This is a genomic window from Streptomyces sulfonofaciens, assembly GCF_014656295.1.
Lineage (GTDB): Bacteria > Actinomycetota > Actinomycetes > Streptomycetales > Streptomycetaceae > Streptomyces > Streptomyces sulfonofaciens.
In genome coordinates, this window is record NZ_BNCD01000022.1 from 56244 (window position 1) to 113914 (window position 57671).

At 72.7% G+C, this 57671-nt stretch carries 47 protein-coding genes and 3 pseudogenes (2 of these 50 cut by a window edge); 23 read left to right on the forward strand and 27 right to left on the reverse strand.

The features are described 5' to 3' along the window. On the forward strand, nt 1-829 hold the 3' portion of the coding sequence (locus IE313_RS28210) for an FUSC family protein (RefSeq protein WP_189937122.1). It extends 356 nt beyond the left edge of the window; the window shows 829 of its 1185 coding nt (coding positions 357-1185); its start codon lies beyond the left edge, outside the window; its stop codon occupies nt 827-829. 293 nt (nt 830-1122) lie between these two features. Here IE313_RS28210 and IE313_RS28215 read toward each other — a convergent pair whose 3' ends face one another. Then, entirely contained in the window at nt 1123-1704 is a 582-nt protein-coding gene (locus tag IE313_RS28215) for an LOG family protein (protein ID WP_189937125.1), read from the reverse strand. Between the two features lie 860 nt (nt 1705-2564). Between IE313_RS28215 and IE313_RS28220 the strand changes: the two genes are divergently transcribed. The 7 genes and pseudogenes from IE313_RS28220 to IE313_RS28250 all read left to right on the forward strand — a co-directional run bounded on the left by IE313_RS28220 (nt 2565) and on the right by IE313_RS28250 (nt 10394). Next, the gene (locus IE313_RS28220) at nt 2565-3872 is read left to right on the forward strand and encodes an ATP-grasp domain-containing protein (RefSeq protein ID WP_189937126.1); all 1308 of its coding nucleotides are present in this window, start codon (nt 2565-2567) and stop codon (nt 3870-3872) included. Between the two features lie 99 nt (nt 3873-3971). Then, the gene (locus IE313_RS28225; protein ID WP_189937127.1) at nt 3972-6011 is read left to right on the forward strand and encodes a CocE/NonD family hydrolase; all 2040 of its coding nucleotides are present in this window, start codon (nt 3972-3974) and stop codon (nt 6009-6011) included. A gap of 58 nt (nt 6012-6069) precedes the next feature. Beyond that, a pseudogene (locus IE313_RS28230) lies at nt 6070-7218 on the forward strand ((Fe-S)-binding protein); the annotation flags it as partial. Nucleotides 7219-7469: 251 nt separating this feature from the next. Next, a pseudogene (locus IE313_RS36230) lies at nt 7470-7652 on the forward strand (enolase C-terminal domain-like protein); the annotation flags it as partial. 8 nt (nt 7653-7660) lie between these two features. Further along, entirely contained in the window at nt 7661-8494 is an 834-nt protein-coding gene (locus IE313_RS35665) for a glycoside hydrolase family 15 protein (protein WP_308439221.1), read from the forward strand. Between the two features lie 15 nt (nt 8495-8509). Further along, nucleotides 8510-9559: an SDR family oxidoreductase gene (locus IE313_RS28245; protein WP_189937130.1), complete on the forward strand. Its 1050-nt coding sequence runs from the start codon at nt 8510-8512 to the stop codon at nt 9557-9559. A gap of 475 nt (nt 9560-10034) precedes the next feature. Next, complete coding sequence (locus tag IE313_RS28250; protein WP_189937131.1) at nt 10035-10394, forward strand: hypothetical protein; 360 nt, start codon at nt 10035-10037, stop codon at nt 10392-10394. A 124-nt stretch (nt 10395-10518) separates the two neighbouring features. Here IE313_RS28250 and IE313_RS28255 read toward each other — a convergent pair whose 3' ends face one another. From IE313_RS28255 to IE313_RS28275, 5 genes are all read right to left on the reverse strand, one after another. After that, nucleotides 10519-10938 carry a hypothetical protein gene (locus tag IE313_RS28255; RefSeq protein ID WP_189937132.1) on the reverse strand — a complete coding sequence of 140 codons (420 nt, stop codon included), beginning with the start codon at nt 10936-10938 and terminating at the stop codon, nt 10519-10521. A 336-nt stretch (nt 10939-11274) separates the two neighbouring features. Then, entirely contained in the window at nt 11275-12285 is a 1011-nt protein-coding gene (locus IE313_RS28260; RefSeq protein WP_189937138.1) for a DUF5914 domain-containing protein, read from the reverse strand. Then, nucleotides 12282-13295: a phytoene/squalene synthase family protein gene (locus tag IE313_RS28265; protein ID WP_189937141.1), complete on the reverse strand. Its 1014-nt coding sequence runs from the start codon at nt 13293-13295 to the stop codon at nt 12282-12284. Before IE313_RS28265 ends, IE313_RS28260 begins: the two co-directional genes overlap by 4 nt. Then, complete coding sequence (gene crtI / locus IE313_RS28270) at nt 13282-14817, reverse strand: phytoene desaturase family protein (RefSeq protein ID WP_189937143.1); 1536 nt, start codon at nt 14815-14817, stop codon at nt 13282-13284. The genes IE313_RS28265 and crtI overlap by 14 nt, the downstream gene beginning before the upstream one ends. Continuing rightward, nucleotides 14814-16025, reverse strand: coding sequence for a polyprenyl synthetase family protein (locus tag IE313_RS28275; RefSeq protein ID WP_229925028.1), 1212 nt, complete (start codon nt 16023-16025; stop codon nt 14814-14816). Before IE313_RS28275 ends, crtI begins: the two co-directional genes overlap by 4 nt. A gap of 692 nt (nt 16026-16717) precedes the next feature. On the opposite strand from IE313_RS28275, the gene IE313_RS28280 reads away from it, so the two are divergent. Together IE313_RS28280 and IE313_RS28285 are read left to right on the forward strand one after the other, a co-directional pair. Beyond that, entirely contained in the window at nt 16718-17938 is a 1221-nt protein-coding gene (locus IE313_RS28280) for a lycopene cyclase family protein (RefSeq protein WP_373317082.1), read from the forward strand. Beyond that, nucleotides 17935-19536: an FAD-dependent oxidoreductase gene (locus IE313_RS28285; protein ID WP_189937145.1), complete on the forward strand. Its 1602-nt coding sequence runs from the start codon at nt 17935-17937 to the stop codon at nt 19534-19536. Before IE313_RS28280 ends, IE313_RS28285 begins: the two co-directional genes overlap by 4 nt. 40 nt (nt 19537-19576) lie before the next feature. Here the strand turns inward: IE313_RS28285 and IE313_RS28290 are convergent, their stop codons facing one another. The 4 genes from IE313_RS28290 to IE313_RS28305 all read right to left on the reverse strand — a co-directional run bounded on the left by IE313_RS28290 (nt 19577) and on the right by IE313_RS28305 (nt 21506). Then, on the reverse strand, nt 19577-19960 hold the full coding sequence (locus IE313_RS28290) for a DUF6256 family protein (RefSeq protein ID WP_189937147.1): 384 nt from the start codon (nt 19958-19960) through the stop codon (nt 19577-19579). A 31-nt stretch (nt 19961-19991) separates the two neighbouring features. Next, nucleotides 19992-20228 carry a DUF6186 family protein gene (locus IE313_RS28295; protein ID WP_189937149.1) on the reverse strand — a complete coding sequence of 79 codons (237 nt, stop codon included), beginning with the start codon at nt 20226-20228 and terminating at the stop codon, nt 19992-19994. A gap of 278 nt (nt 20229-20506) precedes the next feature. Then, nucleotides 20507-21175: a peroxiredoxin-like family protein gene (locus IE313_RS28300; protein ID WP_189937151.1), complete on the reverse strand. Its 669-nt coding sequence runs from the start codon at nt 21173-21175 to the stop codon at nt 20507-20509. A gap of 34 nt (nt 21176-21209) precedes the next feature. Continuing rightward, on the reverse strand, nt 21210-21506 hold the full coding sequence (locus IE313_RS28305; protein WP_189937153.1) for a putative quinol monooxygenase: 297 nt from the start codon (nt 21504-21506) through the stop codon (nt 21210-21212). A 339-nt stretch (nt 21507-21845) separates the two neighbouring features. On the opposite strand from IE313_RS28305, the gene IE313_RS28310 reads away from it, so the two are divergent. Beyond that, complete coding sequence (locus tag IE313_RS28310; RefSeq protein ID WP_189937155.1) at nt 21846-22445, forward strand: TetR/AcrR family transcriptional regulator; 600 nt, start codon at nt 21846-21848, stop codon at nt 22443-22445. Between the two features lie 263 nt (nt 22446-22708). On the opposite strand, the gene IE313_RS28315 is transcribed toward IE313_RS28310, so the two are convergent. From IE313_RS28315 to IE313_RS28335, 5 genes are all read right to left on the reverse strand, one after another. Then, nucleotides 22709-23743, reverse strand: a complete 1035-nt coding sequence (locus IE313_RS28315) for an ROK family protein (protein ID WP_189937224.1) — start codon at nt 23741-23743, stop codon at nt 22709-22711. Between the two features lie 199 nt (nt 23744-23942). Continuing rightward, nucleotides 23943-24836, reverse strand: coding sequence for a UTP--glucose-1-phosphate uridylyltransferase (locus IE313_RS28320; RefSeq protein ID WP_189937156.1), 894 nt, complete (start codon nt 24834-24836; stop codon nt 23943-23945). Nucleotides 24837-25043: 207 nt separating this feature from the next. After that, a complete protein-coding gene (gene galE, locus IE313_RS28325) occupies nt 25044-26000 on the reverse strand; it encodes a UDP-glucose 4-epimerase GalE (protein ID WP_189937158.1) in 957 nt (318 codons plus the stop codon). Then, nucleotides 25997-27115, reverse strand: a complete 1119-nt coding sequence (locus tag IE313_RS28330; protein ID WP_189937161.1) for a glycosyltransferase family 4 protein — start codon at nt 27113-27115, stop codon at nt 25997-25999. The genes galE and IE313_RS28330 overlap by 4 nt, the downstream gene beginning before the upstream one ends. A 110-nt stretch (nt 27116-27225) precedes the next feature. After that, nucleotides 27226-28389, reverse strand: a complete 1164-nt coding sequence (locus IE313_RS28335; RefSeq protein WP_189937163.1) for a zinc-dependent alcohol dehydrogenase — start codon at nt 28387-28389, stop codon at nt 27226-27228. A gap of 458 nt (nt 28390-28847) precedes the next feature. Between IE313_RS28335 and IE313_RS28340 the strand changes: the two genes are divergently transcribed. After that, the gene (locus IE313_RS28340) at nt 28848-30284 is read left to right on the forward strand and encodes an aldehyde dehydrogenase family protein (protein ID WP_189937164.1); all 1437 of its coding nucleotides are present in this window, start codon (nt 28848-28850) and stop codon (nt 30282-30284) included. Nucleotides 30285-30505: 221 nt separating this feature from the next. Here the strand turns inward: IE313_RS28340 and IE313_RS28345 are convergent, their stop codons facing one another. Further along, entirely contained in the window at nt 30506-31630 is a 1125-nt protein-coding gene (locus tag IE313_RS28345; protein WP_229925029.1) for an enolase C-terminal domain-like protein, read from the reverse strand. Continuing rightward, nucleotides 31627-32550 carry a 2-dehydropantoate 2-reductase gene (locus IE313_RS28350; RefSeq protein WP_189937166.1) on the reverse strand — a complete coding sequence of 308 codons (924 nt, stop codon included), beginning with the start codon at nt 32548-32550 and terminating at the stop codon, nt 31627-31629. The genes IE313_RS28345 and IE313_RS28350 overlap by 4 nt, the downstream gene beginning before the upstream one ends. A 109-nt stretch (nt 32551-32659) precedes the next feature. Between IE313_RS28350 and IE313_RS28355 the strand changes: the two genes are divergently transcribed. Next, nucleotides 32660-33256 (forward strand): TetR/AcrR family transcriptional regulator, encoded by a 597-nt coding sequence (locus tag IE313_RS28355; RefSeq protein ID WP_189937168.1) that lies wholly within the window; start codon nt 32660-32662, stop codon nt 33254-33256. Nucleotides 33257-33562: 306 nt separating this feature from the next. After that, nucleotides 33563-34828, forward strand: coding sequence for an outer membrane protein assembly factor BamB family protein (locus tag IE313_RS28360; protein ID WP_189937170.1), 1266 nt, complete (start codon nt 33563-33565; stop codon nt 34826-34828). A gap of 211 nt (nt 34829-35039) precedes the next feature. On the opposite strand, the gene IE313_RS28365 is transcribed toward IE313_RS28360, so the two are convergent. Together IE313_RS28365 and IE313_RS28370 are read right to left on the reverse strand one after the other, a co-directional pair. Continuing rightward, nucleotides 35040-36926, reverse strand: a complete 1887-nt coding sequence (locus IE313_RS28365; RefSeq protein ID WP_189937172.1) for a glycoside hydrolase family 2 protein — start codon at nt 36924-36926, stop codon at nt 35040-35042. A gap of 221 nt (nt 36927-37147) precedes the next feature. Beyond that, nucleotides 37148-38161 (reverse strand): LacI family DNA-binding transcriptional regulator, encoded by a 1014-nt coding sequence (locus IE313_RS28370; RefSeq protein WP_189937174.1) that lies wholly within the window; start codon nt 38159-38161, stop codon nt 37148-37150. A 251-nt stretch (nt 38162-38412) separates the two neighbouring features. Here IE313_RS28370 and IE313_RS28375 point away from each other — a divergent pair, with 251 nt between their 5' ends. The 4 genes from IE313_RS28375 to IE313_RS28390 all read left to right on the forward strand — a co-directional run bounded on the left by IE313_RS28375 (nt 38413) and on the right by IE313_RS28390 (nt 43960). After that, nucleotides 38413-39735 (forward strand): ABC transporter substrate-binding protein, encoded by a 1323-nt coding sequence (locus IE313_RS28375; protein WP_229925030.1) that lies wholly within the window; start codon nt 38413-38415, stop codon nt 39733-39735. A 45-nt stretch (nt 39736-39780) separates the two neighbouring features. Continuing rightward, nucleotides 39781-40701: a carbohydrate ABC transporter permease gene (locus IE313_RS28380; RefSeq protein ID WP_189937176.1), complete on the forward strand. Its 921-nt coding sequence runs from the start codon at nt 39781-39783 to the stop codon at nt 40699-40701. Continuing rightward, nucleotides 40698-41612: a carbohydrate ABC transporter permease gene (locus IE313_RS28385; protein WP_229925031.1), complete on the forward strand. Its 915-nt coding sequence runs from the start codon at nt 40698-40700 to the stop codon at nt 41610-41612. The genes IE313_RS28380 and IE313_RS28385 overlap by 4 nt, the downstream gene beginning before the upstream one ends. Before the next feature lie 77 nt (nt 41613-41689). Further along, the gene (locus IE313_RS28390) at nt 41690-43960 is read left to right on the forward strand and encodes a glycoside hydrolase family 31 protein (protein WP_229925032.1); all 2271 of its coding nucleotides are present in this window, start codon (nt 41690-41692) and stop codon (nt 43958-43960) included. 71 nt (nt 43961-44031) lie between these two features. Here IE313_RS28390 and IE313_RS28395 read toward each other — a convergent pair whose 3' ends face one another. The 6 genes from IE313_RS28395 to IE313_RS28420 form a co-directional block, all read right to left on the reverse strand. After that, on the reverse strand, nt 44032-44265 hold the full coding sequence (locus IE313_RS28395) for a hypothetical protein (protein WP_189937180.1): 234 nt from the start codon (nt 44263-44265) through the stop codon (nt 44032-44034). A 654-nt stretch (nt 44266-44919) separates the two neighbouring features. Then, nucleotides 44920-46482 (reverse strand): FAD-dependent monooxygenase, encoded by a 1563-nt coding sequence (locus IE313_RS28400; protein ID WP_229925033.1) that lies wholly within the window; start codon nt 46480-46482, stop codon nt 44920-44922. Nucleotides 46483-46987: 505 nt separating this feature from the next. Further along, complete coding sequence (locus tag IE313_RS28405) at nt 46988-47536, reverse strand: EF-hand domain-containing protein (protein ID WP_189937184.1); 549 nt, start codon at nt 47534-47536, stop codon at nt 46988-46990. Nucleotides 47537-47696: 160 nt separating this feature from the next. Then, nucleotides 47697-48752, reverse strand: coding sequence for an ABC transporter substrate-binding protein (locus IE313_RS28410; RefSeq protein ID WP_189937186.1), 1056 nt, complete (start codon nt 48750-48752; stop codon nt 47697-47699). A 27-nt stretch (nt 48753-48779) separates the two neighbouring features. Beyond that, nucleotides 48780-49646: an ABC transporter permease gene (locus IE313_RS28415; RefSeq protein ID WP_189937188.1), complete on the reverse strand. Its 867-nt coding sequence runs from the start codon at nt 49644-49646 to the stop codon at nt 48780-48782. After that, the gene (locus IE313_RS28420) at nt 49636-50451 is read right to left on the reverse strand and encodes an ABC transporter ATP-binding protein (protein WP_189937190.1); all 816 of its coding nucleotides are present in this window, start codon (nt 50449-50451) and stop codon (nt 49636-49638) included. Before IE313_RS28420 ends, IE313_RS28415 begins: the two co-directional genes overlap by 11 nt. Before the next feature lie 216 nt (nt 50452-50667). On the opposite strand from IE313_RS28420, the gene IE313_RS28425 reads away from it, so the two are divergent. The 4 genes from IE313_RS28425 to IE313_RS28440 all read left to right on the forward strand — a co-directional run bounded on the left by IE313_RS28425 (nt 50668) and on the right by IE313_RS28440 (nt 55793). Continuing rightward, the gene (locus IE313_RS28425; protein ID WP_189937193.1) at nt 50668-52311 is read left to right on the forward strand and encodes an ATP-binding protein; all 1644 of its coding nucleotides are present in this window, start codon (nt 50668-50670) and stop codon (nt 52309-52311) included. After that, nucleotides 52308-52994, forward strand: coding sequence for a response regulator (locus IE313_RS28430; protein ID WP_189937195.1), 687 nt, complete (start codon nt 52308-52310; stop codon nt 52992-52994). Before IE313_RS28425 ends, IE313_RS28430 begins: the two co-directional genes overlap by 4 nt. A gap of 276 nt (nt 52995-53270) precedes the next feature. Further along, a complete protein-coding gene (locus IE313_RS28435) occupies nt 53271-54230 on the forward strand; it encodes a carbohydrate-binding protein (RefSeq protein WP_189937197.1) in 960 nt (319 codons plus the stop codon). Nucleotides 54231-55277: 1047 nt separating this feature from the next. Beyond that, the gene (locus tag IE313_RS28440; RefSeq protein ID WP_189937199.1) at nt 55278-55793 is read left to right on the forward strand and encodes a cupin domain-containing protein; all 516 of its coding nucleotides are present in this window, start codon (nt 55278-55280) and stop codon (nt 55791-55793) included. Between the two features lie 11 nt (nt 55794-55804). Here IE313_RS28440 and IE313_RS28445 read toward each other — a convergent pair whose 3' ends face one another. After that, the gene (locus IE313_RS28445; protein ID WP_189937201.1) at nt 55805-56638 is read right to left on the reverse strand and encodes a methyltransferase; all 834 of its coding nucleotides are present in this window, start codon (nt 56636-56638) and stop codon (nt 55805-55807) included. 405 nt (nt 56639-57043) lie between these two features. Between IE313_RS28445 and IE313_RS28450 the strand changes: the two are divergent. Continuing rightward, nucleotides 57044-57385, forward strand: a pseudogene (locus IE313_RS28450) (GntT/GntP/DsdX family permease); the annotation flags it as partial. 101 nt (nt 57386-57486) lie between these two features. On the opposite strand, the gene IE313_RS28455 reads toward IE313_RS28450, so the two are convergent. Then, nucleotides 57487-57671: the 3' end of an ABC transporter ATP-binding protein gene (locus IE313_RS28455; protein WP_189937203.1), read on the reverse strand. 646 nt of this gene lie beyond the right edge of the window; 185 of the gene's 831 nt are visible here — the last part of the coding sequence; its start codon lies beyond the right edge, outside the window; its stop codon occupies nt 57487-57489.

Genomic DNA, 57671 nt, shown 5'->3' on the forward strand with positions numbered 1-57671 from the left:
CGCCCTTCCCGCCATGGTCCTGTTCGGCACCTACCGCAGGTTCGGCGCGCAGGGCCTCTACGGGGCCACCACCTCGCTGTTCGTGATCGCCTACGGCAGCTACTCCCCCTCCGCCGTCGGCCACCGGCTGTTGGAGACCCTCACCGGAGCGGTCATCGGCATCGGCGTGAACGCCTGCGTGCTGCCCCCGGTGCACCTGCGGAACGTGCGGGAGCAACTCGCGCGCCTGCCACGTGACAGCGCCGCCCTGCTCCGCACGATGGCCGAAGCCCTGCGCACACGGTGGACCGCCTCGGACGCCGAGTCCTGGCACGACCAGGCCCGACGGCTCGCACGGATTCCGGCGGCCGTCTCCGAGGCCCGGCGGTGGACCATGGAGAGTTCCCGGCTCAACCCCGGCACACGTCTGCGCCGCACCGGGCCTGAGCCCCCCGGACCGGACCACGACCTGCGCTGGCGCAGTGTCACGGGCCACCTCGTCACCATCACACGCGCCCTCGACGGCCTCTCCGACGAAGACGCCCGCCTGAACGCGCCCGGTAGCGCCTTCCTCACCCGTTATGCCGAACTGGCCGACCAGATGGCCGACTTCTGCGACGAGGAAGCACACGCCCTGGAATCGGGCAGTGCCCCGTGCTCGCCGCGCGGCGAGGAGCCGCGCCGCACCGCAGAAGAGGCATGGCGCCTCTACGACCGACTGGCCACCGACTTCACCGAGCAGTCGGGAGTACCCGTGGCGGTCAGCGGCGAACTCCTAGTGGAGAGCAGCCAGCTCCTGCGTGCGCTGACCTCGTACGACACCGCGGTGCGAGAGTCCGAGGCCGCCTGATGGCCGGGGCGCGCACCCCTGCCGACCTGCGCGGCCGTGCCCCGGTTCCGTCGGGCACACCGCCCGCGGGCCGTTGCAGAGCGTCAGGACCGGGTGGGGTGCCATTCGAACATGGGGATGGTGGCGTCGTCGGTGAGACGGTCCTGCTGGTGGGCGAGGACGGCGCAGAACCCACTGACATGTCAACGGTCAGGACCGCCGGGTGGACACGTGGGCGACTCGCATGCGACCGATGCGCCTGCCTCGTTCTGCTGCCTCCAACTTCCCGCCCCGCCGGACGCTGACTTGGTCAGCTACCGCAGATTCTCTCCGTGCGCGGGCTGCGGCACGCTGCGGAGCCGCTCCTGCAGCGCCTCCAGCAGACCGGGCAGATCGGGGGCGACGGCGAGGTCGTCCAGAGTGGCTGCAGGGAGGAAACCGGAGTCGGCGATGCCGCGCAGGGCGCCGAGCAGAGGTGTCCAGAAGCCTCCGGCGTCGAGGAAGCCGATGGGCTTGGCGTGGAATCCGAGCTGGCGCCAGGACCACACCTCGAAGATCTCTTCCAGGGTGCCGAGGCCGCCAGGCAGGGCGACGAAGGCATCGGCACGCTCGGCCATGAGCGCCTTGCGCTCGTGCATCGAGTCGCACATGAGCAGCTCCGTCACCCCTTCGTGCGCCCACTCCCGGTCGACCATGCTGCGGGGCATGACACCGATGACCTCGCCACCCGCCTTCAGCGCGCTGTCCGCCACCACGCCCATCAGGCCCCGGCGGCCACCGCCGTAGACGAGACCGATTCCCTGCCGGGCCAGCTCTGTGCCGACGCCGGCGGCCAGCGCGGCGTGCGCCGGGTCGTTTCCGCTGGACGAGGCGAGAAAGACGGCGAGGCGGCGCATGAAACCTCCGGAAAAGGTCGGGGCAGGCCCTTCGGTCTACCACAGGTACTCAGGCGCTGACCAAGGCATTTCCTGTGAGGGCGAGTCCGTGGGACGGCTCGCGGCCCCACGGTCGGCCGACGGCTGCTGCCGTCCACCGGACGAGAGAGGAGCCCTTGGTGCGGAAAGGGCATCCAATCTCACCGGAATCCTTGCCCGTGAACTCCGAGACCGCGGCCACCAGGTCGAGGTCGCACACCTCCACGTCCACCTGCCCCGCATCCTGAAGGCAGCAACGTCGTGATCGATCCCTCGCCCGCGGCAGGACCGCGCGTGGCACGGGTCGACGGGTCGTTCCGCCACTGCGTCGGCCAGATCGCGCCCCCCACGGTTCGACGCCCCCGTGGTCGGACGTCCGCGGCGAACCGCGCACGGCCGCATCCGGAACCCGCCCGCCGGCGTCAGCCGGCCGTCGCCGGATGCGAGCGCCGCTCGGACGGGGCGGGCGCAGCGAGCGCCGCACACCGTCGCGGCCGACAAACCCCCGGGTTGGTACCGGGACACCCCGCAACACCCCGCAACACCCCGCACGCTCCGCTGTGCTCCGACGTGCCCGCGCCCTCCACGGCAGCACCCAACGCCGCAGCGTTCCGCACCCGGCTTCGGGGCCCGGGGCTTTGAATCGGGCCGCACCGGGCAACCGCACCTGACGAGCGGGCCTTCACGGCCCCACCACCTGTCGACGACCGCGGGGTTCGGCCCGCCCACGGCCTTCGGGTCCGCCGCCGCGGACCCGCCGCCGACCGATCGCCCCGGTGTCGAGGCCCCGTTGACGGGTACTCAGGGCACCCGCGGAGGACACCCGAGCCGGAAGGGGACATGTGAGCGAGAAGAACATCTTCGTCATCGGCCTGGACGAGGCCAACACACCCGTGCTGCGGCGCGTTCCAGGCGCGCGGAAGTACCGGTTCCACCCCCTGCTCTCCCTTGAGGACCTGCAGGTCGGGGAGGTCTCGGTGCCGGACCTGATAACCAAGGCGGAGGGCGTACTCGATGCCTTCGAAGGCAGCATCGACGCGATCGTCGGCTACTGGGACTTCCCGGTGAGCACGCTCGTGCCGATTCTGAGCGAGCGCTACGGCACACGGAGCACGGGCCTGGAGTCGGTGGTCAAGTGCGAGCACAAGTACTGGAGCCGGCTGGAGCAGCGCAAGGTCGTCGACGAGCACCCGCGCTTCGGGCGGGTCGACCTGGAGGCCCGGGATCCGCAGCCGCCGGACGGCGTCCGCTTCCCGATGTGGCTCAAGCCGGCCCTGGCGTACTCCTCCGAGCTGGCCTTCGGCGTCAAGGACGAGAAGGAGTTCCGCGCGGCGGTCGCCGAGATCCGCGAAGGCATAAGCCGCGTCGGCAGGCCCTTCGAGTACGTCCTCGAACGGCTGGACCTCCCGCCGGAGATGGAGGGCGTGGGCGGCCGGGTGTGCCTCGCGGAGGAGTCGCTGAGCGGTATCCAGGTAGCCGTGGAGGGGTACGTCCACCACGGCGAGGTCACCGTCTACGGTGTGCTGGACTCCATCGACTACCCCGACAGCCCGTGCTTCCTGCGCCACCAGTACCCGTCCATGCTGCCGGAGCCCGTGGTCCGGCGGCTGTGCGACGTCTCCGGCCGGGTCATGCGGCAGATCGGCATGGACGGCGCGACGTTCAGCATCGAGTACTTCTACGACCCGCGGACCGACGAGATCAACCTGCTGGAGATCAACCCCCGGCACTCCCAGTCGCATGCCGAACTCTTCGAGTACGTCGACGGCATCGCGAACCACCACTGCATGATCAGCCTCGCCCTCGGCGAGGACCCGGCCCTGCCGTACCGCGCCGGTCCCTACAAGATGGCCGCCAAGTGGTACCACAGGTGGTTCGCCGACGGCGTGGTGCGCGAGGCCCCCGCGAAGGAGGACATCGAGCGCATCGAGCGGGAGATACCGGGCGTCCGGATCGACGTCGTGCCCGAGAAGGGCCAGCGGCTGTCGCAACTGGAGCAGCAGGACAGCTACAGCTTCGAACTGGCCCACATCTTCACCGGCGGGGACAGCGAGGAGGAGCTGAGGGAGAAGTACGACCGGTGTGTCGCCGCCGTGCACCGCATCTTGGACACGACCACCCCCGGCGCCCGGGCCGAGGCGGATGCCTGAACCGCGACGACCCGCTGTCCGGTTCGGTGTGGCCCCCGCGGCCGGGGGCACCCGGGCAGCCCGCCGCCAAGAACCCCAGGGAAGGAGCATGTCGGCGCCATGCGTTGGGTGAGCAATCTGCCGTGCGCGACGAAGGAAGAGGAACACGTCACGATCGCCATGTCCGACGGCATCCGCCTGTCGGCGCGCATCTGGCGGCCCGTCTCCTCGGACGAGGAGCCGGTGCCCGCGGTACTGGAGTACATCCCGTACCGCAAACGCGATCTGAGCGCCGTACGCGACTCCATCCACCACCCGTACATCGCCGGCCACGGCTACGCGTGCGTCCGCGTCGATCTGCGCGGCACGGGGGAGTCGGAGGGGGTGCTGACGGACGAGTACCTGGAACTGGAGCAGCGCGACGCCGAGGAGGTCCTCGCGTGGCTCGCCGAGCAGCCCTGGTGCAACGGCACCACCGGCATGATGGGCATCTCCTGGGGGGCCTTCGCCGCGCTCCAGGTCGCAGCCCGGCAGCCGCCGAGCCTGCGCGCCATCGTCATCGCGTCCTTCACCGACGACCGGTACGCCGACGACATGCACTACATGGGCGGTGCGCTGCTCTCGGACAACCTCGCCGAGGCGGGCACCATGTTCGCCTACGCCACCTGCCCACCGGACCCCGCCGTGGTCGGTGGCCGCTGGCGCGAGATGTGGCACGAACGGCTGGAGAACGCCCGCCCCTGGGTGCTCGAGTGGCTGCGCCACCAGCGCCGCGACGACTACTGGCGGCACGCCTCGGTATGCGAGGACTACCAGGCCGTACGGTGCCCGGTGCTGGCCTCAAGCGGCTGGGCTGACGGCTACTCCAACGCCGTGACACGGCTGCTCGGCCATCTCGACGTGCCGCGCAAGGGCCTGATCGGACCCTGGTCGCACAAGTATCCGCACCTGGGGGAGCCCGGCCCCGCCATCGGCTATCTGCAGGAGGTCGTGCGGTGGTGGGACCACTGGCTCAAGGGGGTCGACAACGGAGTCATGGACGGCCCCGTGCTCCGGACCTGGATGCAGGACAGCGTGCCGCCCTCCACCTCCTACGAGCAGCGGCCGGGCCGCTGGGTCGACGAGCCCGACTGGCCCTCCCCCCAGGTGGAGCCGACCGCGCACCCGCTCACCCGCCACCGCATCGGCGCACCGGGCGAGGCGCCGGCCGGCCGAGAGCTGCCGGGCGAGGCGCTGACCGTGCAGTCCCCGCTGTCCGTCGGGCAGTTCGCCGGCAAATGGGCCTCCTACAACGCGCCCCCGGACCTGCCCTACGACCAGCGGGAGGAGGACGGCGGCTCGCTCGTCTTCGACACCGACCCGCTCACCGAGCGGGTGGAGATCCTCGGCTCCCCCTCCGTCGAACTGGAGCTGTCGGTCAGCGAACCGGTCGCCATGGTCGCCGCCCGGTTGTCCGACGTGGCGCCCGACGGGCGTGCCACCCGCATCACCTACGGGCTGCTGAACCTCACCCACCGAGAGACCATCGGCACCCCCGAACCGCTGGAGCCCGGCCGGCGCTACCGCGCCCGCGTCCAGCTCAACGGCGTGGCCCAGGCGTTCCCGCCCGGCCACCGCATCCGGCTGTCGCTGTCCACCTCGTACTGGCCGCTCGCCTGGCCCCCGCCCAAACCGGCGCTGCTGAGCGTGTACGAGGGCCCGAGCACCCTCACCCTGCCGATACGCCGGGAGCTGACGAGCGACGAACAGCCTCCGCGCCCCTTCGAGGAACCGGAGGGCGCACCCCCGGTCGCCACCACCCAGCTCACGCCCCGCGAGGAGCGCTGGGACGTCAAACGCGACCTGGTCGGCTACGGGGCGGAGCTGACCATCGTCAAGGACGCGGGTACCCAGCGCTTCGAGGACATCGGGCTGGACGTCGGCCGCCGCGCCTTCGAGCGCTACACCGCCGTGGCGGACGACTTCACCTCGGTCGGCGGCGAGTCGACCTGGACGATGCGCTTCCACCGCGACGACTGGGACGTACGTGTGGTGACGAGCACGGTGCTGCGCTCCAGTGAGACGGAGTTCTTCGTCGACGCCACGCTGGACGGCTACGAGGGCGATCGGCGGGTTTTCTCCCGCGTCTGGAACGAAACCCTGCCCAGGGACTGCCTGTGACCGTCGTACAGCGGCGCCGGCCCGCCCGTGCGCGGTGGCCGTGGGTGGCCTGCCGCACGACATGGCCACCTACAAGGCCGAGTTCCTCGCCCACCACTACGAGGGCCGGCTGCGTCCCGCGGCACACTACGCGCTGGGCTGGCTGCCGCTGTGGGCCAGGCTGTCGCGTCTCGCCCCGGCACTCGTCAACGCGGTGCTGCACGCCCCGGGACTGTCAGGAGCGGGCAAGCGGCTGGCCGGTGTGGACCCGGCACGGGACGCCCCGCTGTTCGCGGGGCGGTCGTTCCCCCAGTGGTGGCGGGCCCGCGGCGGGGACCGTCCCGACCCGGCCGACCCGCGGACCGTGGTGCTGTGGCCGGACACCTTCAGCAGCTACTTCCACCCGTCGATCGCCGCGTCGGCCGTCCGCGTGCTGGAGGACGCCGGCTTCCGGGTCGCCGTGCCCACCGAGCCCGTGTGCTGCGGCCTGACATGGATCTCCACCGGTCAACTGGGTGTCGCGAAACGGGTGCTGCGCAGGACGCTCGGTGTCCTGAGCCCCTATCTGGAGGCCGGTACGCCGATCGTCGGGCTCGAACCCTCCTGCACGGCGGTGTTCCGGGCCGACGCGCCCGAACTGCTGGCCGACGACCAGGACGTGCGGCGGCTGGCCGGGCAGGTGCGCACGTTCGCCGAGCAACTCGTCCACCACACGCCCCACGACTGGCGACCGCCGGCTCTCGACCGGGCGGCCACCGTGCAGACACACTGCCACCAGCACGCGGTCCTGAGGGACGACGCCGACCGGGAGCTGATGCGCCGCGCCGGCCTGGACGCCGACGTGCTGGACGAGGGCTGCTGCGGCCTGGCGGGCAACTTCGGCTTCGAGCGCGGCCACCACGAGGTCGCCATGGCGGTCGGTGAACAGGGTGTGCTGCCCGCCGTACGCGCCGCCGACCCCGGCAGCCTCCTGCTCGCGGACGGCTTCAGTTGCCGCACTCAGATCGAGCAGGGCGGCACCGGCCGCCGCGCCCTGCACCTGGCCGAGGCGCTGGCCCTGGGCCTGGACGGCGACCTGCCCGGTGAGCGGCCCGAACGCCGCGCCCACCGCCCCTCCCCTGCCTCGCGCACCGCCCGGTGCGCGGCCACCGCGGGCGCCGCCGGCCTCGTCGCGGCCGCCGCGGCGGCCGCCGGGCGCGGCGCGGTGCGCCTGCGGCACCGTCGCTGACGCCCCGCCGCACGGGGCACCGGCGATCTTCCGGGGAAGGCCGGAGCAGGCACGGGCGTGCCGGGGGTTTCCCGCGCGGCGGGAAACCCCCGGCAGGCTCCTGGGACGGGAGAGGGAGAATGACGAGTGATCCGATCGTGGAGCAGGTGGACAGTGCCGTCTACACGGTGCCCACCGACACACCTGAGGCCGACGGCACGTTGAGCCGGGACAGCACCACGCTGATCCTCGCCACGGTCCGCTGCGGCGCGGTGACGGGGCTGGGCTTCACCTACGCCCCCGCGGCCACGGCACGGGTGGTCGACGACCTGCTCGCCGGCGTGGTGACCGGCACCGGGGCCTTCGACGTACCGGCCGCGAACGAGGCGATGCAGCGTGCCGTGCGCAATGCCGGGCTGCCGGGCGTGTCCGCGCAGGCGGTCTCAGCCGTGGACATCGCCCTGTGGGACCTCAAGGCCCGCCTGCTCGGCCTCCCCCTGGTCAGGGTGCTCGGCGCGGCCTGCCGGGAGGTGCCCGTCTACGGCAGCGGCGGCTTCACCAGCTACGACGCCGACCGGCGCTGCTGCTGTTCGCGGCAGCCGAACGGCAGCAGCGCCTGGACGGCACGGCCTGGCGGGCCGCCTCCCTCGCCGTACGCGCGATCGAGGAGCACTGGCGCAAGCCCGACGCGGGGGTCTGGGAACTGGACGACCGGCTGTGGACCCACAGCCGGCTGGCCTGCGTCGCCGGCCTGCGCGCCCTGGCGGCCGCCGCGCCGCGCCACCCGCTGGCGAGGACCTGTACCAGCTTGGCCGACACCGTGCTCAGCGCCACGACGGCCACCGGCCTGCACCCCGCCGGCCACTGGCAGCGGGCCCCCGGTGACACGGGAGTGGACGCCGCGCTGCTGCTACCCGCGGTTCGCGGCGCCCTGGCGGTAGGGGACCCCCGAAACCGCGCCACCCTGGGCGCACGCCGGCGCGAGCTGGCCCGGGACCACTTCGTCTACCGCTTCCGCCATGACGCAAGGCCGCTGGAGCAGGCCGAGGGCGCCTTCCTGATGTGCGGCTTCGTCATGGCGCTCGCCGAGCACCGGCAGGGGCGCCCGATCGAGGCGCACCGGTGGTTCGAGCGCAACCGCGGCGCCTGCGGAACGTCGCACCTGTACGCGGAGGAGTTCGACATCGCCCAGCGCCAGATGCGCGGCAACCTGCCCCAGGCCTTCGTCCACGCCCTTCTGCTGGAGACCGCCGCCGGCCTCGCGCGGGAACCCGGGACCCGCGGCACCCACCGCTGAGACAGGAGCCGAAACATGCCCATGACCGTCGTCATCACCGGCGCCAGCGCCGGGATAGGCCGCGCCACGGCCCGCCTGTACGCCCGGCGGGGCGCCAACGTCGTGCTCATCGCCCGGGGCCGTGCCGCGCTGCGGACCGCCGCGCGCGAGGTCGAGTCCCTCGGTGGCCACCCGCTGGTCCTGGGGGCCGACACCGCCGACGCGGAACAGGTCGAGGCCGCCGCAGAGGCGGCCGAGAAGCACTTCGGGCCCCTCGACGTCTGGATCAACTCCGCCTTCGCCAGTGTCTTCGCCCCGTTCGACGAGATCACGGCCGAGGAGTACCGGCGGGTGACCGAGGTGACCTACCTCGGGTTCGTCAACGGCACCCGTGCCGCGCTGCGTCGCATGCTGCCCCGCGACCACGGGACCGTCGTGCAGGCGGGGTCCGCACTGGGCGAGCGGGCCATCCCTCTCCAGTCGGCGTACTGCGGTGCGAAGCACGCGATCAACGGGTTCACCTCCTCGCTCCGCACGGAGCTGCTGCACCGCGGAAGCAACGTGCACGTCACCGTTGCGCAGATGCCGGCGGTGAACACCCCGCAGTTCTCCTGGGTGCGCTCCCGCCTGCCGCACCACCCGAGCCCGGTGCCGCCGATCCACCAGCCCGAGGTCGCCGCCCGCGGCGTGGTGCACGCCGGCGACCACCCGCGCGGCAAGCAGTTCTACGTGGGTGCCTCGACCCTGGCGACCGTCTGGGGCAACCGGCTGGCCCCCGCCCTGCTCGACCGCTACCTCGCCCGCACCGGATTCGACTCCCAGCAGAGTGCCGACCGGCCGTCTGCCGGTCCGGACAACCTGTTCCACCCCGTCGACGAGCCGGCGGGCACCGACCACGGCGCGCACGGCGTCTTCGACGACTGCGCACACGCCCGCTCCTGGGAGGCGGCCCTGGCCCGGCACCCCGCCGCGGTGTGCGCCGCCGCCGCGGGCCTCGCCGTCGCCGCGGCGGCGGCCTTCCGCGGTGCGGGGGAGGGGGCCTTCTCCCGTGTCAGGCCGGGGAGCCGCCGGTCCTGGAGGCGGTAGGGCAGGCGGACCCCGGACGGGTGTCGAGCCGGGCCGGGCGGCGCCGGCGTCGGACGCGGGCTCGGCACCCGTGGTGGAGCTGGCGGCCGGTGCGGCGCTGGTGTGTTGGTCCTTGTTGCATGCCTTGCCCTCCTGATTTGTTGGCCTCCGTCCTCCATGGCGTTGATTGGCCGGATGTCACGCTCTTGCTCTAGGGAAGGGACAGCATGAGATCCATCCACCCGGGGGCCACCCGTACATCCCGCCGCTCCACGGCGCTCGCCTCTGCTCTCGCAGGGTGCGGTGTCGCGGTCCTCTGCCTCACGCCCCCGCTGCGGCCTCGGACGAGGTCGGGGCCCCCTCACCGGGCCTCAGTCATCGGATCCGTGTCGAGTCGAGGGTCGGTCGACCAATCCAGGCGCGCCGACGTCGAGGCCACGGACTTCGTGCGGACCCCACCGGGAAGTCGGACTCGGCGGCCCGGGTGGCGGCCTCCGTGGCGTACGCGAAGGGCCTCCACCGCCCCACCACCCTCCACCCGACCGGGCCGGGCGAACCGCTGCTCATCGGGGACACCGCGCCCCTCCCCACGGACGCGTCGCCGCTCAGCAGCACCGCCCCGCCGTTCACCTTCGACGGCACCGATGACGTCACCCCGGCCGACAACACCTATGCCAACGGCTTCAACAAGCGCGTCGACGTGATCGGCGAGGCGGGCGCGGACCTCGGCGCGAAGGCACGGCGGTCGGAGGGCAGAGCAGAGCAGGCGCGCGTCGACCGAAGGCCCACGCCCCACGCCCCGCGGCCACCGCACGCCCGTCAGGAGTCCGCGCGACTTCAGACGATCACGCGGTGACCGCACCCGCTCCCGGCCGGGCCCGCCGCAGGACCGCGCAGCGGGGCCGGCCCACGAGAGGCTTCGCGGCTCTCCTCTGCTCAACCGCAGAGCGGACCGCGGCCGCGCGGCTCCGGGCCGGGGATCAGCCGCCGTAGCGCAGGCAGGTCAGGTCCTTGTAGTAGCCGTCGTCGAGGCAGATCCGTACGAACGCCGCCCCGCCGGCGACGTCCGCCGGAACGGTGAAGCTGAAACTCCTGGAATTACCGCAGGCGGTGTCGGCGGTGTCGGAGCCGTTCCGCCCCAGCTCATGGCTGTTGATGTCGAGCGTGTACGCGTAGGTGGCCCGGCACGTCTCCATGCTGGTCGCGTCCACCGACTTGTGCACCCCCTCCACGAGGACCGACCGGTTGTAGAAGGTCACCGTGCCGTCGGTCCACGTGTTCCCGTTCGGCACGTGGAAGGCGTAGGCGGCAGAGGTCTGGGCCTCGGCGGCGGGGGCGCCTGACAACACGCCCGCGGTCAGCACGGCGGTACCGAGGGCAGCGGCGAGGTGAGCGCGCATGCGGTCTCCATCTTGTGAGTCTTCTGCGCCTTCCGGCGGAGGGCCGAGTCAATCTTCGGGCGGCATACCCGCGAAGTCCATGACTTGACGGATCGATCGGACCGCACCAAGGGCATGGGTCGAAGGGCGACGAGCGCCGCTGCGCCGGGCGTGCGCAGCACTGCCCCGGGGTGTCCCTCGCGACCACGGCCGTGGTCGCACGCCCCCCGATGGACCGGGCCCGGGACGCTCCTGCCCAGGGCGGCCCGCGTCGCCGGACGTCTTGGAAGTGCCGCCAGCGGGGCGCCGGGGCGGCCGTCCGTGGGCGGAGGTGATCACGTGGGCACGCCCCGCGGGTCAGTCCGGCAGCCCCGTGCCGGTGCGCAGCCGCCAGCGGCGCTCCGCGTAGGCCAGGTCGTCGCGCCACAGACGGCTCGACGCGGCGCGCAGCAACGGTTTGAGCAGGGGAGCGGCGCGCCGGGCGACCGCGAAGCCGGGGCGCCCCGAGGTGGCCAGCACGGCCTCGGTGACCATCGTGCGGGGCCGGCCCGAGGCATCCGTGCCCAGTGGTGTCGCATGGGACTCGACGAGGGAACCGCGGCCCTCGCCCTCGGTGATCCGCATGACGACCGTGCGCGGCTCCGGCGTGCTGAAGACCGCACGTACCGGCGCCACCAGCCGCCCCGCCACCCTGAACGACACGTCCACCGTGAAGCCGTCCTCCCAGGAAGCGCTGGGGGTGCCCGGCACGGAGACCACGGTCAGGTCGAGGAACGCGTACGGATGCAGCCAGGAACCGTGCCACGGATCCAGCCGGTTGGCGACGACGTCCTCAGGCTCGCAGGTGCCGGTCCCCGTGAACACCGCGGCCACCGAGGCAGCTTCGGGAGGCCGGGCGGGTACGACGGGTGTCGGCAGCGGCCGCTCGCCGCCGGCCGCGTCCAGGCGCACCCACAGCAGCACCCCGTCGTCATGGGCCGGAAAGGGGATCCAGCCGGCCGCGGCGGTGCCGTCCAGGCGCAGGCCGTGCCAGTGGCAGACGAGTGATCCGCAGTGCACCGCACCGTCCTTGAGGGGCGCGCCCAGGTGCGGGCAGGCGCCGGGACCCGCGACCGGCCGGCCGCGGCCGTCGCGCCACACGACCACCTCCTGGCCGGCGACGGTGCGCCCCAGCGGGCGCCCGGGCGGCAGGTCGCGCGCGGCACCCACCACGTACCAGTTGCCCGACGGCCGTTTCGCGGCGTGCGCCAGCGCGTCGGCGATCAGACCCGGACGGGCGTCACGCCACACCGGGCGCTGCCGCACCCAGGCGACGGGCCGGCGGCGCAGTTGCAGCGGCGGCGGGCAGGAGCGGCGTACCGCCCTCACCGCTCCTGCCCCTCGGCTCCCGCGGGGACGGACGCACCGGCCCGCCGACCGGGTGCGACGCGGGCCGGGACGGCGGCGCTCGGGTGCCGACCGCGGTAGCGGGCCGCGGCCACCCTGGCCAGCCCGTCGAGCGCGACCGCGGCGCGCCGCCGGCGCGGCACGACCGCGCGCCGCCGCAGCACCGCGTACCCGCTCTGCGCGACCGCGTCCAGAATGCCCGAGTACAGGACGAAGGCAGTGCGGATACAGGGGCGGGAGACCGGGTCGAGCAGGGCGAGGCCGGGAGCGGCTTCGCGGTACACACCGCGGGTGAGGTCCTCCGCGGCACGCAGTGCCGCGGTGATGCGCAGGTCGGCCCGGCCCGTGTCCCTGCTCCACTCCAGCAGCGGGCGGTCGACGCCGTGGGCGGCCAGCAGGTCGGCGGGGAGGTAGACGCGGCCCCGGTCGAGGTCCTCGCCCACGTCCCGGAGGAAGTTGGTGAGCTGGAAGGCGACGCCCAGGGCCGCGGCGTGCGGCGCGGCCTCCTCGCGGGGCACGACGGTGCCGAGCACGGGCAGCATCTGGAGCCCGATGACGGCGGCCGAGCCGTGCATGTAGCGGCGCAGTTCCGCATAGGTGGCGTACTCCGTCACCGTGAGGTCGCTGCGCATCGAGGCCAGGAAGTCCGTGAAGTGCTCGGCATCGATGGCGTGCCGCGCCGCCGTGTGCACCAGCGCCCGCAGCACCGGGGTGTCGGTGCGCCCGGTCGACAGGCCCTCCTCGAGCCGGTGCGACAGGCGGGCCAGCCGCGTCGCGCGGTCGAAGGGCCCCGAGAGGTCGTCCACGATGTCGTCGGCCCAGCGGGCGAAGCCGTACAGGGCGTGGACGTCGGGTCGGCGGTCCGCGGGCAGCAGGCGGGTGGCGAGGAAGTAGGTCCTGCCGTGCCGGGCGTTGATCGACCGGCACCGCGCGTACGCACGGCGCAGCGCCGGATCGGTGATGCCGGCGGCGTCCAGTTCACGCTCGGTCATGGGCGGTTCCTTGCGTAGGAGGGCGCGTGCGCCGTCCCGGAGCGGCCGGGGGCCCCGTGACGCGGGCCGCGGCCAGCTTCCCGGACAGCACAACGGTGGGGATCCCGACGCCCGGCGTGGTCCCGCAGCCCGCGAGGACCGCGTTCGCGGTGCCGCGCACCAGGTTGGCGGGCCGGAACGGGCCGGTCTGGGCCAGGGTGTGTGCGACGGAGAAGGGGGTGCCGGCGGCAAGCCCCTGGCGGTGCCAGTCGGCGGGCGTCACCAGGCACAGCTCCTCGACCGCCGAGGCACCGGGCAGGCCGCGCCGTTCGAGTGTCCCGAGCAGGCTGTCGCGGTAGGCGGGGGCGAGCTGCGTCCATGCCTGGGCACCGGGGCCGATGCGGGTGTTGGGGCAGGGCGCCAGGACGTGGAGCAACTGGCGGCCGTCCGGCGCCAGGCCGGGGTCGGTGGCCGTCGGCCGGGTGACGAGCAGGGACGGGTCGCTCATCAGGTCACCGGTGCGGGTCAGCTCGTCGAAGGTGCGGTGCCAGGCGCGGCCGAAGGACAGGGTGTGGTGGGCCAGCGCGGGCCAGTCGCGGTCGGTGCCGGCGTGCAGGACCACCGCGGACGGTGCGTACCGCAGCGGCAGCGGACGGCGGGGCCGCCGGCCCAGCAGCCTGTGGGCCTCGGGCAGGTCGGGGGTGAGGACCACGGCGTCGCACCGGATGCGCTCGCGGTCGGTGACGACGGCCGTGATCCGCTCGCCCCGGCGCTCCAGCCGCCGGACGGCGTGCCCGTAGCGGAACTCGGCGCCGGTGGTGGCGGCGGCGTCGGCCATGGCCCGCGGCAGGGCGTGCATGCCGCCGCGTGGGAACCAGACCCCGGCGACCGTGTCCATGTAGGCGATCACCGCGTAGGCGGCCAGCGCCCGTGCCGGCGGCACCCCCGCGTACAGCGCCTGGAAGGTGAAGACGCGGCGCAGCCGTTCGTCGTGGAGGAAGCGTCCGATGCGTGCGTCGAGACGGCCGAGACCACCGAGCGCGGCCAGGCGCGCCAGGTCGGCGTTGAGGAGGTGGAGGGGCGAGTCGAAGTTGCTGTCGATGAAGCGGTCCATCTGCACCTGGTGCAGCCGCCTCAGCCACCGGCGCAGCCGCCGGTAGCCGGCCGCTTCGCGCGGCCCCGCGAAGCGTTCGACCTCCGCCTCCATCGCAGCGCCGTCGGTGCGCACGTCCAGCCGGCTGCCGTCGGCGAACACGGCCCGGTAGGCGGGGTCGAGCGGTACCAGCTCGACCCGGTCGGCCAGCTTCTCGCCCACCGCGGCCAACGCCTCGTCCACCAGGTGGGGCATGGTCAGCACGGTCGGTCCGGTGTCGATGCGGTAGCCGGCCCGTTCCAGCAGGCCGGCGCGCCCACCGGGCCGTACCGCCCGCTCCACGACGGTCACCCGCCGGCCCGCACCCAGCAGGTGCAGCGCCGCCGACAGCCCTGCCAGGCCGGCGCCGACCACGACGACGTGGTCCGTGGGTCCTGGGAGCCGCCTCATGAGTGCGTCCCCCCGGTGCGCTGCCCGGCCCGGCCGGCCGCTGCCCCGCCGCCACCCGGGGCCGCCGCCTGCGCCGGTGGCCCCTCGGAGCCGGCGGAGGGTACGCCGGCGGCCTCCCGCATCAGCGCACGCAGCCGGAGTTCCGTACCGGGCGCCGGCTCGGCCCTGGCGACGTGCCGCAACCCCTGTGCCACCAGGCGGGCGATCCTCCTCTCGACGGCCGCCCTGGTGCCCGTCGTCGTGAGCACGTCCCGTACCCGGGCGAGGCCGTCCGCCGTCAGCCCGCCCCCGGCGCCGATGCAGTCGTCGAGCACCGCCAGCGCCCGGTGGTCGTCCTGGGACCGGGCGCGTAGCCGGGCGACGGCGAGGGGGTAGCTGGCCTTGCCCGCGCGCACGTCCTCCCCGGCGGCCTTGCCGGTGTCCTCCTCCGCACCGAAGATCCCCGCGAGGTCGTCCCGAAGCTGGAAGGCGAGCCCGGCGCAGCGGCCCGCGGAGCGCAGAGCGCGGGTGCGGGCGTGGCCCGCGTCGGCCAGTGCGGCGCCCAGCGCGAGCGGACGTTCCGCGGAGTAGAGGGCCGTCTTGAGGTAGGCGGCCCGCATCGCGCGCGACGACGACCTGCTGGCGACGGCCTGGGCGTGCACGTCCAGGTACTGACCCGCCACCATCTCGGTGCGCATCGCCCGCCAGAGCCGGCCCACGGCCCGGGCGGCCCCGCCGGGCAGCGGGGTCAGGGCGAAGCTGTCGTCGGCCCAGACCAGGGCGAGGTCGCCGGCCAGGATGGCGGCCGAGACGCCGAAGGGGACGCCGGTGGGCGCCGGGGGAGCGGCGACGTACGCGGAGTCGAACGAGGCGTGCACGGCGGGCCGGCCCCGCCTTCGCCGGGATCCGTCCATGACGTCGTCGTGCACCAGGGCGCACGTCTGGATGAGTTCCAGGCAGGCCCCGATGCGCAGGCAGGCCGCCACCCGGAGCGGGTCGGCGCCACCGCCGCACGCCCTGAACCCCCACCAGAGGAACTGCGAGCGCCGGCGCCTGCCGCCGTGCAGCGTGAAGTCGGCGATCCGCCCGGCGACGTCCTGCCGGAAGAGGGCGTCGACACGGGCGGCCTCGGCGAGCCGGTCGGACAGCAGGGCGTCGAGTACCTGGCCGACGGCCGCGGTGACGTCGGCGTCGATCCGTGCCGGGTCGGGGACCGGGGCCGGGCCCAATCCGTGCTCGGCGGCGGGCCCCGGCCCCGGCCGCGGGTCGCGGCCGACGGCGTCCGGTCGGTCCTCCCGGAGGGCCGTCGGCGCCGGCCGCCCCCGTGGCGCGCACTGCGCGGACGGACGCCCGGCGCCAGGACCCTCCGCCTCCGCACCGGCACGGACCATTCCGCCTCCTCGTCGTCCTGGCGGCACACGTCCGGCCCGCTTCGCCGCAGCTCCGCCCACGACCGCGGGCCGTGCCGCTCGGGCGGTCGCCCCCAGGGGACCACGCCGACGCGCCGGGCAGCCGCAAGGTGCGGCACGTGGTCACCCGTTCGACAGAGGCAGACCCGCCGCTCGGCCCTGCGCGGCGCCCGGCCGCCCGGTGTACACGGCCGGGCCGGCACGCCCACCGCCTCGTCCTGCCCAGCCGCGGCGGTGGCCGGAACCGCAGGCGCCGGGACGACTGGGGCGCCTCTCCCTTTCGCCCTCGGGCGCGCGATCCGGGCGGGGCACCGCGGCGAGCGGCGGCTCACGCCGCACCGGCGCGCACCCGCAACCGTGGGCATGACGGGTGCCGGCACCGGCGCGTCGGGCCCGATGGGCACGCCCGCTCCCTCCGCCGGTGGCAGGCTGTCCCCCCGGCAGGGCCCCGCCCACCCGCACGGCCGGCCCGGCCCGCTCTCCTACCGGTTGCGGTGGCCATTGGGAGGCCCATGGTGCTCGACGCTTCCGTCGCCGTGGTCGGCGCGGGTGCCGCCGGCCTGTCGCTGGCACGGTGGCTCGCACGGGGCGCACCCGGCCGGGGGCCGGCGGTGGTACTCCTCGACGCACCGCCCGGGCCGCTCAGACCGCCGCCGCGCACCTGGTGCTTCTGGGAGGCGGACGGCGGGGAGTTCGACGCCGCGCTGACCGCCTCCTGGACGCGGCTGCGGGTCACCGCGCCCGACGGCCGGCCGATCGTGCGGACCTGCCTCCCGCTGCGGTACAAGATGCTCCGCTCGGCCGACTTCGAGCGGACGGTGCTGGCCGACGCGGCCGTCGTCGCGGGTGTGCGGCGCCTCACCGCGGACGTCGCGCGCGTGGACGACAGGGCGGGCGGCGCCCTCGTGCACGGCACGGCGGCCGACGGCAGCCCACTCCTCGTCGGCGCGCGCTGGGTGTTCGACTCCCGTCCGCCCGCCGCTCGGCCACCGCGGCGCACGGAACTCCTCCAGCACTTCCGCGGCTGGTTCGTGCGCAGCGACGCCGACCGGTTCGACCCGCGCGTCGTCGACCTGATGGACTTTCGCCTCCCCCAGCCCCGGCGCGGGCTCGCGTTCGGTTACGTCCTGCCCATCAGCAGGCGTGAGGCGCTCGTCGAGTACACACAGTTCTCCTCCGACGTCCTCACCACCGAGGCGTACGACAGGGCGCTGAACCACTACATTCGGGACGTCCTGGGACTGGGGGGCCTGCGGATCACCGGCACGGAGACCGGGGTGATCCCGATGACCGACGCCCCGCTGCACCGGCAGACGGGCAGATCGGTCTTCAGGATCGGCACGGCGGGCGGCGCCACGCGGGCGTCGACGGGCTACACGTTCTCCGCCGCCGGACGGCAGGCGAGGGCCGTCGCCGCCGCCTGCCGCGCGGGCCGACGGCCCGTGCCACCCGCCTGCTACCCCGCGCGCGCCCGCGCCATGGACGCCGTCCTGCTGCATGCCCTGGCCACCGGGCGGGTGGACGGAGCCGCCTTGCTCAGCAGGCTCTTCGAGCACATCCCGACGGAGCGCCTGCTGAGGTTCATGGACGGGCGCACCCGCCTCCACGAGGACATCTCCGTGGGAGTGCGCACCCCCGTCGCCGCCATGCTGCGCACCACCGCGGCACTGCTGGCCGCTCCGCGCCGTCCTCCCGGCGACCGGACCCCGCGGACCACCGGGGCCCCGGCATGAGGCGCACGGGCGCGCAGAAGCCGGGCAGCCGGGGCCGGGACCGCAAGGCGGTCGTGCTCGTGCCGCGGCCGGGGCGGGCCCGGGTCACCGGCGAACCGCCGTCCGCCGCCGTGATCGGCGGGGGCATCGCCGGACTTGCCGCGGCCACCGGCCTCGCCGAACGGGGGGTGCGCGTCACCCTGTACGAACGGGAGGACGTCCTGGGCGGCAGGGCGGGGGCGACGCAGGTGCGGCTGCACGACGGCTCGACGGCCACCGTGACCCGCGGATTCCACGCGTTCTTCCGCCAGTACTACAACCTGAGGGGGCTGCTGCGGCGCACGGATCCGGGGCTGAGCTCCCTGGTCCCGCTGCCCGACTACCCCCTGCTGCACAGCAGCGGACTGCGCGACAGCTTCCGCGGGGTTCCGCGCACGCCCCCGTTCAGCGCCCTGGGCTTCGCCGTCCGCAGTCCCACGTTCGCCCTCCGCGACCTGGTGGACCTGCGCCCGGCGGCGGCCCTGCCGCTGCTGGACGTGCGGGTGCCCGAGGTGTACGCACGGCTGGACGCGACCAGCGCACGGGACTTCCTGGCCGCGGTCCGCTTCCCCGAGGCCGCCCACCACCTGGCGTTCGACGTCTTCTCCCGCAGCTTCTTCGCCGAACCCCACCGGCTCTCGGCGGCGGAGATGGCCCTGATGTTCCACATCTACTTCCTCGGGTCCAGCGAGGGGCTCCTCTTCGACGTGCCCGACGAGCCCTTCACCCGCGCCCTGTGGGAACCGCTCGGGGACTACCTGCGCGGCCACGGCGCCGACCTGCGCCCCGCCGAGCCGGTCACCAGTGTGGCGCCCGTGCGCGAAGGCGGCTTCCGTGTGGACACGGCGCACGGTGGGCGGCGGCACGACGCGGTGGTCCTCGCCCTGGACACCGCCGGTCTGCGACGGCTCGTGGCCGCCTCGCCGCGCCTGGCGACCGCCCACTGGCGCGAGGGCATCGCCCGCCTGCGCACCGCTCCCGCGTTCCTCGTCACCCGTCTGTGGCTGGACCGCGGTGTGGCACCCGACCGCCCCGGGTTCCTCGCCACCAGCGGCTTCGGGCCGTTGGACAACGTCAGCGTCCTGGAGCGCTGGGAGGGCGAGGCGGCTCGCTGGTCGGCCCGTACCCAAGGCTCCGTGGTCGAACTGCACGCGTACGCGGTGGGGGACGGGGCCGCCCGGGCCGCGACGGAGGAGGACGTCGTGCGGGAACTGCACCGCGTGTACCCGGAGACGACCGCGGCGCGCGTGCTCGACGCCGTGCACCAGTGGCACGACGACTGCCCGCTGTTCGCCCCCGGCGGGTACTGGGCGCGGCCGACGGTACGCACCCCCGACCCGGCCCTGGTCGTCGCCGGGGACCTGGTGAGGCCCGCCCTGCCCGTGGCCCTCATGGAGCGCGCCGCGACCACCGGCTTCCTCGCCTCCAACGCGCTGCTCGAACGCTGGGGCGTACGCGGGCAGCCGCTGTGGACCGTGCCGGTCCAGGGCCGTTCGCCCTGGCTGCGGCTGGTGGCGGGGGCGGCCGCAGGGTCCGGCGACCGGCGTGCACGCGGGGCGCAGCCGGGGGCGTGGGCGTAGGCGCGTGTGGTGGCGTCGCCGTGCCACCGCGGGCATCCGCTCACCGTCTCGACCTGCGCCCCCACCGCCGCCGTACGGCCAGCGCCGCCCAGGAAGCGGTGAAGAACACCGGCAGGGTGATCGCCACCAGCGCCGCGGCCCCCTCGAACGCACTCGCCGTGAACCCGGCACCCTCGCCCGCCACACCGTCGTAGTAGCCGATCACCACGGCCATCAGGAGCACGTATCCGCCGACCGCGGTCCCCACCACCTGGCGGATCAGACCGGGCCACCCCCGCCTCACGGAGGCGGGGGCGAACCGCCGGGACGGCCGCCAGGATGCGGACGGGTTCCTGCGCGACAGGCACAGGCCGATGGCGAGGTACCCCATCGTCAGCAGATAGCCGACCAGCATGAGGGAGATGTTCAGCGGTACCGGCAGCACGCAACGACCCCCGGCTCGCCGCCGCGGGCCCTCACACGGGCTCTCTGAGCATGAAGTGCCACCCGCGCACGAAGGTGTGCCAGCCGAACCACAGCCACAGGGCGAAGAGTGTCCACCGCCCCGCCGCATAGCGCATGACGCCGTCCAGGGCATCGCTCAGGGTGGGGAAGCCGTCGCCGATGCGGATCAGGCTGATGCCTTCCCAGGCGAAGACGGCACCGAGCAGGACCGCCCAGACGAGGTACCCGATCACCGGGTGCTCTGCCACCACGACCTCCCACAGGTGTGTGCGTGTGCACTGCCCACTGCTTCCTCCGCGGGCGGTTACGCCGATCATCCGTCACACGGCACCGGGGACACGGAAGCGACGCAGCATCGGCCACCGGTGGCGCGCACGCCGCCCCGTTCGGCGGGGAGCGGCTCGGTGTCCCGGGCCCCCGGCGGGAGCCCGGGGCGCCGAGCAGGCCCAGCCGCGGGGCGGCGGCCCCTGCCCCGGCCGGTCAGGGGCCGGAGCAGGGGCCGGGCGGCACTGCACCTGACGGCCGGTCAGGGCAGGTGCGTGGCGACGGCGGTGAGGATCTCGCCGGGCTCGGTGCGTGTGGTGTAGTTGGGGTGGACGTCGAGCCACCGCAGCACGCCCGCCGCGTCCACGACCGCGACGGTCGGCATGACGACGTCATGGGTGCCGTCCGCGTTCACCTCCCGCAGATCGAGCCCGAGGGCGGCCTGGGCGTGCCGGGCCCCGTCGCTGGGCCGGGTGACGATGCCCAGTGCCGTGCCGATCCGGTTGCCGGGATCGGACAGGACCGGGTAGCTGAGGGCGTTGCTCTCCTGCATGGTGAGCGAACCGTCCGGCTTCTGCGGGCTGACGGCGATCAGCGCCACGTCCCGCTCGCCGAGCGCGCCGGTGAGTTCCCTGTCGTAGGTGCGGAGCGCCGCGTTGCAGAAGGGGCACCACGCCCCGCGGTAGAAGACCACCACCGCCGGGCGGCCGTCCCGGGCCTGCGTCAGGGTCGTCGGCTGTCCGTGCGCGTCCAGCAGTGCGGCGTCCGGCATCGGCGACCCGGGCGCGGCGACGTCCGCGGGCACACCTACGGCGTCCAGCTCTGCCTGCTCGTCGGTGAAGGCCGCCCGGATCTCGTCCGGTAGCTGGCCGACCTGGCCGGCCATGACGGCGGCGGCCTCGTCGGCGATGGGGGTGGGGGCTGTGGTCATGTCGGATCCTTGGTGGGTGCGGCAGGCGGGTTCGTCAGGTGGCGGCGACGATGTCGACGGGGGTGATGGCCGGCGCACCGGCCAGCAGCGCGGGCCCCGACTCGGCTAGGGCCCGGGCGATCGGGCCTTCGAGGTGCGCCTGCCGGCCGTCCTGCGAGGTGAAGGTGTCGAAGATGCCGAACTCGCGCTCGCCCAGCCGGAACGCGTACCAGGTCACGGTGCCCGCCTCCGCGACGGCCAGCGCGCGGCCCGCTTCGAGGAACGCGGCCAGCTCCTCCTCCTTCCCCGGCTTTGCTTCCAGTCGTACGAGCAGTCCGAGCTTCACGCCCATGGAGTTCCTTCCGGATACGTCTCACCGAGTCACGGCCCACGGTTCGGCGGTCGCACCACCTCCGGCGCCGGGCTCCTTGCCTTGGCATTAGAGCCGGGGACGAGGGGGGTCTTACCGGTACCGCGGCACGGATGCCGTCCAGGGCGATCCGCGGGCCCCGGCGCGCGTGCCCGCCGAGGAGGACGGCCAATGGACGGGTGCGGCCGCCCCCACCTGCCGGCGCAGCGGGGCGCTCACGAAACACGTGTGGCGCTCCGGAGCAGTGCGCGCCCAATTTCCTACCGATCGATTGCGGTACCCTCCGACGAGGGGCGGAAGCAGGTGACGAGGGGGAGGGACATGGCGAGAGTCGGCAGACCCCGGCAGTTCGACGTCGACGCGGCGTTGGACGCCGCACTGGAAGTCTTCTGGCGCCACGGCTACGAAGGCACGTCCCTGAGCGAGCTCACCGACTCCATGGGCATCAACCGGCCCGCGCTCTATGCCGCCTTCCACGGCAAGAAGGAGCTCTTCTTCCGCGCCCTGGACCGCTACCTGGCCTCCGACGCGTCCCACACCGCGCAGGCACTGCTCGCCCCCACCGCCCGGGATGTGGTGGAGCAGTACCTGCTGCGCACCGTGGATCAGATCACCGACGAGCGCCGCCCCATGGGCTGCTTCATCCTCCGGGGCGGTCTCGTGTGCGGCCCGGACAACCAGGACGTGGCCGACCACATGGCGGGCGTGCGGCGGGCCGCCGAGGCCGACCTCCGCCGGCGTTTCATGCAGGCCAGGGCCGCGGGCGACCTCCCGGACGACGAGGACCCGGCGGAACTGGCCTCCTTCGTGTCGACGGTGCGCCAGGGCCTGGCCGTCAAGGCGTGCGACGGCGCGTCGCCGGAGACGCTCGGGAAGACGGTCGCCCGCGTCGTCGCCTCCTTGCGGTGGGGCGGACGATGACCGAAGCGCCGAGGCCCGGCAGCATGCCCTTCTGCCTTGCCCCTCCGGGCTTCTGCCTCTCTGCGCCTCCCCGGCTCCCTCGCTCCGGCCCGTTGCTCCTGCTCCGTGGTTGCCCCGCTCGGGCTCCGTGGTTCCCGGACCCTCCGGCCGGCTGACTCCCCGGCCGGCCGGCACCGGTGAGCAGGCCCCCGGCGCCGCCGGGACGGGCCCGTGCAGTGGCCCAGGAAACACCGCACGGGGTGTGTCGGAGCGGCCGGGGAAGGTCACGCGGTGCACGGTGTGGTGCAGCGGCCGGGACCCTCGGCGGCCCCCGGCGCCACGGCCCCGGCTTCGGGTCCGGCGAGGGCCGCCGCCGCGGCGCCGACCAGACCGGCGTCAACTCCCAGCACCGCCGGTGTGACCCTCAGCCCGGTCGCGAAGGGGAGAATGGCATATCTGCGCAGGTGGGCCCGTAAAGGCGTGAACAGGACGTGCCCGGCGTCCGCGACGCCTCCGCCGACGACCGCGAGTTCGATCTCCAGCAGGTGGGCCGTCGCCGCGACGCCCGCGGCGAGTGCGCGTGCTGCCCTGTCGAAGGCGGCGACCGCCGCCTCGTCACCCCGTCCGGCGGACGCGCCCACCGCCCGGGCCGTCGCCTCCTCCCCCCGGGGCGGCCGCCATCCCAGGGCCAGCGCGGTGCGGGTGATGGCGGGGCCGCAGGCGGCCTGCTCGACGCAGCCCGGGGCTCCGCACACACAGAGGCCGTCGCCGGCCCCGACGCTGATGTGGCCGATGTGCCCGGCATTGCCGGTCGGACCGCGGTGGACCCGCCCATCGATGATCAGACCGCCGCCGACACCGGTGGACACCACCATGCACAGGGCGTTACGGGCCTGACGTGCGGCGCCGCGCCACCGCTCTCCCAGCGCCACCGCGACGGCGTCCCCCACCAGGCACACCGGCAGCCCGCCGGTGAGGCGGCCGACCTCCTCGGTGAGCGGGAACGAGCGCCAGCCCGGGATGTTCACGGGGCTGACGGTCCCGGCCCGAGCGTCCAGCGGCCCCGTGCTGCCGATGCCCACCGCCCGCACCTCCGGCCAGAGGGAAGCGGTGCGCAACTCGTCGAGGACCTCGGCGAGTGCGGCCAACAGCACGGCCTCGCCCTCCGCGGCCGGCGTCGGGCGCCGTGTCCGCCGCAGGATCCGGCCGTCGTCGGCGACGAGCGCACCGGCGATCTTGGTCCCGCCGATGTCGAGTGCCGCGACCAGGCGTCTGCCGTGCGCTGTTCGCGGGGAGCGCTCCGCAGGCGCGGGGCACATATCCGTCGGCATGGCTCTGCTCTCCTCTTCTCACCGACTCGTCCTCCCGACCGCGCACGGCGGTGGCGGCATGGTGCAAACCCCGGCGGAAACGAGGCCGGGCCGGCCGTGCCCACCGCGGCGCGCACGCGCTCCGGGGGTTTTGCGTCAGGGTCCAGGCGCCGCGCGGGGGGCGGCGCCCGCGAGGTGCCGGATGCGCCTATGCGTCGTCCGACAGCCGGGTGCGCAGCCATGCGCGGAAGGCCGGTCCTCTGCTGCGGTCCTCAAGGGCGTACTCGACGGAGGCGCGCAGCATCCCCATCGGGTTTCCTATGTCGTGGCGCCTGCCGGTGTGCACGACGGCGTGCACCGGATGCCCGCGGTCGATGAGTGTGCAGATGGCGTCGGTGAGGTCGATCTCCCCCCGTGGGCCAGCGCGCACGTGCCTGAGCGGTTCGAAGACGGCCCGGTCCAGCAGATACCGTCCGGCACACGCGAAGGTGGAGGGCGCCTGCCGGGGATCGGGCTTCTCCACCATGGCGCGCACCCGCATCACTCCCGGCTCGTCGGTGCCGGCCAGGTCGAAGACCCCGTAGGCGGACAGGTCCTGTCTCGGCGCGGTGAAGGCGCACAGGACGGTGCCGCCGTGGCGCCGGCGGACGGCTGCCATCCGGGAGAGGACACCGGTGGGGAGCACGAGGTCGTCCGGCAGGAGCACGGCCACCGCCTCGTCCCGCCCGGTGAGGTGCGGCTCCGCGCAGGCGACGGCGTGGCCCAGGCCCAGGGGCTCGGGCTGGGGAGTGGTCTCGATCCGCAGGAGGGCCGACGCCCGCTGGACGAGGGCCGACATCTCGGACTTCCCCCGGGCGTCGAGCCTGCGCTCCAGCTCGTGGTCGCGACGGAAGTGGCGGGCGATGGCGTCCTTGCCGGGGGCGGTGACGATGATCAGCCGTTCGGCTCCGGCGTCGGCCGCCTCCGCGGCCACCAGTTCGATCCCCGGTGTGTCCAGGAGCGGCAGCAACTCCTTGGGAACGGACTTGGTCGCGGGCAGGAAACGGGTCCCCAGCCCGGCCGCCGGGACGACGGCGGTGTGGAAGTCCCGGGTCGGGCTCATGATCGGCGGCCCTTCGGTCGTGCGGCCGGGGCCCCGGCCGGCGAGGAGACCGGTTGCGGACCGCCGGCTGGCCGCCGGGGGCGGAGTGCGAGGCGGGCGGGGACGGCGTCCCCGTCCCGTAGGTGCGACATCTTCGACCGCGTCCCTTCAGACTTGTCCCGCGTGCGTCGGTGCCTGGTGCTCGGTGTTCGGAGCGCCGAGGCCGGGTCAGGAGGTGCGCCGGGCGTACGTCCAGGCGTCGTGGACCATGGCGGCCAGGTCCCGCTCCGCCCGCCACCCGAGTTCGCGCAGGATCTTCTCGGAGGAGGCCACGAGAACCGCGGGATCGCCTTGCCGACGCGGACGCAGCGCGACGGGTATGCGGTGCCCGGTGACCTGCCGGCACATGTCGATCACCTCCTTCACCGAGTGGCCTGATCCGCTCCCGAGGTTGTAGATCCGGTGCCGGCCGGGCTCGCAGGCGTCCAGGGCGAGCAGGTGGGCGGCGGCCAGGTCGGCGACGTGGATGTAGTCCCGGACGCAGGTGCCGTCCGGGGTGGGGTAGTCGGAGCCGAACAGCGACACCTCGCCGCCGCGCCCCATCGGAACGGCGAGGACGTTGGCGATCAGATGCGTCTCGGGCTCGTGCCGTTCGCCCAGCCCCGCGTGCGCGCCCGCGACGTTGAAGTAGCGCAGGCTCACCGCGCCGAAACCGTGCAGTTCGGCGTACGAGGCCAGGACGGTGTCGATGGCCAGCTTGGTGGCGCCGTAGGGGCTGACGGGCCGGGTCGGGTCCGTCTCCCTGATCGGGGTGTGTTCGGGATCGCCGTAGGTCGCCGCCGTGGAGGAGAAGACGATGCGTCGGACACCCGACTGCCGCATCGCGTCGAACAACGCCAGTGACTCGCCCAGGTTCTGGTCCCAGTAGTGGCCGGGCCTGGCCACCGACTCGCCGGTCACGGACTTCGCCGCGAAGTGGAGTACGGCGTCGAAGGAGCCGTCGGCGAGAAGGGCGGCCGCGCCCGTGCGCAGCGTGGCCACCACCAGGGCGGCACCGGCCGGCACGGCGTCGGCGTGCCCCGTGGAGAGGTCGTCGAGGACCGTGACCGCGTGCCCGGCCGCCACGAGGTGCGACACGACGACGCTGCCCACATAGCCTGCGCCTCCGGTGACCAGCAGTTTCACGGTGTCTCCTGACGCGTGGTCGAAAGCCGGGCGGCGGTGGCCGCCGCGGCGAGGGGGGCGGTGCCGTACAACTCCAGGTGGCGTGCCGCGAACCGGTCGAGGCCGAACAGGGCCGACCTGCTGATCGCCGCCGCGGCACGCCGCCGGCAGGCGCCGGGGTCGAGCAGTTCCTCCAGCCGGTCGGCGAACTGCTCCGGGTCCTCGGAGTCGAAGTAGACCCCCGCCTCCCCGGCCGCCTCCCGGTGTGCGGGGATGTCCGAGAGGACCATCGGCAGGCCGTGCTGGAGCCCTTCGAGCACCGCCATCGGCAGCCCCTCGTCCCGGCTGGCCGAGACGAAGGCGTCGCTCGTGCTCAGCAGGGCGCTGACGATGGTGCTCTGCCAGAGCGCTCCGTACCACTCGACGGCGGAGCCGACTCCCAGCTCGGCGGCTGCGGTGAAGACCTCGGCGATGGCGGGGCCGTCACCGATGATGCGCAGACGGACGTCGTGGCCGCGCCCTCTGGCCAGGGCGAAGCCCCTGAGCAGGCCCACGTGGTTCTTGTGGGGGTTCACCGTGGCGAGGGCGACCAGGGTGAACGCGTCGTCGGACTCGATGCGCACACGACCTGCGGAAGGCCCGGGAACCGCGTTCTCGATGACCGTGACCAGGTCCGCGGGGAGGCGGACTGCGTTCAGGCAGAAGTCCCTGACGACCTGGGAGACGGCGATCACCGCGCGGCAGCGGCCTGTGATCAGCCGGTCCACCAGGTTCGAGACCCGGTTGCGCGCCGGTGTGTAGTCCATGTGGTAGGTGACGAAGACGCCCGGGTGTCCGCGCAGCACCCAGCGCAGGGACGGGTGGATCCTGCCGTCCGCCAGGTGCAGGTGGGTGATCCGCCCCCGCGTGAGCTCGCGGAGGCGCCGCAGCCGGCTGCTCCGGCTGCCGCTCAGGACGTGGGCGCTGACCTGCGGGTGGAGCTCGGTGATGATGGCTCTCAGACCGACGGGTTCGAGTACGGCCACGTGCACCTTCCGCCCTCGCTCGGCGAGTGCGTTGGCCAGCAGGAGTACGACCCTCTCGATGCCGCCCACGGTGCACCGGCGCATGATGAGGCAGATCTCGGGTTCGTCCACGGAGGTCCCTTCCCGGCCGCCGCCGGTGTACCCGGGCGGCGGCACACTGCAACCGGAAACGGTCGTGAGCGCGGCGCGGGGTTCCGGTGCCGCCCACGGCGCTGTGCGGTTCAGGTCTGCGGCGTCAGCAGGTCCGTGCCCACGACCACGGGCCCGAGGTGATCGGCCGACGGGGCGCGCAGGCCCGCACCGGTGGCCCCGGGGGTGCGCGGGGGCTCGTCCCTGCTGGTGACCATGGACGTCTTCATCGACGCCCCCGATCCGTAGCGGGCGAAGGCATCGACGACGCCCTCCTCGTCGTGCAGGTCGACCGTCCTGGTGAACAGCGGCCGGGCGTCGACGAGGCCGCTGGCGACCAGTCCCGCGGCCACTTCGAGCACGTGCGCCGAGCGGGCCATCGCGAAGACACCCACGTCGAAGGGGGTGGCGCGCAGGTTGAGGCCCTTGGCCAGGATCATCCACGTGCTGATCTGCTGGGGCAGGGCGCTGGCGCCGTACACCACATAGGTGCCGCCGGGGCGCAGCATGCCCATGGCCAGGTCCCGGATGCCGGCGCCCGCACCGGGACCGACGTGCGGAAGGGCGTCGAAGACGTAGTCCACGGCCTGCCCCCGGGTGTCGCCGATGAACTGCCTGATCTCGTCCGCCTGCCGGACCGGGTCGAAACCGCGTTTCGCCCCGCACCTCAGCGCCGTGCGCAGCCGCTGCTCGTTGTGGTCGAGCACGATCACCTCGACGCCGAGGTGCCGGCGGAGCACCTGGACGGCCAGCAGGGAACTGGGGCCGCAGCCGAGCACCGCACAGGTGTCGCCGGGCCGCGGAGGGTTGGGGAGCAGGGAGCGCAGGACCGAGGTGAGCGGCTCCAGCGCGGTCGCGAGCCCCGACGGCAGGTCGTGGGGGACCACCACGGCGGCCGCCTGGTCGGCATCGGTGAAGCCGCGGTCGGTGAACCAGGTGGTCTCGTCCTGCGGGCGGCCGGGAAGCAGCGGCCGGATGGCGCGGTACTCCGCCATGCCACCGAAATCGGTCTGCCCCCAGTAGCACAGCCGCTCGCCCGGCCGCACCGCGTCCGCGAGGCGACTGCCGACGTCGACGACCGTGCCGACGTACTCGTGACCGGGGATCAGCGGCCAGGTCGAGGACGACAGATGCCCGCGGAAGTAGGAGACGTCGGTCGAGCAGATCGACACGGCCTCGGTACGGAGCACCACCTCGTCCGGCTGGCACACCGGCTCCTGCACGGAGCCCAGTCGCAGTTCCCCCGGCTGACTCATCGTGTACGCGTACATCTGGACCTGACTCCCTTGGTAGCGCGGCGGCCCGCGAGGAGGCTGCGTCGAGGAGACACAAGCCGCAGGAAGGCGCGCAGCCGTCGGCACCATGGCGCTCTGGGCGTGCCGGGTGCGGGTCCGCACGGGCCGCACCCGCCCGGCGGCTGCACTGTGGCAGCCATAATTACCTACCGATCAGTCGGAAATCAAGGGGGTGCTGCCCCGGCCGGGCCCCTGCGCTGCGGTCGACTCCCACGGTGTTCCGGCGCGCCAGGCCGCTCACGGATGTCGGCCCGCACGGTAAGAAAGCACCGCGAACCGCAGGCACATGAAAGGGCGGGAGCAGCGAACGCGGAGAGGGGGACGCCCCGGCGCTCGTGGCGGCCGGGCGCTCCGCGTGCGTGGCGACGAGGACCGTGGCAACGGGCTGCGACCCGCCGTGGACGAGAAGAGTGAGAACGATGAAACGCTACGCATTATGGATTGACGGTGCCGAGGTCCCGCCGGGCGAGCGCACCTGGCACACCGTCACGGCGCCGAACGACGCCTCTGCCGTGCACGCCATCGCCGAGTGCGGTTTCGACGACGTCCAGCGAGCGGTGGCCGCGGCCCGCCGTGCCGCCCCCGCCTGGCGCGACCGTACGGCAGTGGCCCGGGGCGGCGTGCTCGCCCGCGTCGCGGCCCGATTACGGGCGGACGCCGACGCCCTGGCCGCGGTCGAGGCCCGGGAGAGCGGTGTGTCCGTCTGGCAGGGGGCCAGGGAGATCGAGCACGCCGCCGCGTACTTCGACCTGTACGCCTCCCTTGCCGGTCTTCCGCCGGGAGCGGTCACCTCCGTCGGCTCTGGCCGCCGCGTGTACACGCAACGGGAACCCTTCGGCGTCATCGCCGTGCTGACCTCCGCCCACGCTGCCGCCGTTCAGATCGCACGGAGCCTGGCGCCGGCTCTCGCCGCCGGGAACACCGTCGTCCTCAAGCCCCCGCAGACGGCCTCCGTGATCGCCCTGCGCCTGGCACGCACCGCCACCGCGTGCGGTCTGCCCGACGGTGTGCTCAACGTCGTCACGGGGGCCGGGAGAGCGGTCGTCGACGCGCTCACGGGCCATCCGGAGGTGCGCAAGATCTCCTTCGCCGGTTCCAGCAGGGAAGCCCGTGCGATCGGCACGATCGCCGCCGATCAACTCGTCCCCTTCTCACTGGAGTTGTCCGGCAGCTCCTGCGTCCTCGTCTTCGCCGATGCGGCGATCCGTCCGGCGGTCTCCGCTGCCGTCGACGGCCTCATCGACAGCGCCGGCCGGCTCCCGGCAGCCAGTACCCGCCTCATCGTGGCCGACTGCGTGCACGACGAGGTGGTGCGCAGGGTCGCGGACGCCGTGGCGCACGACCCCCGGGTTCGCCAGTGCATGCCCGCCGTGTCGGCGGCCCGCGCCGCCTGTCTTCACGCCGCTGCGGAAGCGGCCCGCAGCGAGGGTGCGTCGCTGGTCGCCGGCGGCGGTGAGAGCGGGCCGCACGGCAGGCTTGGGCCCACCATCCTCACGGACGTCACCCCGGACATGAGGGTCGCGGTCGCCGACCACAGCACCCCCGTGCTGGCCGTCATGCGCTTCGAACGGGCCGAGGAGGCGGTGGCGCTGGCCAACGACGCCGAGCACTGCTGCGTCGCCAGCGTCTGGACGAGCCGTACGACGGGCGTCGAGGCTGTGGTCTCCCGTCTGGAGGCGACCCACGTCTACGTCAACACCTGGGACGGGAACTGGAGCGGAAGGCTCTCCGACGGCGGGTGGACGCGGCTGCTGGAGCTGAGGGAGCAGGGCATCGAAGCCATGTACCGGTACACACGCGGCAAACATGTCGCCATCGACTGCTCCGGAGCGCGCGAGCCCGCCGTGGGCTGCTGACCCGGCTGATCCGCCGCAGGCACCCGGGAGGGGCGCCGCGGTGCATGTGCCGGGCGGCGCCGTCGTGGTGTGTGCGGGCTGCCCCGACCGGGGGCAGCCCGCGCGGTGGTGTCCGCCTTGGACGGGTGTGCCGTCGGTTCCGGTCGCGATCCCCGGGGACGGCATCGGGGCCCGGCGCGGGGGAGCGGGTGCGCCGGGGCCGGCACCTGCCGTGCGGCCGCTCAGTCCACCCGGTACCGGGCCACCGCGTCCTCGTCCCACACCAGGCCGTTGCCGGGCCGGTCCTGCGCCGCCGCGCAGCCGTCGACGATCCGGAGCGGCTCGGTCAGGACGGGGTTCGCCCAGTCCACGTACTCGAGCCAGTGCGCCGTGGGTGTGGCGGCGAGCAGGGCCGAGCTGACCTCGGGGAACAGATGGCTCGACATCGGGATCCCGGCGACGTCGGCCAGGGCCGCCGCGTCGCGCCATCCGCTGACGCCCCCGATGCGCTGCAGGTCCGGCATGACGACATCGCTCGCACGGTGGTGCAGCGCGAGGGACATGGCACGCGGCCCTTCGAAGTTCTCACCGATCTGCACCGGCGTGCGGAGCGCGGCGGCAAGCAGGGCGGTGCCGGCGTAGTCGTCGTGGCGTACCGGTTCCTCGATCCAGTACAGGCCCTCGTCGTCGAGGTGGCCGCAGCGTTCCCGGGCCGTGTCGAGCCGGAGGGCCTGGTTGTAGTCGGCCATGACCGCGATGTCCGCGGGAAGCGCACCACGGACCGCCCGGACCGCGGCCAGGTCGTCGTGCGCCGAGGCCCGGCCCAGCCGCATCTTGACGGCGCGGAACCCCTCGGCCACCAGTTCCTGCGCCTCCGCGGCGGCGGCCTCCGCCGCGACCAGCCCCAGCCCGTTGCTGTTGTACGCGGGGATCGGGCGTGGTGTCGCGCCGAGGAGCCGGGCCAGGGGGAGTCCGGCGGCGATGGCCAGCGCGTCCCAGCAGGCCACGTCGACACCGGCCATGACCGCGCCCACGAGCCCGCTCGTCCCGAGGAGCCTGAAGCGGGAGGCGAGCGAGCGGTGGACGTCCCCGGGGGACAGGGCCGCACCCGCGAGGAAGGCACCGACGTCGCCCACCAGCGCGGCGGCGGCCCGTTGGGCCGACGGGAGGTAGCAGAACAGGTACGCGCGGCCCGTGACGCCCTCCTCGGTCAGGAGGTCGATCAGCAGCAGCGGCGCCTTGGTTATCCGGGCCGCGCTCGTCCCGAGCGGCCGCTTCATCGGGACCAGCACCGACGAGGCGCCGACGGAGCGCACGGTGAGCGCCGGGCCTTCGGCGCGGTCCGCTCCCGGCGGGGCGGGCGTCACGCGCCACGCCCCTCGCCGTGTACGGAGAGGATGTCCGCGATCGCCCGGTTGCACGGTGTCGCGATGCCCAGTGCCGGGCCGCGCTCGGCCACGTCGCCGCTGAGCCAGGCCACCTCCAGGGGGTTGCCGCGCTCGATGTCGCGGTGCATGGAGGAGGTCATGTCGGCAGGCACCGAGTCGGTGAACGCGAGCCGGTCGTCGGCGTAGTCCTCGGGCAGCGGCACCCCCTGGGCGCGGGCGACCTGCACCACCTCGTCCATCACGTTCCGCAGGAACGCCCGGGAGCGGGGGTGGCTCCGGATCTGCCCGATGGGTGAGCGTGCCGTGGTCGTCGTGCCCGAGAGCCCCACCAGGAAGACGAACTTCTCCCAGACGGCCCGCTCGATCGCGTCGCTGACCTCGACGTCGATGCCGCCTTCCGCGCAGGCGTCGCGGAACGCACGCACCCGTGCCGAGAGGTGCCCGTCGTACTCGCCGAACACCAGCTTCTGGAGTGTGCCCGAGTGCCTGATCAGACCCGGCTCCGCGATGGTGGCGGCGATGTAGCACACACCACCGATCACATGGCCGGCACCCAGGGTCCGGCGCAGGACGTCGTCCTTGACCACGCCGTTCTGGAAGGACACCACCGCGGTCTCCTCCTTGAGCAGCGGCTTGACGAGTTCGGCCGCCGCCTCGGTGTCCCACAGCTTGACGGCCAGGAGCACCAGGTCGGCCGGTTCGAGATCCACGGGGTCGTCGCTCGCCTCGACGTCGCGCAGGTGCACGTCGCCCAGGGGGCTCTGCACTCGCAGGCCGTTGGTCCGCAGTGCCTCGAGTTGCCGCCCCCTGGCCACGAAGGCCACATCGTGTCCCGCCTGTGCGAGCCGGGCACCGAAGTAACCGCCCACGCCCCCCGCACCCACGACCGCTATACGCATGGCACGCCTCTCATAGTTGAATGTGCGTCCAACTATATGGAGCCTGCCTGTCCAAGGTCCAGCAGGCAAGGAACCCCCCCTAGTGGAATACCTGTCCTACAATGCCGGGGTGGGACGCAAGCGCGGATTCGATGTTCAGGACGCCCTCGACGCGGCTCTTGAGACCTTCTGGGAACACGGCTTCGACACCACGTCGATGCAGAGCCTGTGCCGTGCCATGGGACTGCAACCGGGCAGCGCCTACGTGGCGTTCGGCAGCAAGCGGGACCTGTTCGTCGCGGCCGTGCGCCGCTATGCCGAAACGGTGTCGGCCGAGGCCGTCGCCCTGATCAACGGCGCGCCCACCGGTCTCGGGGGCATCCGGGCGTACTTCGCCCACCTGGTGGACGCGATGGTCGACGGCAGGCGCCGCTGGGGCTGCCTGATCACCAACTCGCTCGTCGAGTTCGCCGAGCGCGACCCCGAACTGGCCGGGATGGTCCGGGTGCACCTGGCCAACCTCCAGACGAGTTTCGCCGCCGCGCTCGCGCGAGCGCGCACCGAGGGCGATCTGCGGCCGGGTGTCGGACATGAGGCGGCCGCCCTTCTTGTGGCCGTCGTGCAGGGCATGAACGTGATGGCCAAGAGCCGTCCCGGACGCCAGGCCCTCCAGGCGGTGGCCGACGCCGCGCTGGCCGGCCTGGTGCCCTCGCGCACAGCCGACTGACACCGGGCCCGCGCCCCGGGGCCCTGCGCGGGTCTTCCGTCTTCGGCCTTTCGTCTTCGACCTTCGGTGTGCGGTCTTCGGCCCTGCGCCGGCGACTGCTGCCGCCGGGCGACCCGAGGTGTTGCGGAAATCCGACGAGAGCGCAGAGAAAACCGGATCCGAGGCTCCTCCTTTCCGCGAGCCGCCGAACGACCCCCGGAAAACAGGCGCCGCGGAAACAGGCGCCGTCGGCCGGATTCCCTGCGGTCATCTTTCGGTAAGGAATCGAAAGCCGTGAAAGGCCCGGCCGCCGGTTAGGGTCGGCGCATGGTTTCGATGCGCGTCAGAATCATGGCGGCCATCGCCGCGGGAGTTTCGGCGGCTCTGCTCTCCGCCTGCGGTGCGTCCGACGGCCCCGGGGGAGCCTCGCAGGGTTCCAGGGCCCATGGCACCGCCGACGCCCGTGGCACCGGCGGCCCCGCCAAGCCCCTGGACGCTCCCGCGGCGCCACCGGGAAGGGCGACCTACGCCCCGTGGCCGTCCGCCCTGCACGACGCACGGCACAGCGGAGCGTCCCCGGACGAAGGCCCCACCTCGGGGAGAGTGGCATGGCGGCGCCACCTGGAGGGCCCCGTGACGCCCGGCCCCGTCGTGGGCGCCGACGGCACGATCTACGCCTCGTCCAACGGCGGTGTCCTGCACGGCATCGATCCCGCGACGGGCAAGGACAGATGGACGTTCGACTCGGGAGCCGACGGCGGTGCGGGCGACCTGTCGGTGTCACCGCTGGTGCTGCCCGACAAGGACATCCTCTTTCCCACCCCGGGAAGGGCGCTGATCGCCCTGTCGCCGGCAGGCCACCGGCTGTGGACGGTCACACTGCCGGGCACCCCCACGTCCCCCGTCACCGCCGACGGCCACCGGGTCTACGTCGGTGACAGCACGGGAGGGGTGACCGCCATCGACCTCACGGACCACGGGGGCCACCGGGTCGCGTGGCGGGTCGACGTGGGCGACACGTCCTACGGATCCGTGGTCACCGACGGCTCCGGCCGCCTGTACACCACCGCCGACTCGTCCCTCGTCGCCGTCGACGACAAGGGCGCCACCGGTGCCGTCGCCTGGCGGCGCGACCCCCACGACCGCATCACCGAGGTGTCGGCCGGGCTCGCCCCCGACGGGACGGCCCTGCTCGGCACGAACGGTCACAGCGAGTGGGCCTACCACCGGGACGGCTCCCCGGCATGGCACTCCCCGCGTGTGATCACCTACTCGTCCCCCGCCGTCACCGCCGGCGGTCTGGCCTACGTGGGCGACCACGCCCGGCTCGTGCACGTCTTCGACGTGCGGTCGGGCAAGGAGGTCGCCCGCTACGGCCCGGTCGGGGGAAAGATCTGGAGTTCCACCGTCGTGGACCGCGCATACCACCTGTATTTCGGCGGGCAGGACGGGAAGGCCTACGGATTCGACGCGAAGGGAAATCGGCTCTTCGCCGTCGACCTCGGCGGACCGGTCGACAGTTATCCGGCGCTCACCGCAGATGGCCGACTTCTCATCGGCAGTCGCAACGGAATGCTGACGGCGATCGGCTGACGCCCTCCGTATTCCCGGCCCACCCTTTGCCGGGAGGTACTCCCACGCCGAACGGACACCGCCGCCGCTGTTCCGTATCAGCGGCGGAGCCGGGTACCGGACTCCGCCGCCGCGGTCTCGGGCCGGCGGCGGAGCCCGGCACCGGACTCCGCTTCGGCCTTCGCGGGCCGCCCCCGGTCAGGGCGGTGCGGGCGGGGGCGGGCGGCGGACCTCATGGCCCGGTGCCCTCCTCGAAGGCAGCGGGCCGCTGCTGTGCGGCACGCACGCGGGCCACGTCGAGCTTGGCGGAGCGGTCGAAGCGGTAGATGCCGTTCTGCTCCTGGAAGACGTCGGTCAACTGCGTGTAGCAGTAGCCGAACATGCCGGGGTCCTCCAGGAGCACTCCGGTCAGCCCCGAAAAGCGCCGGTGGAACTCCTCCTCGTCGCGCGGACGCCGGCCGTAGCCCCACGAGACGAGCCGATCCCGCCCCGCCGCCTCCGCATCCCCCGGGTTCCACCAGATGCCGCCGAACTCACTGCAGAAGTAGGGCTGCCCGCGGTACGGCACCGACCACGTCGCGTCCGGGCTCTCGTCCTGCGGATTGGTGAAGGGGGCGCCCGCCCCGAGCCCGGCCATCAGGTCCCCGAATGCCCCCGGCTCCTGCTCGTAGCAGTGCGAGTCGTACACATCGGCCTCCGGCACACGGTGCGCGTAGCCGGACGCGTCCAGCACGGGGCGCGAGGTGTCGTGGGCCTTGGTCGCGAGGAACATGGCACGGGTGACGTCGTCGAGGACGCTGTGGCGGTCGGTCAGCAACTGGCGCGTCTCGTTCAGCGGACACCAGCCGATGATCGAGGGGTGGGAGTAGTCCCGCTCCACGGCCTCCAGCCACTGGGTGACGAAGCCGGCGGTCGGCTGCTGGTTGTCCCCGCCGACCGGGCCCGTGGCGGCCCCCCAGTCCCCGAACTCCCCCCACACCAGATAGCCCAGACGGTCGGCGTGGTGGAGGAAGCGCTCCTCGAACACCTTCTGGTGCAGACGCGCTCCGTTGAAGCCCGCCGCGAGCGACAGCTCGATGTCCCGGACCAGGGAGGCGTCGTCGGGCGCCGTCATCAGCCCGTCGGGGTACCACCCCTGGTCGAGGACGAGCCGCTGGAAGACCGGCTTGCCGTTGATGAGGATCCGCTTGCCGTCGACGGCCACCGAACGCAGCCCGGCCGTGCAGGTGGCGGTGTCGACGACAGTGCCTGCGGCATCGACGAGTTCGAGGTCCAGCTCGTACAGGTGCGGGTCCTCGGGGGACCAGGGGCGGCGCCGCTCCTCGGGAACCGGCAGCACGAGGCGCGGCGCGAGGTCGAGGTGGGCCGGCACCGATGCCTCGGTCACGGTGCCCACCGCGTCGCGGAGCCTGGCCCGTACCCGGTGGCCGGCCCGGTTGCCGGACAGGGGCACCTCCAGGTGGAAGCAGCCGGATCCCAGCTCCGGGGTGATGCGGGGGCGCCGGAAGTGGACCCGGGGGACCGGCTCCAGCCACACGGTCTGCCAGATGCCGGTGGTGCGCGTGTACACGCAACTGTGGTTGGCGTACTGCGTCGACTGCTTGCCGCGTGCCTGCGGGCCCCGGGCCGCGTCCCGGGCGCGGACGACGACGACCGCCTCCTCGCCGGGCCGGGCCACGTCACCGAGGTCGGCGCTGAACGGGGTGAATCCGCCGCTGTGCCGGGCGACCTCGTGGCCGTTGACCCACACGGTCGCGTCGTGGTCCACGGCTCCGAAGTGCAGAAGGGGGCGCCGGCCCGCCCACTCCTGCGGGATGCGCACCGAACGCCGGTACCAGACGGCGTGGTGGAAGTCGGTGTCACCGATGCCGGAGAGCTCCGACTCCGGGCAGAAGGGGACGTTGATGCGCTCGGGCAGCTCGGCATGGACCAGGCCGCGCTCCAGACCGCTGTCGCCGGAGTCGCGGACGAACTGCCAGATCCCGTTGAGGTTCAGCCAGTCCTTGCGGACGAAACCGGGGCGGGGGTACTCCGGCCGGGGGACCTTTGGCGCGGCCTGCGTACCAGGGGTCTTCGGCAGGGGGGCCGAAGGAGTGCCGGCGCAGCGCGAATCGGACATGGCCATCGGTCTCCTGGGTCAGGGAATCAGGGCGGAGCTCTCTGCGCGGAATGCCGAAGACATCTCAACATCAATTTCCAGCGCTGTAAATATCGTGGCACGGAGGCGCTGGACCCGGCAGGCACGGCAGGAGGCGTCATCGAGGTGGCTCCCGCAATGGCCCGGGAGCGCCCCGGAAACCGGCCCGCTCGACACGGCGGCCGGGGCGGGTGCGCCGTGGTTCAGGACGTCGTGCCGGGCGCGCTCTCGCGGGCCACCAGCGAGTGGCCGACCACCTCGTGGCGGCCCAGGCCGTCGAACCCGTCGATGCGCTCGAACAGCAGGTCCAGGGCGCGTCGCGCCAACTGCGCGGAGTCGGCGCGGATGGATGTGAGGCTCGGCCGTACGCTCGATGCCATCGTGATGTCGTCCCAGCCCGTGATCGCGATGTCGTCGGGCACCCGGATCCCCCGTTCCGACAGCGCACGCAGCGCGCCCATGGCGGCGAGGTCGTCCCGGCAGACGATGGCGTCCGCGGCGAGGCCGCCGTCGAGCGCCGCCCCGAGGGAGGCGCTCGCCGCGCCGGCGTCCGCCGCCCCGCCGGAGACGATCAGCGAGGTGTCGACCCGCAGCCCGTGGCGTTCCAGGCCCTGCTGGTAGCCGATCAGGCGCAGCCTGGACGTCTGACTGGGCACGGGCGACTCGACGCCGAGGAAGGCGATGCGTCGCCGGCCCAGTGCCACGAGGTGCTCCACCACCTGCACGGCGGCCGCGATGTTGTCGATGTGGACGTGGTCGGTGCCCAGCGGGGCGCTGTTCTCGCCGAGCAGTACGAAGGGGACGTCCCTGCGGTGCTGCGCGATCTCGGTGGAGGTCAGCCAGACGGGCTGGAAGAGCACGCCGTCGACGATGCCCGCCTCGTCGGCGGAGAGGATCGCGCGCTCGACCTCGGGCCCGCCCGACTCCTCCAGGAGCAGCCGGTAGCCGCTTTCGGAGGCCACCTGCGCGATCACGTGGGCGAGTTCGGCGAAGTAGGGGATGCGCAGGTCGGGAAAGGCGACGGCGAGCATCCGGGTGCGGCCGGTGGCGAGGTTGCGTCCGCGCGCGTTCGGGCGGTACCCCAGCTCGTCGATCGCGCGCTGCACCCGGGCCCGGGTGCCCGGACTCACATGCACGTACCCGCGGACGACGTTCGAGACCGTCTTCGTCGAAACGCCGGCGTGCTTCGCGACATCGCTCAGGCGCACATTGGGCACTTCGCCTCCTTGGGCAACGCACTGTCCTCGCTGTTCCGGGGCGCGTCCGGGGTGCCCCGGGAGATCCGTTCTCCGCCCGGCGCAGCCTATCGGTGGCCCCGCTGTCGCCCGGCCCGCACGAGGAAATCACTGTGCGGGGGATGTTGACACCTATTTTTACAGCGCTGTAACTTCACCGCACCCTGCTCGCACGGCTCACGCGTCCCATGGATCCCATGCGGATGCGTCCAGGACGTTCTGGAGGCAACGAGGTGACGATCGAAAGAGGACGTCCGACGATCAGGGGCGCGCGGGGCATCGGCAGACGCGGGCTGCTCGCGTCGGCCGGCGCCGGGGTCCTGGCCGGCGCTCTCGGGCTCGGCGGCTGCGCGGGCGGCGCCTCGGCGGGCGGCACGCCCACCATCCGCTTCTACGAGCAGAAGCGGGAGGTGATCGCCTACTTCGACAAGTTGCTGCGCCGGTTCGAGAAGGAGCGGCCGGGCATTCGCGTGGTGCACGACGACACCGATGCCATAGCGCCGCAGTTCGTACGCGACGCCCCCGCGGACGTGGGCTGCTTCAACGACAACCTGGAACTCGCCCGGTACATCGAGCGCGGGGTGCTCTGCGACCTCTCGGACCGGCCCGCCGCCCGCCGCATTCCCGCGCGCATCGCAAGACTGGCCGAGCGGTACGCCACCTACCCGGGCCGCACCTGCGTGCTGCCGTACTCGCTGGCCGCGGCCGGCGTCATCTACAACAAGCGCATCTTCGCCAAGTACCGCCTTCCCGTGCCGACGACCTGGGACGAGTTCGTCGACGTCTGCGAAGAGTTGCGGAAGGCCGGCGTCACACCGATCTACGCGACGGACGGCCTGGACACCTGGACGATATGGCAGGGCCTCTTCGACTACTCGGTAGGGAGCCTGGTCGACCCTCCTGCGTTCTTCGACCGGTTGGACAGGCAGGGCACCGACATCGGGCCCGACTCGCCGGTGTCGTTCCAGAAGGACTTCGCCGTACCCATGGAGCGGGCGCGCACGATCACGAAGTACTACAACGAGGACGCCTCGACGCGCTCCTACGCCGACGGGAACCTCGCCTTCGGCCGGGAGAGGGCGGCCATGTACTTCCAGGGGCCCTGGGCACTGACCCAGATAGCCACGGTCAACCCCCACCTCGACATCGGGACGTTCGCACTGCCGGTCACCAACCGCGCCGCTGACCGCAAGGCCCGGGTCAACATCGACCTCTGCCTGTGGATCCCCACCGGTTCGCACCGCAGGGACGAGGCATGCGAGCTCGTCGACTTCCTCATGCAACCCGGGATCATCGACGCCTACAACAGGGACAACCTCGCCTACGGCGTCACCGACGACGCGCCGCCCGCCTCCGATCCGCGCCTCACCGGCCTCCAGCACTATGTGGACGCCGGGGCCTTCTACCCGGGAGCCGGCACGTTCATCCCGACGTCCATCCCGCTCGGCAACTACCTGCAGAGCGCCATCGCGACGGGGAACTTCGAGGCGATGCTCAAACAGCTCGACAGCGACTGGCGCAGGCTCGCCATCCGCTCCTCCACAGCCATCCGCTGACCCCTGCCGACGCCGACCGCCCATCGCCGCATTCGAGGAGAACCCATGTCCGTCCCCGTCCGGCTCGCGCGCGGCGCAGCCGGCGTGATCCACCCCGGACGCCGCCGGCGTGTCGAGCCGATCTTCTACTGGTTCCTGCTTCCGACGCTGCTGGTCTTCACCGCTCTCGTGCTGCTCCCGGCCGTGGTCGGGCTCTTCTACAGCTTCACCGACTACGTCGGCTTCGGGACGTGGTCGTTCACCGGGATCACCAATTACCGTGCGGTGTTCTCCGACCCGTCCGTTCTTGCCGCCTACGAGTTCACCATCGGGTTCGCCCTCGTCACCGTGGTCGTCGCGCAGGTCGTGGCGCTGGCGCTCGCACTGGGCCTGACCGGTCGCATCCGGTACGCGACGGCGCTGCGCAGCATCTTCGTCATCCCGATGGTGATCTCAGGCATCGTCATCGCCTACGTCTTCGAGTACCTCTTCTCCAACACGCTGCCGAGCCTGGCCACCTCCGTAGGATTCGGCCCGCTGGAACAGAGCATCCTCGGCAACCCGAGCCTGGCATGGACCGCCATCGTCATCGTCTCCGCCTGGCAGACGATCCCCGGCGCCCTGCTGATCTACATCGCCGGTCTGCTGACGATCCCCGACGAGCTGTACGAGGCGGCGGCGCTCGACGGTGCCTCGCCGTGGCGGAGGTTCAGGTCGATCACGCTTCCGCTGATCGCCGGGTTCGTCGTGATCAACTCGGTCCTCGGCGTCAAGGGCTACCTGAACGCCTACGACATCATCGTCGCCCTCACCTACGGCGGGCCGGGAACGGCCACGAGAAGCGTCGCGATGACCATCTTCTCCGGCTACACCGGAGGCGACTACGCCTACCAGATGGCCAACGCGGCCGTCTTCTTCGTGCTCACGGTCGTCGTCTCGCTGCTGCAACTGCTGGCAACACGAGGAAGGGGCCTTCGACTCCGATGAACGCCATCGACGCAGCCATGCGCAGCCGGCGGCCCGCCGGTGTGCGGCCGCACACCGGGCGCGAGCGCCCCGTCCGGCGCACACGGCGGATCGGCGCCCCCAACTGGCCCGTCACGGTGGCCCTCATGGTCGCCGCCCTGACTGTCGTCGTGCCGCTGTACGTGACCGTCGCGATGTCCCTCAAGAACTCCTCCCAGGCGGCGGACGGCAACGCCTTCGCACCCCCCTGGCCCATCAGCCCGCACAACTTCGTCGAGGCGTGGCGGCTCACCCGCTTCCCGGTCTCCTTCGGCATCTCGCTCGCGGTGGCGGCCGTGACCGTCGCCGGTACGCTCGTGCTCAGCTCCCTGGCCGCGTACGCCATCGCCCGCAACTGGGACCGGCGCATCTTCCGGTGGTCGTTCTTCTATCTGCTGGGGGCGATGTTCCTCCCGTTCCCCGTGGTGGCGCTGCCGCAGATCAAGCTCACCGCGCTGCTGGGCATCGACAACCCGGTGGGGGTCGCGCTGCTGCACATCGTCTTCCAGCTCTCGTTCAGCGTGCTGCTCTACAGCGCGTTCCTGCGCTCGATCCCCGGGACACTGGAGGAGAGCGCGCGCATCGACGGCGCCACGACGTGGCAGGTCTTCTGGCGCATCATCATGCCCCTGCTCGGCCCGATGAACGCGACGGTCGGCATCTTCGCCTTCCTCGCCTCGTGGAACGACTACATGATGCCTTCGCTCATCACCGCCGACCCTGCGCAACAGACGCTTCCCGTCGTGCAGAACATCTTCCAGAGCCAGTTCGGCACCAACTACAACATCGCGTTCGCCTCGTACCTCATGGCGATGGCGCCGACCGTAGTCGTCTATCTGTTCTCCCAGCGGTGGGTGATCAGGGGCATGACCCAAGGGGCAGTGAAGCAGTGACAGCGATCCGGAAATTCCCGTCGCGCCCCCGCGCGCACCCCGATGGTGTCCTCCAGGGAGACCGATGGCGCATCACGGTGCTGACCGAGGGACTCCTCAGACTGGAGTGGTCCGAGGACGGCGCCTTCGAGGACCGTGCGTCGACCTTCGCCGTACACCGGGAATTCGACGTGCCGGAGTTCTCCGTCTCCGACGCCGACGGTGTGCTGGAGGTGTCCACACGGCGCTTCAACCTCCGCTACGACCGTGCCCCGTTCAGCGGTAACGGACTGACCATCACGACAGCGGCCGGCCGTCTGTGGCGCTTCGGGCAGCCCACGGGGAACCTCGGCGGCACCGCTCGCACACTCGATGACGCCGACGGTCGCATCGCCCTCGCCGACGGGGTCGTCGCACGCAGCGGCATCGGTGTCATCGACGACTCCGAGTCGTTCGTCTTCGACGACGAGGGGTGGATCGCGTCGCGCGAACCGGGGCGCCGCGACCTCTATGTCTTCGCCTACGGCCGCGACCACACCCAAGCGGTCAAGGCCCTTTACGGGCTCTCCGGGCACCCGCCGGTGCTGCCCCGCTGGGCCCTGGGCAACTGGTGGAGCCGCTACCACCCCTACACGGCCGACGAGTACCTCGCCCTCTTCGACCGGTTCGAGGCCGAGGGGCTGCCGTTCTCGGTCGCAGTGATCGACATGGACTGGCACCGCGTCGGTTCGGTGCCCCCTCGGTACGGCACCGGCTGGACCGGCTACTCGTGGGAGCGCAGCCTCATCCCGGATCCGGCGGGCTTCCTGGGCGAGCTCCACCGACGGGGCCTGAGGACCACCCTCAACCTCCATCCCGCCGACGGCGTGCGCCCCTTCGAGGACGCGTATCCGCAGATGGCGCGCGCCCTCGGCATCGACCCCGAGTCCGACGCCGCCATACCCTTCGACCCGACCGACCGGACCTTCCTCGACGCCTACTTCCGCATCCTGCACCACCCGCTGGAGGACGAGGGCGTCGACTTCTGGTGGATCGACTGGCAGCAGGGCACCACCTCCGGTGTCTCCGGGGTCGATCCCCTCTGGATCCTGAACCACTTCCACTTCCTCGACTCGGGGCGCGGGGGGCGCCGGCCGATGGCGTTCTCCCGCTACGCCGGACCCGGCAGTCACCGGTACGGGGTCGGGTTCTCCGGTGACTCCGTCGTCTCCTGGTCCTCGCTGGCCTTCCAGCCCGAGTTCACGGCGACCGCCGCGAACGTCGGCTACGGCTGGTGGAGCCATGACATCGGCGGACACACCCGCGGCAGCAGGGACGACGAACTGGCGACCAGGTGGCTGCAACTGGGTGTGTTCTCGCCGATCCTGCGGCTGCACTCGGCGAACAACCCGTTCATCCGCAAGGAGCCCTGGGAGTACCCGCGCGAACCGCGACACGCCATGGGCGCGGCGCTCCGGTTCCGCCACCGGCTCCTGCCCTACCTGCACACCATGAACCACCGCGCGGCCGCCGGTGTCCCTCTGGTACGCCCCATGTACCACGTGGCGCCGGAACGCGAGGAGGCGTACGCGGTGCCGAACCAGTTCGCCTTCGGAAGCGAACTGGTCGTCGCCCCCGTCACCGTCCCCCGCGACCCGGTCACCCTGCTCAGCCCGACCCGCGTCTGGCTGCCACCGGGCACCTGGACCGACATCTTCACCGCGACCGTGTACGACGGTGACCGCTGGGCCGAACTCCACCGCGGCCTGGACAGTGTCCCCGCGCTGCTGCGAGCCGGAGGCATCCTGCCGCTCGGGGCACCCGACGACCTGGACGCCACCCGCAATCCCGAGCGGCTGGAACTCCTCGTGGCGCCCTCGGCCGGCGGCTCCTTCACCCTCGTCGAGGACGACGGCCAGGGCGATGGGAGCAGCCTGACCACGGCATCCACCTCGCTGGACTGGGACGCGCTCACGGGCACCCTCCGCATCGGCGCGGTTCTCGGCCCGGACGGCGTGGTACCCGCGGCACGGAGCTGGACGGTCACGTTCCTCGCCGACCCGCCGGCCACGCCGCCGCTACTCGACGGGGAACCGGTCGATGTCACGCCGGGAGAGGGACGGTTCAGCTTCACGGTGCACGCCGCGACCACGTCCGAGGTCGCCATCGAGGTGAGACTCCGGGAACCCGCGTCCTCGGACCGCTCCGCGGGGGCCGTCCGGCGCATCCTCGGCTCGGCCCAGTGCGAGAACCCGGTGAAGTCGGACATCTGGGATCTCCTGTGCTCGTCGCGGCCGCTCAGCGCGAAGATCGCCGCGCTGCACGCCCTGCACGTCCCGGCGGCACTGCTCGACGCCGTCGTCGAGCAGCTCACCGCTCGGGAGCCGTAGCCACGGCGGACACGACGAGTCGACGAGCCCGCCGCGGCTGGGATTTCGGACGGTCGTCGGACGGTGGCGGATCAGCGGGAGCGCGCACCACTCGCTGATCCGCCCGGTGCGCCCCCGCCGGAGATGTGCTCGGCGCACAGGTCGCGGAGCGCGACCGCGTCCGGGTACCAGGGCCGGGCGGTCGGGCCGGTCGGCAGGAGACCGCGTTCCTGACGGGGTCGCAGGGGGACCGGGGTGAGCGTGTCGGTGAGCATGCCCGCTGCCATGGCGGGCGGGATGCCGACACCGAGACCTGCTTCCACCATGGTCAGCAGCGTCGTCAGTGCGCGGATGCGACGGGCGGGCCCGCAGGCAGGCCCGCCCGCGCGTGCAGCCGTCCGAGGGGCGCCTCGAAGCCGGACGTGGTCGCAAGGGGCGGGTCTTCCGGCAGGTCGGCCGGCTCGATCGACTTCTCGCCCGCGAGCGGGTGGTCGCTGCGGACGACTGCCTGGTGGACGTCGGTCGCCAGATGCAGGGCGCCGGGGGCAGCGGATCGGGGTCGATGAGGACAGCGGCGTCGACGGTGCCGCGCTCCAGCCACTGCTCGATCTCCTCGTCGATGGCTTCGAAGAGAGTGACCTCGACATGCGGAAGGTGCTCGCGCCACATCCGCAGCAGGCCCGGAAGCAACCCGCGGTCGACTGTCGGGGGGACGGACGGGGTGACCGCCCCGGCGGCCGCGGTGTCGTTGTGCGCGGCCGCGGCTGCATCGAAGGCGCCGACGGCCGACAGCGCTGCGCGAGCGTGCGGGAGCAGGACCTCGCCCAGCGGGGTCGGACGGACGGGAGCGGCCCTCCGTACGACCTCGCCCCGCACCGCGCGTTCCGGTGGGGCGAGCGCGATGGCCCTCACCGTGCTGCGGCGGCCGGTTACCGAAGGGACGGCACCGCGGGCGGCGCCTCGGCCCGGGGAGCGGGCGCTCAGGCAGGTGCCGAGTGGGTGACGGTGGCCAGGGCGTTCCGGAGGGCGGAGTCGCCGGGCGGGCGGTCGCGCCAGCGGGCACTGATGTGACCGTCGGGCCGGACGAGCAGTGCTCCGTGCGGGCCGAGGCCGCAGGGGTCGAGGTGCTCGCGGGGAAGGGCCTCGACGCGCAGCGGCCATGGCGCGGCGGCTTGCTGCTCCCAGCGGGCGGGGTCCGGGGTGAGCAGGGTGAAGCACTCGCCGACGGTGTCGAGCGTGGAGCGGGTACGGGTGAGCCAGAGGTGCGGCATGCGATGGCCCGGTTCGGCGGTGGGGAGGTAGTCCGTGCCCGGATCGGACGGCTCGGGCGGGGCGCTGGGGCCCGCGATGACGGCGCCGGAGTGGTAGGCGACGCCGAGGACGAGTCCGAGTTGGGCGAAGTACCGGTCCGACCAGGGCAGCTCGATCCGGGACGGCGCTGCCTCGCCGGTGCGGAGCTGGTCGCCGCGCCGGTGCTGGACGTCGAGCATGAGGTGGGTGTTGGCCACCGCCTGGCGGAGGGTCTGGTGGGCGACGGGTTGCCGTTCCGTCTCGTAGGTGTCCACGAGTCCCGCTCCGGCCCACCCGTGGAAAGCGCCCGCCAGTTTCCAGCACAGGTTGTGCACATCGGCGATGCCCGCGTTCATGCCCAGACCGCCGACGATGGGGATCGCGTGCGCGGCATCGCCGGCCAGCAGGACACGGCCGTGCCGCAGGCGTTCGGCGACGAACGCGCTCATCTCCCAGTGCTGGACCCTCAGCACGTCGGCCCGTACGCCGGCGACGGGCCCGAGGGCGCGCGAGACGAGTTCGCTCCAGTCGGCGTGCGCAGCGTCTTCGGGAGTCGGAGTGAACCAGGCCCAGCCTCCTTCGGGGTAGAGCGGGGCGAACAGCCCCTGCGCGGTGAAGTAGACCCCGGCGGGCTGGCGGGCGCACCAGCGGCCGAGATCGGCGTCGAACACGACGGTGGTGAAGCGGGTCATCGCCCCGGGGCCCGCGGTGCCGATTCCCAGCCGCTGCCGCACGGTGGAGCTCGCGCCGTCGGCGGCGAGTAGGTAGCGGGCACGCACGCGCGTCTTCGCACCGCGCCGATGGTCGGCGAGGAAGGCCACGACGCTCTCGCCCTCCTCGGCCAGGTCGATGAGCTCGACCCCGAACCGCACCGGTGCGTCCGCCGCCGCGAGCAGGGTGGGTTCCAGCCGGTCCTGCGAGGTGACCGCGCCGGTCACGGGGCTCTCGGGCACCGGCGCGTTGACACCGATCATCGCCGAGGTGGCGAAGTCCCGGTCGTACAGGGTGTCGCGGAAGCGGATGCGGCCGTACTCCGGTGGGAACGCCCCGGCCGTGATCCTCGCCGCGAGGCCGAGCTGGCGGAAGATCTCCATCGAGCGCACGTTGACCAGCCGGGCCCGGGGAAAGGGGGACAGCTCGCGGTGCTTCTCGACCAGCACGGCCGGCACTCCCCAGCGCTCCAGCAGTACCCGGGCGGTGAGCCCGACCGGGCCACCACCGACGATCAGCACCGCGGCCTCGGTGTCCGCCACGGACGTATCGACCTCCTCCTCGCCGTGCGTGTGCCAGGCGCTCGGCGTGTGCCGGCCGTGCCCGCCCGGCCCCGGCCGGTCGACCGGTGGTCCGCGGCGGGCGGAGCCGGGCACGGCCACAGCCGGCGGCCTTCCCGGCCTCCCGGACCGTCCGCCGGCCCCGGAAGACCAACGGCCCCCGTGCCCTGGAGGACGGACACCACCGCTTTGAGGAGCCCGACATCCGTCATAACTGATCAGGAACGGAGCAGTTGCGGTCGGGGGCCGAAAGTCACCCGAAGAGACACCCGGACGCCCCCGATGAGGCACCCGGACACGGGGCCGCCCGCCCCGTCCGAAGGGCCCGACCTGCACGGCACGGGGCGGGCGGGGATGTGGTGGGCTGCGGCGGGACGGTGTCACGCGCAGAGGGCTGCGGTCGCACGGCGGAGGATGCCACCGACGAGTCCCGCAGCCGGCGCGCCCCATCTGGCCCGCCGGCGGAGCCGGTGACCGAGTGACCGGGTCAGGCCGGTCGGCCGGGGAACCGGCCGCAGAGCCAGTTGCCCGGTTCCGCCGGGTCGTCGCTGATCCAGAACTGGCGCCACAGCAACGCGAACTCCTCGCGGTCGAGGTGGCCGTCGCCGTTCGGGTCGATCAGCTCGAAGACGCCCGTCATGTCGACGGGCCGCCCGTTCCAGGTCTCGACGAGCCTGCGGTGTTCCTCCTGCGAGATACGGCCGTCGCCGTCGGCGTCCACTGCGTCGAAGACGGTGTCGGCGGTCGCGGTCACATCCGCGGCCATGGCGGGCAACCTGTCGACGAGCGAGAGCACCTCGCCCAAGTCCACCGAGCCGTCCCCGTTGGCGTCGCCGGCTCCCAGCAGCGCCGCCCACCAGCCCATCAGCAGCGTCTCCACCCGTGCACGCAGCTCCGTCCCGGGTGCCACGCCCGGCAGCCGGCTGAAGCGGGCGACGAGTGCCCTGAAGTCCTCCTCGCGCAGAAAGCCGTCACCGTCCGCGTCGAACGCGGCGAACATCCCCTTGAGCTTGCGTTCCTGGAACGCGCTGGCCATGAGCGATCTCCCTCGACGCCGAACCGGATCATGTACCGCGGGCGACCGCCTACGCGATGGTGGACGACGTGTGACTATAGGACGGGCCACGTCCCAGCCTCCATGGGCACATGCGTACGAGCCGCCGCCGAGGGACGCCGTCACCCGGGAGCGGGGACCGTCACCTCACCTTGTCGGTGAACTCCGTGGTGTACGTCTTCCCGAGGTCGATGGCGGCGTTCTTCAGGTTCGGGTTGAAGGACTTGAGCACGCGCTGCACCGTTTCGGGGCCGCCCGCCGGCATCCGGCCGTCCTCGGTGAACATCGGCAGGGTGCTGGTGATCGCCTGCGCGTACAGCCCCTCGCCGCCCTGCGCGTAGTCGGAGGGCATCTTCGCCGCGATCTCCTGGGCGTTGTGCTGCGACATCCACTTCAACGTGTGCACGAAGGCGTTGGCGAGCTTTTGGACGGTGTCCTTGTGCGCGTTCGCCCAGGAGGTGTTCATGTACAGGCTCGACGAGGGGTAGAGGCCGCCGAGGGCCTTGCGCGAGCCCGCCGGGGTGCGCATGTCGACGAGAACCTTGCCGATCTTCTTGGCGAGGATCTGGGCGACGGTCGGGTCCGTGGTCATCCCGCCGTCGATGGAACCCTTCTGCAGGGCGGAGATGAAGGTCTGCCCCGCGCCGACGGCCACGTTGGTGAACTTGGTAGTCGCCACCCCCTCGTGCACACCGAGGTACTTCGTCAGGAAGTCGGTGGACGACCCGAGGCCGGTGACGCCGAGCTTCTTGCCGGAGAAGTCCCCGGGGGACCTGAGGCTGCCGGCGGCCTTGTTGGAGACGATCTCGACCTCGCCGGGCGTCTGTGCGAGCTGGACGACCGACTCGACCTGCTTGCCCTTGGTCTGCAGGTCGAGGGTGTGGTCGTAGAAGCCGACGACTCCCTGGACGTTCCCGGCGACGAGCGAGGTCGTGGCGTCGATGCCGGCGGGCTCGCTGAGCAGTTCGACGTCGAGGCCCTCGTCCTTGAAGTAGCCCAGCCTCTGGGCCAGCATCGCGGGCAGGTAGATGACCTTGTCGATCCCTCCGACCATGATCTTGACCTTGCTCCCTCCGCCCGTCCCCCCGCTGTCGGACGAGTGGGAGGACACCTCGTCGGCGCAGCCGCTGAGGGCCGCAAGGGCGGCCAGTGCGACGCCGGCGGTGGTCAGTCTGGTGGTCAGGGTGCGGCGGAACATGTCGGCTCCTGGGGTGGTGGGTGGGGGTCAGCGGGCTTCGGGGGCGGCGGGCTTCCAGCGGAACAGCCGGTTCTCCAGGAAGGTGAGCAGGCCCTCGGCGAGCAGCGCGACGACGGCGAGGATGACCATGGCCGCGTAGACGCCCGCGGAGTTGAACGTGCCCTGGGAGGCGGAGACCAGGAGCCCGATGCCCTTGGTCGCGCCGATGTACTCGCCGACGATGGCACCGATGAGTGCGAAGCCGAAGCTCACATGGAGACTGGTGAAGATCCACGAGGTCGCGGCCGGTATGACGACCTGGAAAGTGACCTGGCGGTCTCGGGCACCGAGGATGCGGGCGTTGTCGATGAGATGGCGATCCACCTCCCTGGCGCCCTGGAAGGCGTTGAAGAACACGGGGAAGAAGACGAGGACGACGGCGGAGGCCACCTTCGACGCCGGTCCGAGGCCGAACCAGATGAGGAAGATCGGGGCGAGGACGATGCGGGGCAGGGCGTTGAGGACCTTGATGTAGGGGCCCATGACATCGGCGAGGAACCTGACCCGGCCGAGGGCGATGCCCAGGACGACTCCGGCGATGACGCCGGCCACCCAGCCCAGCAGGGCCTCGTAGAGCGTGTACCAGATCTGCTCGCCCAGCGACCCCTGCGGTGTGCCGTGCAGGGTCCACTGCTGTATCTGGTCCCAGATGCGCGACGGCATGGAGAAGTTGAAGGGGTCGATGATCTTGGCGCGGGAGAACCACTCCCAGACACCGAGGACCAGGACCAGCAGGACCCCTCGCGACAGGAGCACGACGCCCCGGCGCCGGCGTGCCGCGCGGGCGCGTTCCTCGGAGCGCGCCGGCCTGCCGACGGCGGCGGGGGAGCTCGCGCTCCGGATGTCAGGCGACATTCTGGGCGCCCCTTTCACGAGTGATGCGGACCTCTTCGCCCAGGGAGGACCAGATCTCCCGGTAGATCTCGACGAACCGCGGCTCCAGGCGGACGGACTCGACCCTGCGGGGGCGGGGCAGGTCGATCTCGAAGACCTCCTTGACGGTGGCCGGTCCCGCGGTCATGACGACAACCTTGTCCGCGAGCGCGATGGACTCCTCCAGGTCGTGCGTCACGAACACGACCGAGGCGCCGGTGCCCGCCCACAACTCCATCAGCTCGTCGGACATGAGCGCGCGGGTCTGCACGTCGAGAGCGGAGAACGGCTCGTCCATGAGCAGGATGGCGGGGTCGTTGACGAACGTCGAGGCGAGCGCCACGCGCTTGCGCTGCCCTCCGGACAACTGGTGGGGGTAGCGGTCCTCGAAAGCGCTCAGCCCGACGCGTGCCAGCCATTCACGGGCCCTGTCCTTCGCCTCCGCCTTGGCCACGCCCCGGAACCGGGGGCCTGCCATGACGTTGGACAGCACGGTGCGCCAGGGGAAGGTGGCGTCCTGCTGGAAGACGAATCCGACCTTCGAGTCGATTCCCCTCACCGGTGTGCCGGACAGCATCACCTCGCCCTCGGTCGGCTCCTCCAGGCCGCTGACGAGGGTGAGCGTGGTGGACTTGCCACAGCCGGTGGGACCGACGACGGCGACGAAATCGCCCCTCTGAACGGTCAGGTCGAGGTCGCGCACGGCCGTGTGGGAAGCCCCGGACGGGGTGCGGAAGACCTTGCGCACCCCGCGGAGCTCGATGGCCGGACTCGATTGGCTTGTCATGCCCAGGAACGTTAGGAGCGGCGCGCGGGGGTGTGAAGTTTTTGGCCGGCAACCGCCGGTTGTTCCTGTAAGCGGGGCTTCTGCTCATTGTGCTCACGCCGGGCGGCCTGAGCTGCTGCCGGGGGCTTCCCGGGCCGAATCGTCGAACGCTACGGTGCGTCCATCCCGGCGAAACGATCGTCGCGCGGGAGAGTCCCCCCGAAGGCAGGTGTCATTGTGGCCCGCTTGCGCGTCGGCTGGCCCCGGCAGGTGTTCGCCCAGGTGCTGATCGCACAACTGCTGATCACCACGGGGGTCCTGCTCCTGCTGACGGGCCTGTTCCTGCAACCGCTGCGGACCCAGCTCGACGACCAGGCCGAGCACGAGGCGCTGGCCATCGCGCAGACCACCGCTGCGGACCCGGACATCGCCGCCGGCCTGCTGGCCGGTGGGCCGGATCCGAGGGGCCCGGTCCAGCGGCAGGCCGAGCTCACCCGGCGGGCGACGGGCGCCCTGTACGTGGTCGTGATGAACCTGCGGGGCGTTCGCTGGTCGCACACGGACGCCCGGCGGGTGGGCCACCACGTGTCGACGGATCCGTCGATCCCCCTCCACGGACGTGTCGTGCTGCAGGTCGACCGGGGCACGCTCGGCACCTCCGCCCGCGCGAAGGTGCCCCTGCGCGACCGCCGCGGACGGGTCGTCGGAGCGGTCTCCGTGGGGATCGCCTACTCAGGTGTCCGCGATCGCCTGCTCGCCGCCCTGCCCGGACTGCTGCGGTACGCGGGCGCCACACTGGCGGTGGGCGCGTGTGCCGCGTTCCTGGTGGCGCGGGCGCTGCGCAGGCGCACGCACGGCGTCTCCGTCGCGGACATCTCCGCACTGCTGGCGGAGCGCGAGGCGATGCTGCACGCCGTGCGGGAGGGTGTCGTCGCCCTGGACGAGAAGGACCGGGTGCGGCTCGTCAACGACGAGGCCGCCCGCCTCCTCGCCCTCGACGACGGCGCCGAGGGGCGCAGGCTCAACGACCTGCTCCCCCCGGGCCGGTCCCGCGACGTCCTCGCGGGCCAGGTCACCGGCCGCGACCTGCTGACGGTGCGCGGCAGCCGCGTCCTGATCGCCAACCGCATGCCGACCCAGGACGGGGGATCGGTCGTCACGCTGCGCGACCGCACGGAGGTCGCCGTCCTCGGCAGGGAACTGGACTCCACCAAGGGCCTGCTGGAGGCACTGCGTGCGCAGGACCACGAGCACGCGAACCGTCTGCACACGGTTCTCGGCTTCCTCGACCTGGACATGGCGGAAAGGGCGCGCAGCTACGTCGCCGGTCTCACCCGGGCCCGACACGCATCCGCCGAGAAGTTCTCCGAACGCATCAGGATGCCCGTGGTGTCCGCACTGCTGGTCGGCAAGTCCGCCATCGCCTCGGAGCGCGGCGTCGCGCTGCGGCTGTCCGACAGGACCCTGCTTCCCAACGGCCTGATCGACGCCCGCGACGTCGTGACGGTGCTGGGCAACCTGATCGACAACGCTCTGGACGTGGTGGGGGGCGGCCGCGTCACCGAGCCCGTGGTCGAGGTCGAGGTCCTCGTGGAAGGGGACACCGTCGTGGCCCGCGTCAGCGACAACGGCCCGGGCGTGCCGGTCGGGCTGCGCGAGAGGATCTTCGACGAGGGGTGGACGACGAAGACGTCGCCGGCACACCGTGACCGGGGCCTGGGCCTGGCCCTGGTCAGAAGCCTCGCCGAGCGGTACGGCGGTGTCGCGCGGGTGGCGGCACGGGCGGGTGGTGGCGCCGTCTTCACGGTCACCTTCCCCGGCACCTTCTCCGACGCGCCCAAGGCGCCTTCCGTACCAGCCCTGGCAGGAGACCCGTCTTGATCGACGTTCTTGTGGTGGACGACGACTTCCACGTGGCAGAGATCAACGCAGCCTATGTGCGCAAGGTGCCGGGCTTCCGTGTCGTCGGCACGGCGCACACGGCGATGCAGGCGATGTCCGTGCTGGACGGGAACCCGGTGGACCTGCTCCTGCTGGACCACTACCTCCCCGACCGTACGGGGCTCGATCTGGTGCGCGGCATGCGGCAACGCGGGCTGAAGTGCGACGTCATCATGGTCACCGCCGCCCAGGACGTCGACGTCGTCGAGACCGCGCTCAGGCACGGCGTTCTGCAGTACCTCGTGAAACCGTTCAGCTTCGACGGACTGCGCACGAGGCTGGAGAGCTACCGGCAACTGCGCCGCACCCTGCGCGACGTCGGGGGCCGGACCGCCCCGGGTCAGCACCAGGTCGACCTCATCTACGGCGCTCTGCGCACGCTGACGAGCGCAACGCCCTCTCCTGCCAAGGGCTGGTCGGGCCCGACCGTCGACCTCATCTGCCGCATCCTGCGCCAGGCCGGCCGGCCGCTGTCGGCCCAGGAGGTCGCCTCACGCGCGAAAATCAGCCGTTCGACCGCCCAGCGCTACCTCCGGCACCTTCAGGACCAGGGGTCCCTCCAACTGTCGCTGCGCTACGGCGACGCGGGTCGACCTGAACACCTGTACGGATATCCCGGGTAGCGGGGGAGCCGTCGGGCACCGTCCGCCGGGCGCCCGGGACATGACCGCGCACGTCGGCGGGGCCGTCGCCCGGTGGTTCGGGTCGTCGGACGCGGCTGCCGGGGGGTGGCCCGGGAGCCGCTGCCGCATCTCCGTCGGCGGTGATGCGGATCGCAGAACCGGCCTTTTCTTGGTGCCAGGGTGACAATAATCGACCGAAGGCTTCTCTTTCTGTCTTCTGTGTCTTGTCATGGACATGTTTTGCGCCCTTTGGCCTCCCGAGAGGATCGCATCAGCGTGAGAAGCCTGAAGTCCACGGTGGCAGTTCTCGCCGCCGCCGCAGCCATGGTCCTGGGCTGCGGTCCGGGCACTGCCACCGCCAGCCCCGCGAACGCCACGCACACCGCCGCACACCTTCGGGTCGCGGACGTCGGAGTCTGCTCCACCGCCGTCTCCGGCCGCACCGTACGCGGAGCCCTGTCCCAACAGGAGGTCCACAGCCGGCTCTCCTCCCTCACCGCCCAGCACCGCGAGCGGTACGGGATCGCCGCCAAGGGCCCGCTCGGCACCGGCAGCAACGCCGTGCGCCTGCCGCTGGTCGACATCCATCCGGCGCAGGGCACCGCGTTCAAGGCGGCGTCCGGCGCGGACGGTGCCTGTGCCACGCAGTCGGTCTCCACCCAGCTCAGGGTCCAGGACGGCTACACCACCATCTACACCCCCACCCTGTACCCGCCCGGCGGCTCGTGCGTCGAACTGGTCACGGTCTACACGCAGTCCGTCCGCTCGGTCTCGGCCTGGGACTGGTGCAGGAGTGTCAACTTCGCAGCCTCCGTGCCCATCGACAGCTCCTTCCTGAACACCTACACCGGTGGCTCCGGCGCGTACACCGGACGGGTCGTCCGCACCTCCGCCAGCTCCAACACCTGGTCAGCGGCCCTCTACAACTACTCGACCGGACGGTGGGACACCCTGTTCACCCAGTCCGGCACCAACCAGTCGGGTCGCACCGACGGCTGGGACATCGAGGAGCTCTACTCCACGATCGGTTCCTCCGGGCGGGCCTACTCCTGCGACGCCATGGCCGGCCTTGCCTTCGAGTCCAGCAACATATCGGTGCGCAACAACGGCGCCTGGTCCGCCGCGACCTCGGCCAACTCGGACACCCACTACGACCAGCCGAACAGCGCCTTCTACTGCCCGAACCGCAGCTTCCAGATGGTCTCTGCCTACGACCACTGGAAAGCCGTGGGCTGATCCCGCGCCGCGCCTCGCTCATCCGCTCGCGTACGGCAGGCGGTCTTCGCGCCGCGCCCGATACGGCTGACACAACCGAGGAGGCCGGCGCCGTCGACGCCGGTCACGGCCCTGGGCGGGGCGCGGCCCCGCTCGGCCTCCGGCGGTGGATCGTCACCAGGGGGCGTCTCGGGGGCCCGGTGCCGGTACTCGCGAGGCGGCATGCCGTAGGCGGCGGTGAAGGAGCGGGTGGGAGTCGCGTGCTCGCCGAAGTCCCACCGGGCGGCGATGCGGTGGAACGGCCCGGGTCCGCAGCGCCGGGTTCGACAGATCGCGGCCCGCACCCTGCGAGGCGCCGACGGCGGATCCAGGGGGCCACCGTGGTGTCCTGCGACCCGAACAGGCGGTGCAGACGGCTGACGGAGATGTGGTGTGCGGTGGCGACGGCCGGGGAGCCGGGTCCGGCTCGTGCACGTGCTGCCGGACGAACTCCCTGATCCGCGGGGTGAGAGTGCGCCGATGCGTCTTGGGCGCGAGGGTGTCCGCGGCGTCCGGGTGGTGGACGGGTGACGCGGGCACCGGGTCGACCAGAACGCCCCCGGGTGCGGCCCGTCGGCAGGTTGGCAGGTTGGCAGTGGACGCTGTCCTGGGCGAGGCGGGTGCGGGAGTACCACCCGGCAACGCGGACGAGGAGATCGGGTCCCCCACCCGGACGGCGGGCGGGGCCGAGAGCCGGGACGTCTCCGCCGATGCCGATGCCGATGCCGATGCCGACGCCGACGGCCGTGACGGCACGGCGGGACTGCATATGGTCACGGACGACCCCGGGCGTGGCGCGTCGACCACTGGGACTGAGCGGCTGCCGCACCGCCGCGGCGGCCGGCGGGGCGTGCGGTCGCCGGTCGCCTGCTTCCGCGCGCCCCGCGAACCGCCAGGGCGTCCGTCCGAACCTGTCCGGACCCGTCCGGACGGACGAGTGGCTGACGGCAGCGGTGGCACCTTGACATCCATCGGCGCCGGTCCCTACGGTCGCCGGGACCGTGCAGCCCTCGACGAGCAGGGACGTTCATGGCCCCCGACCAGCCCCCGTCCAGCACGGGCGACGACGCCTTCCACCCCGACCTGCCGCATTCCGGGAAAGCCCCGCTGCGCCACCGACTCCACCACGTCCGCGCCGATGCACTGGACGGCGACACCGCGCAGACCGACGGGATGCGCCGGTTCGCGGCGATCAGCGGACACACCGTCGGCTCGGAGCGCATCTGGATGGGCCAGACCCACGTGGCCCCCGGCACCGCCTCCTCCAACCACCATCACGGGGCGTCCGAGACGGCCATCCACGTCGTCGAGGGCCACCCCGAGTTCGTCTTCCTCGACGACAGCGGCGGAACGCCCACCGAGGTCCGCATCCGCACCTCTCCCGGCGACTACGTGTTCGTACCGCCGTACGTCCCGCACCGCGAGGAGAACCCGAGCCGCGACGAGGAGGCCGTCGTGGTGATCGCCCGCAGCACGCAGGAGGCGGTCGTCGTCAACCTCCCGGCGCTGTACGTCACTGGTGAACGGCCCGAAGCGGGGCGGTGACCGGCCGCGGCTCAGGCCGGACCGGGCTCCGCCGGACGCCGGCCCCATGCGGAGATCATGGGGGAGGTGGCCAGGTCGAGGCGGCCGGAGGCGACGTTCGCGAGATGGCGGTCGATGTCCTCGTCGGTCGCCAGCCCGGCGGCCACGAGATGGTCGCGCACCTGGCGGACCGTCGCGGCCTCCAAAACGTCGCAGGCTGCCGAGGCGATCGGGAAGTACGCGTCCGCGCGGACGCCCGTCAGCCCCGCCTCGCGAAGCAGGCGGGGAAGCTTGCGGCCGTAGGCGAGGTCGGCGCCACGGGCAGCCAGCAGCGCGCGGAAACCGGACCGCAGCTTGTTGGCCAGTACCTGCTCCGGCCCGTGCTCGTCCAGGCAGATGAGCGGTTGCAGCGCGGGATCGGCGTCCTCCACCAGCAGCAGGCCACCGGGCCGCAGCGACTCGGTCATCATGCGCAGGGCCCGTTGCCGGTCGGCCACGTGCACCAGCACCAACCGGGCGTGCACGAGGTCGAAGCCCGCACCCCCGGGCGACCGGTCGCGGCCGACGTCGTGGCGCAGGACGTCGACGACGCCCCCTGCCGCATCGCAGGCCCAGGAGGTGTCGATGTCGGTCGCCAGTACCCGGCCGGCCGTCCCGACCCGCCCGGCGAGCCAGTTCACCACCGAGGTGCCACCCGCCCCGACCTCCCAGCACCGCCAGCCCGGAGCGATTCCCAGCTCATCGATGTGCCGGAAGGTGGAGGAGTCGAACAGCTCACGGAGCGCGTCGAAGCGCGCCCCGGCCTCCGAGCGCGCGTTGTCGAGGAGGTAGCCGTCGTCCGGGGAGGCCGCTGCGGGGGGCGTCATGAGGACGATTGTCGCGTGCGGCGGGGCTGATCGCCGTGCGGTCCGACTGAACGCGTGCACCTGCTGGGCGGAGTGCCCCGGTGGTGGGTCCGTCCACTTTCTCCCCCTTCCTGCGCCAGGGCGACGCCGACGGCTAGGAGCAGGAGCGCGGCGAAGGCGGGTGGGTGGCGGGTGTGTGGGCTCCTCTCCGTCCAGGGACGTGAACTGCCCGGTCGCGCAGGAGGGGATGGCCCGCATCCGGCCCGGTCGCGTTCCCGCGTTGTGCAACAGGCGCGGCAGCCGGGTGCGTTCGGTTCCGGCACTCTCCGCGGACGGCAACGGGCCGGACGCTGCTCACCCGGCCGACCATGGCGCCGAGCCCGATGGTCGAGCAGCCTGCCCGCGATGCGCTGGGCGGCGCCCCGAGTCGGGCTGCCGATGTCCATCCCACTGTCCACCATGCACAGTTTCCCGCCGCCCGAGCCGGGCCCCATCGCGGTGGCGTCCTCCTTCCACGCGCCGGTCGGACTCACCCTGCCCCACGGACTGTTCATCGCCGTCCCCGTCGGTGTGCTCGTCGCCCTCGTGCGGCCCCGCCTCCCCTTCGTGCGCGCGATGGACCCGCGGGTGCCCAAGGGGCTCGTGGGCGAGGAGGTCTTCGAGGACGAGGACATGCCGGGTACCGGCTGGTCGCCGGCCGTCGCCCTGCTGCCCGTCGTACTGATCGCTGGTGCGGCCGTCACCGACCTGGCCACCTCGGCAGACACCTCGCCGTCCCGGGCCTGGCAGGGGTACTGGCCGTGGAACGCAGCCTGGACGCCCTGGGCGTGCGAAGGCGCCCGGCTGGCTGCCGGGCGCCTTCGCGGCGCTCAGCGTGCCTGCTCCTCCCGCGGGGATGCGGGCTGCCAGGCGTGGGCGGGGACGACGAGGGGGCCGCCGGTGACGGGGTCGGGCACGACGACGCAGGAGAGGCCGAAGACGTCCTGGACCAGGTCGGCGGTGACGACCTCGTTCGGCGGGCCCTGGGCGACGATGCGGCCGGCCTGCATGGCGA

Bases quoted from the DNA above. Each gene is read 5' to 3' on its own strand.
- IE313_RS28215 (WP_189937125.1), bottom strand. From the start codon at position 1,704: ATGCGCCGCCTCGCCGTCTTTCTCGCCTCGTCCAGCGGAAACGACCCG.
- IE313_RS28225 (WP_189937127.1), top strand. From the start codon at position 3,972: ATGCGTTGGGTGAGCAATCTGCCGTGCGCGACGAAGGAAGAGGAACAC.
- IE313_RS28245 (WP_189937130.1), top strand. From the start codon at position 8,510: ATGCCCATGACCGTCGTCATCACCGGCGCCAGCGCCGGGATAGGCCGC.
- IE313_RS28255 (WP_189937132.1), bottom strand. From the start codon at position 10,938: ATGCGCGCTCACCTCGCCGCTGCCCTCGGTACCGCCGTGCTGACCGCG.
- IE313_RS28265 (WP_189937141.1), bottom strand. From the start codon at position 13,295: ATGACCGAGCGTGAACTGGACGCCGCCGGCATCACCGATCCGGCGCTG.
- crtI (WP_189937143.1), bottom strand. From the start codon at position 14,817: ATGAGGCGGCTCCCAGGACCCACGGACCACGTCGTCGTGGTCGGCGCC.
- IE313_RS28280 (WP_373317082.1), top strand. From the start codon at position 16,718: ATGGTGCTCGACGCTTCCGTCGCCGTGGTCGGCGCGGGTGCCGCCGGC.
- IE313_RS28285 (WP_189937145.1), top strand. From the start codon at position 17,935: ATGAGGCGCACGGGCGCGCAGAAGCCGGGCAGCCGGGGCCGGGACCGC.
- IE313_RS28300 (WP_189937151.1), bottom strand. From the start codon at position 21,175: ATGACCACAGCCCCCACCCCCATCGCCGACGAGGCCGCCGCCGTCATG.
- IE313_RS28305 (WP_189937153.1), bottom strand. From the start codon at position 21,506: ATGGGCGTGAAGCTCGGACTGCTCGTACGACTGGAAGCAAAGCCGGGG.
- IE313_RS28310 (WP_189937155.1), top strand. From the start codon at position 21,846: ATGGCGAGAGTCGGCAGACCCCGGCAGTTCGACGTCGACGCGGCGTTG.
- IE313_RS28315 (WP_189937224.1), bottom strand. From the start codon at position 23,743: ATGTGCCCCGCGCCTGCGGAGCGCTCCCCGCGAACAGCGCACGGCAGA.
- IE313_RS28320 (WP_189937156.1), bottom strand. From the start codon at position 24,836: ATGAGCCCGACCCGGGACTTCCACACCGCCGTCGTCCCGGCGGCCGGG.
- IE313_RS28335 (WP_189937163.1), bottom strand. From the start codon at position 28,389: ATGAGTCAGCCGGGGGAACTGCGACTGGGCTCCGTGCAGGAGCCGGTG.
- IE313_RS28340 (WP_189937164.1), top strand. From the start codon at position 28,848: ATGAAACGCTACGCATTATGGATTGACGGTGCCGAGGTCCCGCCGGGC.
- IE313_RS28350 (WP_189937166.1), bottom strand. From the start codon at position 32,550: ATGCGTATAGCGGTCGTGGGTGCGGGGGGCGTGGGCGGTTACTTCGGT.
- IE313_RS28360 (WP_189937170.1), top strand. From the start codon at position 33,563: ATGGTTTCGATGCGCGTCAGAATCATGGCGGCCATCGCCGCGGGAGTT.
- IE313_RS28365 (WP_189937172.1), bottom strand. From the start codon at position 36,926: ATGTCCGATTCGCGCTGCGCCGGCACTCCTTCGGCCCCCCTGCCGAAG.
- IE313_RS28380 (WP_189937176.1), top strand. From the start codon at position 39,781: ATGTCCGTCCCCGTCCGGCTCGCGCGCGGCGCAGCCGGCGTGATCCAC.
- IE313_RS28385 (WP_229925031.1), top strand. From the start codon at position 40,698: ATGAACGCCATCGACGCAGCCATGCGCAGCCGGCGGCCCGCCGGTGTG.
- IE313_RS28395 (WP_189937180.1), bottom strand. From the start codon at position 44,265: ATGGTGGAAGCAGGTCTCGGTGTCGGCATCCCGCCCGCCATGGCAGCG.
- IE313_RS28405 (WP_189937184.1), bottom strand. From the start codon at position 47,536: ATGGCCAGCGCGTTCCAGGAACGCAAGCTCAAGGGGATGTTCGCCGCG.
- IE313_RS28410 (WP_189937186.1), bottom strand. From the start codon at position 48,752: ATGTTCCGCCGCACCCTGACCACCAGACTGACCACCGCCGGCGTCGCA.
- IE313_RS28415 (WP_189937188.1), bottom strand. From the start codon at position 49,646: ATGTCGCCTGACATCCGGAGCGCGAGCTCCCCCGCCGCCGTCGGCAGG.
- IE313_RS28420 (WP_189937190.1), bottom strand. From the start codon at position 50,451: ATGACAAGCCAATCGAGTCCGGCCATCGAGCTCCGCGGGGTGCGCAAG.
- IE313_RS28440 (WP_189937199.1), top strand. From the start codon at position 55,278: ATGGCCCCCGACCAGCCCCCGTCCAGCACGGGCGACGACGCCTTCCAC.
- IE313_RS28445 (WP_189937201.1), bottom strand. From the start codon at position 56,638: ATGACGCCCCCCGCAGCGGCCTCCCCGGACGACGGCTACCTCCTCGAC.